At 35.7% G+C, this 57671-nt stretch carries 55 protein-coding genes, 2 other RNA genes and 1 pseudogene (1 of these 58 running past the window's edge); 24 read left to right on the top strand and 34 right to left on the bottom strand.

All coding sequences use genetic code 11. The annotated features are described in order from the left end of the window. The 3 genes from CY0110_RS00280 to CY0110_RS00270 form a co-directional block, all read right to left on the bottom strand. Positions 1–631 carry the beginning of a DUF2064 domain-containing protein gene (locus CY0110_RS00280; RefSeq protein ID WP_035797954.1) on the bottom strand. Its footprint begins 1454 nt before the window's first position, so 631 of the gene's 2085 nt are visible here — the first part of the coding sequence; the start codon lies at positions 629–631; its stop codon lies off the left edge, out of view. An 86-nt stretch (positions 632–717) separates the two neighbouring features. Then, positions 718–1311, bottom strand: coding sequence for a sulfite oxidase-like oxidoreductase (locus tag CY0110_RS00275; RefSeq protein WP_008272511.1), 594 nt, complete (start codon positions 1309–1311; stop codon positions 718–720). Between the two features lie 142 nt (positions 1312–1453). Continuing rightward, the gene (locus tag CY0110_RS00270) at positions 1454–2719 is read right to left on the bottom strand and encodes an MgtC/SapB family protein (RefSeq protein ID WP_008272510.1); all 1266 of its coding nucleotides are present in this window, start codon (positions 2717–2719) and stop codon (positions 1454–1456) included. A gap of 181 nt (positions 2720–2900) precedes the next feature. Here CY0110_RS00270 and CY0110_RS00265 point away from each other — a divergent pair, with 181 nt between their 5' ends. From CY0110_RS00265 to CY0110_RS00255, 3 genes are all read left to right on the top strand, one after another. Continuing rightward, positions 2901–3164, top strand: a complete 264-nt coding sequence (locus CY0110_RS00265) for a glutaredoxin family protein (protein WP_008272509.1) — start codon at positions 2901–2903, stop codon at positions 3162–3164. Positions 3165–3702: 538 nt separating this feature from the next. Beyond that, positions 3703–4038: a hypothetical protein gene (locus tag CY0110_RS00260; protein WP_008272508.1), complete on the top strand. Its 336-nt coding sequence runs from the start codon at positions 3703–3705 to the stop codon at positions 4036–4038. Positions 4039–4111: 73 nt separating this feature from the next. Then, complete coding sequence (locus CY0110_RS00255; RefSeq protein ID WP_008272507.1) at positions 4112–5614, top strand: phytoene desaturase family protein; 1503 nt, start codon at positions 4112–4114, stop codon at positions 5612–5614. A 51-nt stretch (positions 5615–5665) separates the two neighbouring features. Here the strand turns inward: CY0110_RS00255 and CY0110_RS00250 are convergent, their stop codons facing one another. The 4 genes from CY0110_RS00250 to ggpS all read right to left on the bottom strand — a co-directional run bounded on the left by CY0110_RS00250 (position 5666) and on the right by ggpS (position 8080). Further along, the gene (locus tag CY0110_RS00250) at positions 5666–5896 is read right to left on the bottom strand and encodes a type II toxin-antitoxin system HicA family toxin (protein WP_008272506.1); all 231 of its coding nucleotides are present in this window, start codon (positions 5894–5896) and stop codon (positions 5666–5668) included. After that, on the bottom strand, positions 5893–6132 hold the full coding sequence (locus CY0110_RS00245) for a type II toxin-antitoxin system HicB family antitoxin (RefSeq protein WP_008272505.1): 240 nt from the start codon (positions 6130–6132) through the stop codon (positions 5893–5895). Before CY0110_RS00245 ends, CY0110_RS00250 begins: the two co-directional genes overlap by 4 nt. 159 nt (positions 6133–6291) lie before the next feature. After that, positions 6292–6459, bottom strand: coding sequence for a hypothetical protein (locus tag CY0110_RS30280; RefSeq protein WP_008272504.1), 168 nt, complete (start codon positions 6457–6459; stop codon positions 6292–6294). Between the two features lie 109 nt (positions 6460–6568). Continuing rightward, positions 6569–8080 (bottom strand): glucosylglycerol-phosphate synthase, encoded by a 1512-nt coding sequence (gene ggpS / locus CY0110_RS00235; protein ID WP_008272503.1) that lies wholly within the window; start codon positions 8078–8080, stop codon positions 6569–6571. Between the two features lie 527 nt (positions 8081–8607). Between ggpS and trxA the strand changes: the two genes are divergently transcribed. Beyond that, entirely contained in the window at positions 8608–8925 is a 318-nt protein-coding gene (trxA, locus tag CY0110_RS00230) for a thioredoxin (protein WP_035797900.1), read from the top strand. Here the strand turns inward: trxA and pyk are convergent. The 3 genes from pyk to CY0110_RS00215 all read right to left on the bottom strand — a co-directional run bounded on the left by pyk (position 8922) and on the right by CY0110_RS00215 (position 12118). Next, positions 8922–10349, bottom strand: coding sequence for a pyruvate kinase (pyk, locus tag CY0110_RS00225; RefSeq protein WP_008272501.1), 1428 nt, complete (start codon positions 10347–10349; stop codon positions 8922–8924). The two genes, trxA and pyk, sit on opposite strands and share 4 nt — an antisense overlap. A gap of 321 nt (positions 10350–10670) precedes the next feature. Next, positions 10671–10952: a hypothetical protein gene (locus CY0110_RS00220; RefSeq protein WP_008272500.1), complete on the bottom strand. Its 282-nt coding sequence runs from the start codon at positions 10950–10952 to the stop codon at positions 10671–10673. 26 nt (positions 10953–10978) lie between these two features. Then, positions 10979–12118, bottom strand: coding sequence for a hypothetical protein (locus CY0110_RS00215; protein WP_008272499.1), 1140 nt, complete (start codon positions 12116–12118; stop codon positions 10979–10981). A 91-nt stretch (positions 12119–12209) separates the two neighbouring features. Between CY0110_RS00215 and CY0110_RS00210 the strand changes: the two genes are divergently transcribed. Further along, positions 12210–13595: an aminoglycoside phosphotransferase family protein gene (locus CY0110_RS00210; protein ID WP_008272498.1), complete on the top strand. Its 1386-nt coding sequence runs from the start codon at positions 12210–12212 to the stop codon at positions 13593–13595. An 11-nt stretch (positions 13596–13606) separates the two neighbouring features. Here CY0110_RS00210 and CY0110_RS00205 read toward each other — a convergent pair whose 3' ends face one another. From CY0110_RS00205 to CY0110_RS29680, 3 genes are all read right to left on the bottom strand, one after another. After that, positions 13607–14788: an ABC transporter ATP-binding protein gene (locus CY0110_RS00205; RefSeq protein ID WP_008272497.1), complete on the bottom strand. Its 1182-nt coding sequence runs from the start codon at positions 14786–14788 to the stop codon at positions 13607–13609. Positions 14789–14844: 56 nt separating this feature from the next. Then, positions 14845–16854: an Rne/Rng family ribonuclease gene (locus CY0110_RS00200; RefSeq protein ID WP_008272496.1), complete on the bottom strand. Its 2010-nt coding sequence runs from the start codon at positions 16852–16854 to the stop codon at positions 14845–14847. Positions 16855–17020: 166 nt separating this feature from the next. Further along, positions 17021–17236 (bottom strand): hypothetical protein, encoded by a 216-nt coding sequence (locus tag CY0110_RS29680; RefSeq protein WP_157464509.1) that lies wholly within the window; start codon positions 17234–17236, stop codon positions 17021–17023. 387 nt (positions 17237–17623) lie between these two features. Here CY0110_RS29680 and CY0110_RS00195 point away from each other — a divergent pair, with 387 nt between their 5' ends. After that, a complete protein-coding gene (locus CY0110_RS00195; protein ID WP_008272495.1) occupies positions 17624–18184 on the top strand; it encodes a pentapeptide repeat-containing protein in 561 nt (186 codons plus the stop codon). Between the two features lie 13 nt (positions 18185–18197). Here the strand turns inward: CY0110_RS00195 and CY0110_RS00190 are convergent, their stop codons facing one another. Continuing rightward, positions 18198–19370, bottom strand: coding sequence for an IscS subfamily cysteine desulfurase (locus tag CY0110_RS00190; protein ID WP_008272494.1), 1173 nt, complete (start codon positions 19368–19370; stop codon positions 18198–18200). Between the two features lie 111 nt (positions 19371–19481). Here CY0110_RS00190 and CY0110_RS31590 point away from each other — a divergent pair, with 111 nt between their 5' ends. After that, a complete protein-coding gene (locus CY0110_RS31590) occupies positions 19482–19565 on the top strand; it encodes a hypothetical protein (protein WP_408605564.1) in 84 nt (27 codons plus the stop codon). 111 nt (positions 19566–19676) lie between these two features. Here CY0110_RS31590 and CY0110_RS00185 read toward each other — a convergent pair whose 3' ends face one another. Beyond that, positions 19677–20453, bottom strand: coding sequence for a peroxiredoxin-like family protein (locus CY0110_RS00185; RefSeq protein ID WP_008272493.1), 777 nt, complete (start codon positions 20451–20453; stop codon positions 19677–19679). A gap of 200 nt (positions 20454–20653) precedes the next feature. On the opposite strand from CY0110_RS00185, the gene CY0110_RS00180 reads away from it, so the two are divergent. The 3 genes from CY0110_RS00180 to CY0110_RS00170 all read left to right on the top strand — a co-directional run bounded on the left by CY0110_RS00180 (position 20654) and on the right by CY0110_RS00170 (position 22300). Further along, a complete protein-coding gene (locus CY0110_RS00180) occupies positions 20654–21145 on the top strand; it encodes an ATP-dependent zinc protease family protein (RefSeq protein WP_008272492.1) in 492 nt (163 codons plus the stop codon). Positions 21146–21241: 96 nt separating this feature from the next. Next, a complete protein-coding gene (gene hisF / locus CY0110_RS00175; RefSeq protein ID WP_008272491.1) occupies positions 21242–22036 on the top strand; it encodes an imidazole glycerol phosphate synthase subunit HisF in 795 nt (264 codons plus the stop codon). A 72-nt stretch (positions 22037–22108) separates the two neighbouring features. Next, a complete protein-coding gene (locus CY0110_RS00170) occupies positions 22109–22300 on the top strand; it encodes a hypothetical protein (protein WP_008272490.1) in 192 nt (63 codons plus the stop codon). Positions 22301–22354: 54 nt separating this feature from the next. Here the strand turns inward: CY0110_RS00170 and ffs are convergent. From ffs to CY0110_RS00150, 5 genes and pseudogenes are all read right to left on the bottom strand, one after another. After that, an RNA gene (gene ffs / locus CY0110_RS28235) (signal recognition particle sRNA small type) lies at positions 22355–22451 on the bottom strand. A 36-nt stretch (positions 22452–22487) separates the two neighbouring features. Beyond that, a complete protein-coding gene (gene gatC / locus CY0110_RS00165) occupies positions 22488–22784 on the bottom strand; it encodes an Asp-tRNA(Asn)/Glu-tRNA(Gln) amidotransferase subunit GatC (RefSeq protein WP_008272489.1) in 297 nt (98 codons plus the stop codon). Positions 22785–22808: 24 nt separating this feature from the next. Further along, positions 22809–23330: a photosystem I assembly protein Ycf3 gene (locus CY0110_RS00160; protein WP_008272488.1), complete on the bottom strand. Its 522-nt coding sequence runs from the start codon at positions 23328–23330 to the stop codon at positions 22809–22811. 244 nt (positions 23331–23574) lie between these two features. Beyond that, on the bottom strand, positions 23575–24399 hold the full coding sequence (locus CY0110_RS00155) for a carbohydrate ABC transporter permease (protein WP_035797891.1): 825 nt from the start codon (positions 24397–24399) through the stop codon (positions 23575–23577). Positions 24400–24530: 131 nt separating this feature from the next. Then, a pseudogene (locus CY0110_RS00150) lies at positions 24531–25897 on the bottom strand (proton extrusion protein PcxA). A gap of 101 nt (positions 25898–25998) precedes the next feature. Here CY0110_RS00150 and CY0110_RS00145 point away from each other — a divergent pair. Continuing rightward, positions 25999–28173 (top strand): hypothetical protein, encoded by a 2175-nt coding sequence (locus CY0110_RS00145; RefSeq protein ID WP_008272484.1) that lies wholly within the window; start codon positions 25999–26001, stop codon positions 28171–28173. A gap of 1 nt (position 28174) precedes the next feature. On the opposite strand, the gene CY0110_RS00140 is transcribed toward CY0110_RS00145, so the two are convergent. From CY0110_RS00140 to CY0110_RS00130, 3 genes are all read right to left on the bottom strand, one after another. After that, a complete protein-coding gene (locus CY0110_RS00140) occupies positions 28175–28543 on the bottom strand; it encodes a response regulator transcription factor (protein WP_008272483.1) in 369 nt (122 codons plus the stop codon). 231 nt (positions 28544–28774) lie between these two features. After that, positions 28775–28957 carry a 30S ribosomal protein S21 gene (rpsU, locus tag CY0110_RS00135; protein ID WP_007307443.1) on the bottom strand — a complete coding sequence of 61 codons (183 nt, stop codon included), beginning with the start codon at positions 28955–28957 and terminating at the stop codon, positions 28775–28777. Between the two features lie 135 nt (positions 28958–29092). Continuing rightward, entirely contained in the window at positions 29093–31249 is a 2157-nt protein-coding gene (locus CY0110_RS00130; RefSeq protein WP_008272482.1) for an IMS domain-containing protein, read from the bottom strand. A 354-nt stretch (positions 31250–31603) separates the two neighbouring features. On the opposite strand from CY0110_RS00130, the gene pdhA reads away from it, so the two are divergent. From pdhA to CY0110_RS00110, 4 genes are all read left to right on the top strand, one after another. Continuing rightward, on the top strand, positions 31604–32635 hold the full coding sequence (pdhA, locus tag CY0110_RS00125; protein ID WP_008272481.1) for a pyruvate dehydrogenase (acetyl-transferring) E1 component subunit alpha: 1032 nt from the start codon (positions 31604–31606) through the stop codon (positions 32633–32635). Positions 32636–32950: 315 nt separating this feature from the next. Beyond that, positions 32951–33985, top strand: a complete 1035-nt coding sequence (locus CY0110_RS00120) for a ribonucleotide-diphosphate reductase subunit beta (protein ID WP_085961780.1) — start codon at positions 32951–32953, stop codon at positions 33983–33985. 212 nt (positions 33986–34197) lie between these two features. Continuing rightward, positions 34198–34815, top strand: coding sequence for a Uma2 family endonuclease (locus CY0110_RS00115; RefSeq protein ID WP_035797883.1), 618 nt, complete (start codon positions 34198–34200; stop codon positions 34813–34815). Positions 34816–34928: 113 nt separating this feature from the next. Continuing rightward, positions 34929–35822 carry an AEC family transporter gene (locus tag CY0110_RS00110; RefSeq protein ID WP_008272478.1) on the top strand — a complete coding sequence of 298 codons (894 nt, stop codon included), beginning with the start codon at positions 34929–34931 and terminating at the stop codon, positions 35820–35822. A 116-nt stretch (positions 35823–35938) separates the two neighbouring features. Here CY0110_RS00110 and CY0110_RS00105 read toward each other — a convergent pair whose 3' ends face one another. Continuing rightward, entirely contained in the window at positions 35939–36394 is a 456-nt protein-coding gene (locus tag CY0110_RS00105) for a hypothetical protein (RefSeq protein WP_008272477.1), read from the bottom strand. 359 nt (positions 36395–36753) lie between these two features. On the opposite strand from CY0110_RS00105, the gene cobS reads away from it, so the two are divergent. Then, positions 36754–37536 carry an adenosylcobinamide-GDP ribazoletransferase gene (gene cobS / locus CY0110_RS00100; RefSeq protein ID WP_008272476.1) on the top strand — a complete coding sequence of 261 codons (783 nt, stop codon included), beginning with the start codon at positions 36754–36756 and terminating at the stop codon, positions 37534–37536. Here cobS and CY0110_RS00095 read toward each other — a convergent pair. After that, positions 37516–37974, bottom strand: coding sequence for a PPC domain-containing protein (locus CY0110_RS00095; protein ID WP_008272475.1), 459 nt, complete (start codon positions 37972–37974; stop codon positions 37516–37518). The two genes, cobS and CY0110_RS00095, sit on opposite strands and share 21 nt — an antisense overlap. 172 nt (positions 37975–38146) lie before the next feature. On the opposite strand from CY0110_RS00095, the gene CY0110_RS00090 reads away from it, so the two are divergent. Then, positions 38147–39343: an AAA family ATPase gene (locus CY0110_RS00090; protein WP_008272474.1), complete on the top strand. Its 1197-nt coding sequence runs from the start codon at positions 38147–38149 to the stop codon at positions 39341–39343. A gap of 76 nt (positions 39344–39419) precedes the next feature. Here the strand turns inward: CY0110_RS00090 and CY0110_RS00085 are convergent, their stop codons facing one another. Then, positions 39420–39749 carry a hypothetical protein gene (locus CY0110_RS00085; RefSeq protein ID WP_008272473.1) on the bottom strand — a complete coding sequence of 110 codons (330 nt, stop codon included), beginning with the start codon at positions 39747–39749 and terminating at the stop codon, positions 39420–39422. A 104-nt stretch (positions 39750–39853) separates the two neighbouring features. After that, a complete protein-coding gene (locus CY0110_RS00080) occupies positions 39854–40813 on the bottom strand; it encodes an orange carotenoid-binding protein (protein WP_008272472.1) in 960 nt (319 codons plus the stop codon). Between the two features lie 778 nt (positions 40814–41591). On the opposite strand from CY0110_RS00080, the gene CY0110_RS00075 reads away from it, so the two are divergent. Then, entirely contained in the window at positions 41592–42590 is a 999-nt protein-coding gene (locus tag CY0110_RS00075; protein WP_008272471.1) for an AAA family ATPase, read from the top strand. A gap of 179 nt (positions 42591–42769) precedes the next feature. Here CY0110_RS00075 and CY0110_RS00070 read toward each other — a convergent pair whose 3' ends face one another. Beyond that, positions 42770–43684 carry a S1 RNA-binding domain-containing protein gene (locus CY0110_RS00070; protein ID WP_008272469.1) on the bottom strand — a complete coding sequence of 305 codons (915 nt, stop codon included), beginning with the start codon at positions 43682–43684 and terminating at the stop codon, positions 42770–42772. 369 nt (positions 43685–44053) lie between these two features. On the opposite strand from CY0110_RS00070, the gene CY0110_RS00065 reads away from it, so the two are divergent. Continuing rightward, positions 44054–45841 carry a fatty acyl-AMP ligase gene (locus CY0110_RS00065; protein ID WP_008272468.1) on the top strand — a complete coding sequence of 596 codons (1788 nt, stop codon included), beginning with the start codon at positions 44054–44056 and terminating at the stop codon, positions 45839–45841. A 220-nt stretch (positions 45842–46061) separates the two neighbouring features. Next, positions 46062–46799 carry a nuclease-related domain-containing protein gene (locus CY0110_RS00060; RefSeq protein ID WP_008272467.1) on the top strand — a complete coding sequence of 246 codons (738 nt, stop codon included), beginning with the start codon at positions 46062–46064 and terminating at the stop codon, positions 46797–46799. A gap of 82 nt (positions 46800–46881) precedes the next feature. On the opposite strand, the gene CY0110_RS00055 is transcribed toward CY0110_RS00060, so the two are convergent. After that, positions 46882–47724, bottom strand: coding sequence for a COP23 domain-containing protein (locus CY0110_RS00055; protein WP_008272466.1), 843 nt, complete (start codon positions 47722–47724; stop codon positions 46882–46884). A gap of 342 nt (positions 47725–48066) precedes the next feature. Here CY0110_RS00055 and CY0110_RS00050 point away from each other — a divergent pair, with 342 nt between their 5' ends. Further along, positions 48067–48627, top strand: coding sequence for a Uma2 family endonuclease (locus CY0110_RS00050; protein WP_008272465.1), 561 nt, complete (start codon positions 48067–48069; stop codon positions 48625–48627). Between the two features lie 28 nt (positions 48628–48655). Here the strand turns inward: CY0110_RS00050 and CY0110_RS00045 are convergent, their stop codons facing one another. The 4 genes from CY0110_RS00045 to hemB form a co-directional block, all read right to left on the bottom strand. Continuing rightward, a complete protein-coding gene (locus CY0110_RS00045; RefSeq protein WP_008272464.1) occupies positions 48656–49297 on the bottom strand; it encodes a hypothetical protein in 642 nt (213 codons plus the stop codon). A 2-nt stretch (positions 49298–49299) separates the two neighbouring features. Next, complete coding sequence (locus CY0110_RS00040; RefSeq protein WP_008272463.1) at positions 49300–50751, bottom strand: AAA family ATPase; 1452 nt, start codon at positions 50749–50751, stop codon at positions 49300–49302. 124 nt (positions 50752–50875) lie between these two features. Next, a complete protein-coding gene (locus CY0110_RS00035; protein ID WP_008272462.1) occupies positions 50876–51124 on the bottom strand; it encodes a hypothetical protein in 249 nt (82 codons plus the stop codon). Positions 51125–51227: 103 nt separating this feature from the next. Beyond that, positions 51228–52214, bottom strand: coding sequence for a porphobilinogen synthase (gene hemB / locus CY0110_RS00030; protein ID WP_008272461.1), 987 nt, complete (start codon positions 52212–52214; stop codon positions 51228–51230). Between the two features lie 137 nt (positions 52215–52351). On the opposite strand from hemB, the gene ssrA reads away from it, so the two are divergent. Continuing rightward, positions 52352–52739, top strand: a transfer-messenger RNA (tmRNA) gene (gene ssrA / locus CY0110_RS28230). 45 nt (positions 52740–52784) lie between these two features. On the opposite strand, the gene CY0110_RS00025 is transcribed toward ssrA, so the two are convergent. Then, positions 52785–52895, bottom strand: a complete 111-nt coding sequence (locus CY0110_RS00025; RefSeq protein ID WP_008272460.1) for a hypothetical protein — start codon at positions 52893–52895, stop codon at positions 52785–52787. A 423-nt stretch (positions 52896–53318) separates the two neighbouring features. Between CY0110_RS00025 and CY0110_RS00020 the strand changes: the two genes are divergently transcribed. Both CY0110_RS00020 and CY0110_RS00010 read left to right on the top strand, forming a co-directional pair. Then, complete coding sequence (locus CY0110_RS00020) at positions 53319–54425, top strand: ATP-dependent 6-phosphofructokinase (protein ID WP_008272459.1); 1107 nt, start codon at positions 53319–53321, stop codon at positions 54423–54425. A gap of 597 nt (positions 54426–55022) precedes the next feature. Next, a partial coding sequence (locus tag CY0110_RS00010; RefSeq protein ID WP_008272457.1) for a restriction endonuclease subunit M occupies positions 55023–57671 on the top strand: 2649 nt, incomplete at its 3' end.

The following is a 57671-nucleotide window of genomic DNA, read 5'->3' as shown; positions in this document are numbered from 1 at the left end:
CCAGATCATTAACCTCATCAATATCCACTAAAGTATGATTAAGAATAGAGGTAGAAGCATAATTTTTTTGCATCAAAGTATATGTCTGTTCATAGACATTTGCTTCACCATAATTAATGCTAGTAAAAACATCACTATAATAAGGTAAAGCGATGAGATAGTAACCCTTATCCGCAGTTAAAGCGATCGCTGCTTCATCTCCGTTTACACAGTCGATAGCTTCATTTAAAATATTAGAAGTAATCCCTGGGATATCAGAACCAATTATTATTACTTTTCCTAACTGTTTAGCGATCGCATTCATTCGTTCCCCAAAAGAGGAAGAGGGTTGTTGAATAAAAGAGAGGACACCAGAGTTAATATGTTGCTTTATATCTGATAGTAAATCAGGATCAAAACTGTCGATCATTTTGCTGACAGTATCAACTCCAGTGTAATTTACAATAATATTAATTCCATCCATCTCACGGAGTAGTATTCCCAACATTTTACTCATGAGATAACGATGAATTTCTGCTGCTGTGCGATCGCCAATATCCCAAGCTAAACGGGTTTTTACTTTTCCTGGATCGGGATATCGAGTAAACAGAACAATACTAATAGAATAAGGCAAATTTTCTATTTTTATCATGACCTTATCTTTTAAAATAGTTAACAGTAACCAGTGACCAGCGATCAATAAATTTAACTAATAACTGATAACTAATGACTGATAACTTACCCTCCATATCGTTCTTCTTTCCAGGGATCACCCCGTCGATGATAACCATTTTTTTCCCAGAAACCTAACTCATCTTTCGGCAAAAATTCTAACCCATTAATCCATTTTGCACTTTTCCAAGCATATAGATGAGGAATAACGGTACGCATTGGGCCACCATGATCGGGAGGTAAGTTTTCTCCTGATAGTTTGAAAGCAAAAAAGTTACCGTCTAAAACAAAATCTTTTAAAGGTAAATTAGTGGTATAACCTCCATAACAATGTTGCATCACATGGGTTGCTTTGGGGTCAATATCTAATAAGTTGATAAAGTCTGTAATTTTAATTCCTGTCCATTTAACATCTAATTTTGACCAACGGGTAACACAGTGAAAATCTTTGGTAAATTCATGATGAGGTAAATTCATAAAATCTGACCAAGAAAAGGTTTTTGGTGTTACTAAACCCCAGACTTTAAGTTGCCATTGATCGGTACTTATTTGAGGGGTATCACCATAGGTTAAAACAGGAAACCCTTTGGCTAAATATTGTCCTGGAGGAACGCGATCGCTATTATCTGGTTCGGGTTTTTGAAAGAATTTTAAAGCCATATTAATGTAAATTTTAACAATAAACTAAGAACAGTGACCAGTGGTCGATAATTAATAACTGATTATGGTTACTTAATCATTAATTACTGTTGATAAATAATTAATTAATTGCTGTTTACTGACAACCGATCATTGATGACTGTTAATTGATCACTGAAATATTAGCTATGAAAATTACGATGCTTAATGACAGGGAACCAAAAAGAATCCCACCACACCAATAAGCTAACACTTTCCCCCCGATTATAGCAGTCATTCCTACTTTAACAATGGTATTCATGGTTATTGCTAATAACGTCCCAATCATAGCAACTTGTGAGGCCATAGTATCATTAGCAGCTTTAGCTAAAGAAATACCAACCGCGTCCACATCAACCAGTCCAGAAATGGCCGATAATAGATAAACTCCGCTATCTCCGAACCAATTTTGAGCAGCACGAACCAATATCGATAAAATAGCTAATAAAGCAGCATATTGTAAAGCTGCACCTAATTCTACTGGATTTGATAGCTTAACGGGAGTGGTTGATTTTGGAGGAGATAACCGCCAAACTAATAAACCGGCACAAACTAAAGGAATAATTGCTAATACGATTAACGGTATAATTAATTGTTGAGCTAAACTACCATTAACCACCATAATTTCTATTAATAATCTCGGTGCCATCATACCATTAGCCAAAGCAATGCCAGCAGCTAATAAAATAGTAATATCTTGACGAGTTTTTGCCATACGAGAAAAGGCTAAAGTTAAAGCCGTAGATGAAGCAATTCCTCCGAAAAATCCCGTTAATAATAAACCGACTTTATTACCTAAAATGCGAATAGAAAAATAACCTAAATAGGAAATACCCGATATTAATAATACCAATAAACCAATGGAACGAGGATTAATCGCTTGCCAAGGACCTAAATTTTCATTCGGTAAAAGAGGAAAAAAAACCGAAGCAATTAATAGTAATTGTAAGGTAGCAATTAACTCTCGACGTTGCAGTAATAATAAATAGCGACGTAACTCTTCTTTTAACCCCAATAACCAAGCTACAATAACAGCGATCGCTACTGCTTCTATCATCCAACCACTCACTACCATAGCCCCTAAACTAAAGGTCATCAATAAAGCAATTTCTGTAGTAGTCCCATAATCTTTTGATTTTTTTGCCGTCAAGGCATAAGAGGTGACAATAACGAGAGATAAACCTAAAAAAATCACCGCTAATATACCGATGCCCCATTTATCCGCTAAGACCGCAGCAATGCCCCCAAATAGCCCACTTAAACCAAAGTTACGAATCCCCCCATCTCCCAAACCATCAGGGTCTTCACGGGTCTTCCAGCCCCGTTCTATGCCAATAATTAAGCCTAAAATTAAGGCGATCGCTAATTGAGTGGCAACGGTTAAATCCATTGTCTAAATATCGTCTCAAGATTTACAATATTGTTAGGATCAATTATTTCTACATTAACGGATTAGAGCAAAGAGTTTAATCTCTAAATAGAAAACTAGGGATTTCAAATCCTTTCATTTTAGAGAATGTTAACTCCAAACTTGTGATCAAAATTTATCTTATTATTTCTTAATTAATTATATGCGACTCATTTTATATAGCAAGCCAGGGTGTCATTTATGTGAAGGACTTGAAGGGAAATTAAAGCAAATAGAAACCCTACAGTTTGAGTTAGAAATACGAGACATTACTACCCGTGACGATTGGTTTAAGTCCTATCAATACGAAATTCCCGTTTTACGAATGCACTTACCCCAAGGAGAAAAAACCATTCCTCGGTTTTCTCCCCGGATTTCTGTAGAGAGGTTAGCACAAAAATTAGAAAAATATCTCGAAACCCATTAATAATCAATAAAGATTAATTATTGCTTGAGCTTTTTTTGAGGAAGAAAAGATTGAAACAACGAAAAAGTGTAAACAAACGTCGTAATAAATAGTTGAAAATTTTTGATTTCGGTTGTTTTCTTCATTGTCCAATCTCTTCGGCTTTGTTATTCAGAATATTTTATAAATGTATCTGAAATATTACTTGGAAACTTCCCCCAATAGAGTGATCCAAAGAGGTTAAATATAATTAATTAGTTTTGTGAAGTTGCGCTGTTCTCACTCTAAAAGGATTGGATATAGAAGCACTTTCTATTTTATCTAAAGTAAGTCCAACACCAGTTAAGAAGAAAGCGATTACAACAGTATTAACAAGAATAGTCGTGAGTTTCATAAAGATTCAAACGATTTAATGGTCACTTTTTAGATTTACATTTTTTTATGTCTTTTGTATGGCATTGTTATAGCAAAGTGATGACTTAGATAGAGTTGGCCGTAAACTCCAAAATTGCATTAACATAAATAGTATAGATGGTTACTCAATTAGGATAGTTAGTTTATGAGCGATCGCAATAGTCCCAACTGGGAAGAAAAATTAGAACAGAAATTTAAGGATCTTGAAACGGAAATAAATAATCAAACCACCCCAGTCCGTCCTTTTAACCCCAATGAAGAAAATAGTAACGGGATCTTAACTCGTGTTGCTGCTTGGTATCAAGGGTTAGAAACCCCTGCTAAAGTAGGCGTTGCTGTGGTTGGAGTGATAGTAGGATTATCCATCCTCAATAGCATTTTAAAGTTAGTTACCTCTTTGATCGTAGTAGGAATTTTAGGGATTGTTCTTTACGGATTATATCGCGCATTAATTCAGAATAAATCTGAATCTGAGTCATAAGTGATTGTGGCATTTTACGAGTCTGTAAGGGTTTAGCCGAGCTAAACCCATCAACCGATATAAGAGTTTAATAATGAACTTTGATGTTATTATAATTGGCAGTGGCATCGGTGGTTTAACTGCTGGATCTTTATTAGCAAAATATGGGAAAAAAGTTGCCATTTTTGAAAGTCATTCTATCCCTGGTGGTGCTGCTCATAGTTTCACTCGTCAAGGGTTCATCTTTGACTCTGGCCCATCTTTTTATTGTGGTTTGGGGAATGAAAAACCTTCTCTTAATCCTTTAAAACAAGTATTAGATAGTTTAGGGGAAAGTTTAGAGGTTATTCCTTATGATCCTTTGGGTCATTATCATTTTCCAGAGGAAAAATTTCCTGTTTATAGTGATCTAGAAAAGTATCGTCAAGCTGTCGCAAAAGTGACTCCTCAAGGGGCTAAAGAATTAGCTAATTTCGAGTCTAAAATGCTAGGACTTTATGACTGTTTAAAAGATATTCCCACTATTGCTTTACGAGCAGATTGGCAATTATTTTCTGTTTTAATTAGTCGCTATTTTCCCTCTTTAATCAAAAGTTTATTTCAAGTGGGAATGATTAGCGGATCAGTAGGAGGTGTGATGGATAATACCGTAAAAGATCCTTGGGTTCGTCGTTTAATTGATCTTGAATGTTTCTTACTCTCAGGATTAAAAGCTAAGGGAACTGTTGCCCCAGAAATTGCCTTTATGTTGGGAGAAAGAACCCGCGCTGGCGTAGAATATCCAATCGGCGGAAGTGCCGCAATTGTTGATGCTTTGGTCAATGGATTAAAGCGATATGAAGGAGAATTATATCTTAACTCTCATGTCGATAAAATAATTATCAAATCAGGAAAAGTAACAGGAATTAAACTCAAAAAAGGGGATATTATTAACGCCTCTGTTGTTATTTCTAATGTTACGCTTTGGGATACCTATCAACACCTTTTAGATCCAGAAGATTTACCTAAAAGTTATCGAAAAGAACAACTAGAAACCCCTGCTGTTGAAAGTTTTATGCACCTTCATCTAGGCATAAAAGCAGACGGATTAGAAAATTTAACGGGTCATCATGTGGTGGTTCATGATAGTAATAAAGATATTACCGTTCCTGGTAATACTTGTATGATTTCCATTCCTTCTGTTTGGGATAAAAATTTAGCCCCTGAAGGTCATTATGTGGTTCATACTTATACGTTAGAACCCTATCAAGGATGGGAAAAAAATGCAGACTATGAACATAAGAAAAAACAGCGATCGCAATCCTTATATAAAGCTTTAGAAAAGGTTATTCCTGATATTCGTCAACGAGTGGTTTTAGAATTAATAGGAACCCCTTTGACCCATAGTCGCTTTCTCCGTCGTTATCAAGGAACTTATGGACCAGCAATACCCGCCGGAAATGGTCTGTTTCCTAGCTGTCATACTCCCATCTCAGGACTTTATCGAGTCGGAGATAGTACCTTACCAGGTATTGGGGTTCCGGCAGTTGCTGCTTCTGGTATTTTGTGTGCGAATACCTTAGTTTCTCCTCAACAAGTCGAGGAAATTATAAAGTAGAAAAAGGTGCGTTTTTGTAAACTTCGTTAATGCACTCTATATGATCTGATCTTATTTTCTCAACAACTCAAAAAAACTTTCCTTATCAAGTCCAATATCTTGAATCATTCCCATTAGTGTACCTTGTTTGATGTCTTTTCCTGAATGAATGGGAACAACAACTCTTTGTCCTTGACTATTTTTATAAATCTGATGACTTCCCTTTTGACGATCTAAATAAAATCCTAATTTTTCGATTACTTTGATAAAGTCTTTGGCTTTAATACTGGGAAAGTTGCTCATGCTAAAACACTTAACGGTTTAACGATTAAATTATCTTGAGGAATCGGTTGATTATCTTCCCTTAAACTTTCCAGATACAATTCAATCGCTTCTTTAATATTCTCAATCGCTTCTTCAAAGGTATCTCCTTGGGAATGACACCCTTTTAAAGTAGGACAAAAAGCATGATAACCTCCCTCTGCTTCTTGTTCGAGGAGGACAATGTAATTATAAATATGCTTACTTGTGTTATCCATTTGTCTAAATTAAGTTTAAACTAATCTTATTATAAACGTTTTTTTAATAAATAAAAAGGCGCGTCAAAAACGCACCGAAACTCAGACAAATAACACTTAATTAATAATTAGATTGCATCATCATCGTGGACAAATCTGTATTTTGAAATAAATAAATGATCAATAATCATCATCAGCTACACAAATGCCTTTACATTTAATACCATTACTGGCTGTGCGTTTACAATGAGGACATAAAATAGGTTCTTGGTTTGAGTCGTTTTTTTTATCCTGTTGATTGATTGTTTCTTTTAATTTTTTTTGATTATTTTCTAAGGACAATACCATAATTTATAAATTGATTAAAAAGATTCTTATTTGTTTATTATAAGAAAAAATCCCCACAGATCAATGTAGGGAAACTAAACTTACTGAGGTTCATCAGGGAGCAAACTTTTTAGTTTAATGCGGGTTCTTTTTCATCGACAAATTCACGGGTCATATTAGCAAAGTAGTCTAAGAGACGGTCAGACCAGTATTTAACATCATACTTAGTCACCGTTTCGTACATTTTCGCCATTTTTTCCTGTTGTTCTTCAGGAGACATATCTAAAGCTTTATCGATCGCTTCATCCATTAATTTAACGGAGTAAGGATTAGTTAAAATCGCTTGAGGAAGTTCAATCGCTGCCCCAACAAACTCAGATAAGACTAATACTCCGTCTTTTCCTTCATGGGCAACAATATATTCTTTGGCCACTAAATTTAAGCCATCTCGTAAAGGAGTTGTCCAGCAAATATCGGCCGCTTTGTAGTAACAGAATAAATCCAGTAAAGGAATGGGTTGAGTAAATAGACGAACGGGAAGCCAGTCAAATTCAGCAAAACGTCCGTTAATTTTACCCACTAAATATTCAATTTCTCGTTGGGCTTCTTGATACACTTGCATTCCTGTGGCTGCTTGCACACAAGTCATGACAAAGTTAACTTTACCGTGTATTTCTGGGCGACGTTCTAATAAACGCTCAAATGCTTCCAATTTTTCCTTATTCCCTTTCACATAATCCACCCGACCGGCGGCAATAATCAGTTTACGACCCTCAATCGTCTTTCTGATTTCTGCGACTTTGGCGTCTGCTTCTGGGGTGTGTAGCACATCTAAAATGTTTTGGGGACTAGTTCCTACAGGAAAAGCATCTACTTTGACGATTTGGTTTTTGTATCTTAACTTGGTGTTAACTTCTGGTTCAGCTAAAGCAATACCCACAGGCGTCATATGTCCTGTTACTTTTGTGGTTTCTACAATATCAATAGGCCGCAAACTACGGGCAACATTAACGAAGTTTTCTGAGTAACGAGGAATGTGGAAGCCAACCACATCACAACATAACAAACTATCTACAATTGCTTCTCGCCAAGGTAAGATATTGAACACATCTACCGAAGGGAAAGGAGTATGATGGAAGAAAGCAATTCTTGCATCAGGCTTTTTCTCCCGAATGAATTGGGGTGCAAGCCAAAGGTTATAATCGTGAACCCAAATTAAGGCATCATCGGCCGCTTCTTCGCAAGCTGCTTCAGCGAAAAGTCGGTTAATTTTCACGAAGTTATCCCAATTGGATGACTCACTGGTAAAGTGATAAGGAAATGAGTGTAAAATCGGCCAGAATGCTTCTTTTGAAGTAACGTAATAAAAATCCCTCACTTGTTCAGCAGTTAAAGGTATACGGGAAACCCGATAATTGCCATCATCTTCTACATTAACGTTCTTATTAAATTGCTGTTTCTGCTCTTCTGAAACTTGTTTCCAGGCAATCCAAGTTCCTTCGTTATTATCATCAGCAAAAAAGCTCTTTAACGTTGGAACAATACCATTAGGACTTTTCTTTGGCAGATATCTTACTTGTCCATTTTCTACTACTTCGTCATAAGGTTCACGGTGATACAAAATAACAAGGGAAGATTTCATAAGCTGTTTCTCTGTTTGTTTTTACTTGAGTTGACTGATTTAACCTTAGCTAAATCAAAGACAATAAGAAAAATAAGTCATTAAAGAATGATTCTTTTGGTTATGATACTAACATAATCACCTCAAGAGATCATGGTTACTTTACCATAGTTAAACTATTTTGTCTCAATAGGCTAAGAATCTCTACCTTTGAATGGTTAAATTCTCTAGTTTTAATAGGGATTAATTATTAATTGTTAAGTATTATTTATCAGGTTGATTGAGATAAGGTGACTGATATGAATATTTGTTGTTCATTCTCTTGCTTAGCAATATTAAAGGTTATATTAAGAAATTAAGAAATCTTGACAGCTTTGTGGTTTTATTTTTAGTATCTTTGATGACATTGAGAATACTAACATTAATCAATGATATGTGCAAGATAGAACCTCTGATAAGAGAGTATTATCTTATGGCTTAAAAAAGCCACCAATCTATTCCTTTTGGTATAGATTTTCTTATTGTTAACTGAATCTCTCTCAACTATTATGACAATCAAAAAACAATTTTCCAGTTTTGAAGAAATGTTATCAGCCTCAACAGTTCCTGTTTTGGTGGATTTTTACGCAACTTGGTGCGGTCCTTGCCAAATGATGAGCCCAATTTTAGAACAAGTTGGAACCCAAATGAGAAACCGCGTGCAAGTTGTTAAAATTGATACCGATAAGTATCCAGGAATTGCCTCCAAATATGGCATTCAATCTTTACCTACTTTAGTTCTATTCAAACAAGGACAACCAGTAGAAAGGATTGAAGGAGCTATGCAAGCATCTCAATTAATGCAGCATCTCAATCTTTTAGTTTAATTGTCCTTTCCAATGGTATGAATATTGAGAAAGCTAGTGGTTCTAGTCTTTCTTAACGGTAAACCACCTAAAACTAGAACTTGATTGCCTTTGCTGACGAAATTTCTCTCTAATAGAACTGATTCCATTTGTTCAAGTAGTTGTTCTAAGGTTAACCCATCGTACTTAAACAAAACAGGACGCACTCCCCAAACTAAGTTGAGACGGTGATAAACCTCAAAGTTAGGGGTTAAAGCCAAAACGGGTACTTGGGGACGTTCTGCTGCAGCTAATTTGGCTGAGTAACCTGTTTCAGTAAAGGCTACAATACAGTGGAGATCAAGCACTTTATCAATAGCATTCAATGCTTCAGCTAAGGCGTGAGCTTTATCCCGATGTCGTGGAGGATAATTGGTAAAAGAGATTTCTGGCTCAACATCGCGGGCAATACTAGCTAACATCGTAACTGCTTGCACTGGAAAGTCTCCAACGGCTGATTCTCCTGAGAGCATTACTGCATCGGTTCCATCAATAATAGCATTGGCTACATCGCTGGCTTCTGCACGAGTTGGACGCGGATTACGAATCATACTATCTAACATTTGGGTAGCTGTAATCACGGGAATACCTTTTTGATTACACATCCGAATAATCTGTTTTTGCAACAAGGGGACTTTCTCAGGGCGCATTTCTACGCCTAAGTCCCCACGAGCTACCATAATGGCATTACATTCGTCGACAATTTCTTCTAAATGTTCAATGGCTTGGGGTTTTTCGATTTTTGCTAATACTGGAATATCAGCATTTCTAGCAGCTAAAAAGGATTTAAGGGCTTTAATATCGGCTGCTTGACGAACAAAACTTAAAGAAATAAGGTCGACCCCTTGAGAAATGCCAAATTCTAGGTCTTTTTTATCTTTTTCCGTCATCGAAGGCAGTTGTAAGTTAAGAGAGGGAAAGTTAACCCCTTTATGACTTTTAAGAATGCCACCTTCGACCACTTTACAACTTACTCCATCACCCTTGATGGCTTCAACGGTTAATTCTAATATCCCATCATCGAGTAACACTTGTGTACCGGGTTGTGCTTCTTTGGCGACATAGGGATAATCAATACCAATGGTATTTTCTTGATTTTCCCATTGCTCTAAAGGAACAATAGTTACAGAAGATCCTTCTGTCAAAGTTAGACCATTGTCAGGTATTTCTCCTACCCGAATTTTTGGCCCTTGTAAGTCTTGTAAAATGGTTAAAGGTAGGTCTAATTCTTGGGAAAGTTGACGCAATAACTTAATCATTTGGCTATGATTATCATAGTTCCCGTGGGAAAAGTTTAAGCGAGCAACATTCATGCCAGCCAGCATCATTTGATGCAGCACATCAGGAGAATAACAAGCTGGCCCAATCGTAGCAACAATTTTAGTGCGAAAAATTAAGGGTTTCATATCAGTTCTTTTTTTGAACCATGAACAAGATTAAATCTAGTACGCCATTCTTTCTGATATTTTTCCTTAGCATAAAATAAAAAATTTTTTTAACTTTATGATAAACAAGTAATAAATAAAAATTAATTCATTTCTAATTATGGCAGCTTCTAATATTTATAAGTTGTATCAAATTTAAAAGTAGACAAAGTAAGTAACTCCATTGCCTTGTACTTCTTTCCTATTTGCTCAATAATTATTAATTGTTAATAATTGGATTCTGATTAAATTTTTCCTAGGAAGAAAACAAAAAAAGGGTGAGGAGTTAAAAACGAAATTTAATTAGGAAGGGAGATATTCTCTAACTTCTCTGGTGTAAGGGCCGTGAACTTCAGCATAATAATTCAGAATGTCTGCGAGTCGCTGTTTTTCTAAGGGAGGAAAATTAACAGGATAACCCATTTCTAAGTGATCAATTTGACTTTGATCATAGCTAAAGTGTTGAGACTGTTGAGGAATTAACTCAATCGTAACCTCTTCAATTTGACGTAAATGGGCAGCTAATTCTCGATAAACTGCCAATGATAAATGAGGATAAGTAATTTTTTCTGTTGTGTGTTTCACTGTTTGTACATATTTAAACTAATTGTTTAAGACCAATCAGTTAAGGTGATTGTTACGTCTTCTTTGTTACGACCTCGAAGACCCAGTTCTGACTTTTGACTGTTATCGTCTGCTCCTACACGACCATCAAATTCAGCTTGAATGCCGGGGGTTAAGGTATAAGTTGCAGCTAGTTCAACTTTCATACTGTTAATAACTTTGTTAGTTCCTTTTTCTGCAATTTGTAAGGTTAGAGTGGAAACTTTCAGGGTTTCATTGCCATTATTACATAATGTGCCATTCACTAAGGGATTCGATGTATCTTCTCCTGCTAACTCAACTTGTTGTAACATCAAATTGTTAACAATTCCAAAACCATCAGGATTGGCGGGGTCGGGTGGAGCGATAGAAGGTGCAGAAGGAGTTGATGGAGTTGGTGGATCTATCGGTTCTTCTGGGGGTTCTCCAAGGCCACGGGGAATTTCTAATCCATACTGTTCTAAAATCACATAAGGTCTTTGACTGCTGACATTAATAGCTTTAACTCTAACCTGTCCATTGGATAGAGTTCCCCCCACTCTTACTTGACGAGCAACGTTTTCATTCGGGGCTTTAACAATAGCCACAGGAGTTCCACTAAGTTGCATAACTCCTGATACCTCAACCCCTCTTGCTTCGTTAGGAATGGGTAAAACAGGAGCAAGGAGGGGTGCCGGACCAACATCGGAGACAGGAGTTGCACTCCCTGGGGCTTGGGCTACAGTAGCGACTGGTCTTTGCTCTAATGTACACAGTTGTTCTGGTGGAGCAACGCCATTTGCGGCCACCCCATTCTGAGCGAAGCCATTTTGATTAGAGCCATTTGAGCTAGTTGTTTGCCGAACCACGGGTTTAATAGGGATAACAGCAAAGGGGTTATCCCGACCGGTTTGAATGTTTTTCCTCCGTTCACTAGGGGGTGTGGATGGTAGCAAGCCTTGGCTGGCGGAGACTTGAGGAGGAGAAGGAGTGGACTCAGGGTCTTCAAAGACTTCGTCTGGGTTTTCTTCAGGAGTTTCAGGGGATTCAGGAGACTCAGCTACAGGGGGTTCTTCTGAGGAGTCTTGACCGCTTTGAAAAAGGCTACACCCTCCTGACGTAAGAGCTACATAGCTCAGCAATAGGATTAATGGAACTTTTTTGATCATGACCAAAAAAAATTTATCAGTTGATTACTCTACAATATTAACCTGACTTTTAAAACTGTACCTAAACAGTGTTAGGACTAAGTGTATTTTTATGAAATTTTTCAAAGTTTGGCAATGTCATTTTTATCTTTTATTGTTACATCCCACTCAAGCAATGATTTGGGTAAAATCCCATAGAAATCAAGACTATTGCTTACCGCAGATTAAGATTAATCAAGGAATACGGCCAGATAACGTAACTGTAATTAATCAAGCCATTGAGCAAAAATTTGGCATTACTGTTAATATTTTACATTATGCTTATTTTCATAGGAATCAAACAGAAAAAGTAATGGAAGGGGTCTATGTTTTAGAATTGGATACTTTTCCTGAAAACATGAATAATGGAATGTGGTGCGATCGCATAACTTTAAATAGGATTTCGTTTCCTAATTTAGAACATAAATCTCTAATTCAAACCTATTTAATGGAAAGACAAACAGGAAAAATTCCTGAACTTCGTCCACCTTGGGCGCAACTGGGTTGGTATGCTCAGGTGTCTAATTGGATTAAGAAAGAATTGAGTAGATTGGGGTATGAACAAATTGCTCCTATTGAATGTGTAAAAAGTTGGTGTCTTTCTTGTATTTTAAAAGTACCAACTACTGTAGGATTTTTATATTTTAAACAAGCTTCTACGTTACCCCTTTTTTGCCATGAACCAATTATTACTAAAGAATTAGCTACTTTTTTTCCTAATTATATCCCTAAAGTAATTAGTATTAATCCTGAACAGCATTGGTTACTATTAGAAGATTTTGGTCAACCAATCGGTAATCAAGTATCTTTAAAAATCAAACAAAATATTTATGGTTTATTGGCAAAAATACAAATTCAGTCTGTAAAATATTGCGATCGCCTTTTAGCAATGGGTTGTTTAGATCGGCGTTTACAATGTTTAGAAACTCAAATTGAACCTTTAATAGAAAACGCAGCTACATTAACTCAATTATCAGCACAAGAGATTACACAACTCCACAATTTAGTTCCTGTTTTGAAAAACTTATGCTTACAACTAGATAGCTACAACATTCCATCAACCTTGGTTCACGGAGATTTACACTTAAATAATGTTGCTTTTAATAAAGGTAATTATATTTTTTTTGATTGGACAGATAGTTGTATTTCTCATCCTTTTTTTGATTTGTTTGAATTGTTTTTTATTTCCAGCAGCAAATTTTGTCTTAACCAATTTAAAACTTTTTGGAATCATTATTATTCTATTCCACGGATACGAAACAGCTATCTCTCTCAGTGGCTTGAATATGAATCTAAAGAACGGTTACTGGAAGCTTGGGCAATAGCTAGACCTTTGTGTGCTTTGCATCACGCCATTACTTATCAATATATTATCAATATTTTAGAACCAAAAAATAAATGGGAATTCAGTAATGTCTTACCTTTCTTCCTCAGAAAAATAATTCAGTCTGCATCTTAGATGCAAACCAATTAATATGATTTTTGATTAAGACGATAACGTTGATGATAAGAAAGCAACGGTTTACCATCTGGATCATAGCCACTTCCATCCCAATAAAACCAATGAAGACTGTTTTCAGGCAGAGCTAAGGATATATGATCTCCATTTTTCTTTTTTCCATCGTCTTTAACTAAGGCTCGAATCACTAAGTCTGATTGTTCAACTTGAACGCTAATTAAACTTTCTTTACCTAATTCTTCTACTAATTTAATTTGACCTTCGATAACTAAAGAATCAATTTCTGTTGCTTCATGAATATCTTCGGGACGAATGCCTAAAACTATCTGTTTAAGTCCTTGAGACTGGCCTTTTAACTCTGGAATGTTTTCAGGGGCAACATTAGTTAGAGGAATGAGAAATTTACCTAAGATAGCCTGATTATTCTCACAGTCCAATTCTAGCAAATTCATCTGAGGACTACCCACAAACCCTGCGACAAATTGATTAGCAGGGTATCGATAAATTTCACGGGGAGAAGCCAATTGTTGAATTTCACCACCAAATAAAACCGCCACCTTATCCGAAAGGGTCATAGCTTCAGTTTGGTCGTGTGTGACATACACCACGGGCTTATTTTGTTCGGTGAAAATTTGTTTGAGTTCTGCTCTGACTTGTTCTCTGAGAAGGGCATCTAGGTTACTTAAGGGTTCATCTAATAAGAAAACATCAGGATTTCTAACCAAGGCGCGGGCTAAAGCCACTCTTTGCCGTTGTCCCCCTGAGAGTTTGCCTGGTTTTTCCAGTAAACAATCTTTCCCTTCTTGAAGTTTTAATTGTTTGGCAGCTTTTTGAATCCGTTCATTAATTTCCTTATCGGAAAGATTACGAATTTTCAAGGCTGTGGCAATATTTTCCTCGGCTGTCATGTGAGGATAAAGGGCATAACTTTGGAAAACCATAGCAATATTGCGATCGCCTGGGGCAATATTAGTGACCTTTTTTTCTCCAATAAAGATATCTCCTTTTGTTGGGGGTTCTAATCCGGCAATTAATCTCAAAAGGGTTGATTTTCCGCAACCAGATGGGCCGAGTAAGGTTAAGAATTCTCCGTCTTGAACCTCAACACCACTGATTCCTTTAACCACATCAAGGGTTTTTCCTTTATCGATTTGATATTGTTTTGTTAAGTTTTCTAGTCTTAACTTAGCCATTCTCTTATTTGGTTTAAGTTTTTAGCATTTTTATTCTTTGATAGTAGGATAACATTTTATTCATCTGAGTCTTTTGCCGAAGACCGACGACGGCGACGACGGATAACTGGTTTAACTCCGTCCTCTTGAGATGAGGAAGTGAGTTCAGTTTCATCATCATCGTCATCATCTATATTTTCTGTTTCCTCTATGTCTGGAGACTCACTCAAATGGTCATTGCTCATATCGCTTAAGTCAATCACCATCTGTTGTTCTTCTTTGGCAGGGGTCTCAACTTCTGGGGTAGAAGTTTCGGTCAGTTCGATGGTTTTTCTTTCTACACCATCTGGAGATTTAACTGAAACTACCACAGATTTGGGATCTTTAAATTCTTTATCAAGACGTACCAAAGGCGAAATACCCATTAAAGCGTAAACATCTTGTTCTAGAGGAGTCATTTCTACTGAAACTTTTTCAACTGGGCTTTCTTCTCGACGCAAATGCCGAGGTAGCCGTTCTCTGCGATTTTCATAACTGGATTCGTTATTATCGTCGCCTTCTTTGGAGCCACCGTTATTGCTTGGTTTAGGAGAATCTTCTTTGATAACCAGGTTAGGAGTTTGACGACGGCGACGACGACGATTATTGGCGTTACTATTTTGTTCTTGATAACTGGGATGGTGTAATAATTCTAATTCATCGGAATTATCGTTATCTTCGTCTTCAAAAGAAGAATCCCAACTGCTGTCATTAACTTCTACCGGTTTTTCGACTGGTTTGGGAGTTACAGGGGTTGGGGCAGGAATAGGAAGGGTGGGGTTTGCGCTTGACTCAAGGGCTACTAACTGAGATTCTCCTGGAAGATGGGCTAAATGTCCTAAACCGCCACATTGAGGGCAGGGTTGACCAAATAACTCATAAATGTTTTTGCCTTGGCGTTTACGGGTTAATTCTACTAATCCCAATTCTGAGAGTTGAGCAATTTGGGGTCTGGCTTTATCAACTTTGAGGGCTTTATTGAAATGTTCAAGTAACTTAAGTTGGTCTCGTCGAGAGTCCATGTCTATAAAATCGACAATGATCACACCACCAATATTTCTTAATCTTAACTGACGGGCGATTTCGGTAGCTGCTTCGCTGTTAGTCCATAATACGGTTTCTCTGGAGGTTGCTGAACGGGTAAAAGACCCTGAGTTGACATCGATGACGGTGAGAGCTTCGGTGGGTTCGATGATGATATAACCCCCAGATGGTAAATCAACTCTGGGTTTTAGGGCTTCTCTAACAGCAGCATTAACTCGAAAATAGTCTAAAACCGACATAGATTCCCGATGGTGGTCAATTAATACGCCTTCGGGAGGTCTTCCTCCACTCCAGTTCATTAAATGATGTTTGACCCGTTTGACTCCGGAGGGGTTATCTACGACAATGCGGTTGACATCTGCGCTGTACATATCCCGCAAAACTCTTTGAATAAAGTCATCATCACGGTTTAATAGGGAAGGGGCCCGGGTTGAGGTGGCTTGGACTTGGATGGACTCCCATTGTCGTTGTAAAAATTCTAAGTCTTCCATGATGGCTTCTTCGGCTTTGCCTTCGGCTTCAGTTCTTACTAATAAGCCCATGCCGGCTGGTTTAATAAGAATAGCTAAAGCCCGTAACCGACTCCGTTCATCATCGTTGCGAATACGCCGAGAGAGGTTAACTCCTTTGCCGTTGGGCATCAATACTAAGTAGCGTCCAGGAAGGCTAATATTGCCGGTTAATCTTGGACCTTTGTTACCGGTGGGTTCTTTCATCACCTGCACCAGCACTTTTTGTTGTGGGGTTAAGAGTTCTGTGATGGCACCTGCGCTACGTTTGAGGCGCAATGGTCCTAAGTCGGTAACGTGAATAAAGCCGTTTCTTTCTGCATCTCCGATGTTAACAAAGGCTGCATCAATGCCGGGGATGACGTTTTCAACAACGCCTAGGAAAATGTCACTAACTTGTTGGTTCCCTGTGGCAACCACTAATTCTTGTATTTGATCTTCCCAAAAAACGGCAGCAATGTGATGTTTTTCTGCGATAATAATTTGCTTTGGCATTCAATTCCCTCAAACTTCTGTAAGAGACGATGACAGGTTATAATTCCTGGGTTTGGTGCTTAAATTACTGGAAAAATTGTTTACGATTAAACATTTTGACATATTAAGTCAAGGGTCAACGGTAGTGAACTCGACTCATTTTTATCCTTAACCTAATGTCAGTAGGCTATGAATACTGACTATCTCCATCAGGGGAAATGACTTGATGTTTTAGGGTGTCTCTACCCATTTCACAACAAGAGGGTTTATTCAATATTTTGGAAAATCCTGAAGAATAAACTTGCGCTTCGTTGACATTTATATTAAGACGCTGTCTAGGTGGATAGTTATGAGTGGGTAACTTCGATAAAAACGTTGGAGTTTTATCAGCTTTTCTGATCAAACTGATTAATCATGCTTGATTAATCTTCCAATGTTGTGTTTTTGGGTAACCGTCCTATTTTATTAGGGGGATTAGATTGCCTTTTATGTTAGGCTTTGACACAACTATTTATTATTTTAACCCGAATATAACCTAAAAGCTATATCTTTGACAATACTGAGTAATACTACTGGGAAAGTATAAATTGTTTATTAGCTTTTTTTAGGGTAAATAAATAAAAATCATTCAAGTTTAGCTTTTGTCTTAGTTACAGTATTTTTTCTCTACACTATTCTCTAATTACATAGAAATTATGCAACTATGTCATAATACCTATTGACTCAAACTATTTTGAACTGGTATGTTCGGAAGGTAAGCTTTATATTAAAATTTGTTAAGAAAGTAAAAATGCTTAAGTTGAGATTAAGGGAACTTAAACAGAGGTACGCTTTGGGAGCAAGAAACTTTACTTATGCGGATCTCAGCGATTTAGATTTAAGTGGACTTAATCTAGAAAATGTGAATTTTGAAGGAACTAATTTACAAAATTCAAACCTACAAGGAACTAATCTCGAAAAAGCTAATTTAAAAGGTGCTAATCTTACCAACTGCAATCTTTACCGCGCTAATTTTTATCAAGCCGACCTAAGTTATGGTAATTTAATTTACTCTAACTTAAAAGAAGCTAATTTTCATTGTACTTTAATAAAAAATGCCTGTCTAGATTATGGCTGTTTAGAAAGAACTGATTTTAGTGAAGCATATTTACGAAATGTCTCTGTTGAAGGGACTCACTTTATAAGAACTGATTTAACAGATTCTACCCTAATTGATGTTAATTTAAGTCGAGCCTATCTTTCTTCTATCTATTATACTAAACTCACTAAACTCTATAATTGCTTTCAACCAGAAATTATATCTGATGATTTTTTTGACAATATGAGCAAACATATAAAATCAGGATTGTAACTAATAGTATCATTTAAAATTTAGTATTAACTATTGCCTGACGTAAAGATTGAATGGTATTAACAACTTGTTGCGCTACCGTATCAATTTCCTGACTCGTCGTAAACCTTCCTAATCCAAATCTTAAGGATGCGTAAGCTAGTTTATCGGAATGTCCTAATGCTTTAAGAACATGAGATGGTTTTGTTGTAGTAGAGGTACAGGCAGAGCCAGAAGAAAGGGCAACAATTCCTTGTAATCCTAATAATAAGGCTGCTCCATCAACTCCTTCTATACTAACATTAAGATTATTGGGTAAACGTTTGGTAAGATGTCCATTAATAGATACTCCTTCTATATTTAAAAGCTGTTCTTGTAGTCTATTTCTAAGTTCGCTTTGACGTTTATTTTCTGTTTCTATTTCTGCTAATGCTAACTCAATAGCTTTGCCAAATCCGACAATTTGAGGGGTATATAATGTACCTGATCTGATAGCTCTTTCTTGACCCCCCCCATGTAATTGTGAAGCAATATTTACTCTTGGATTGCGACGACGAATATATAAAACACCAACACCTTTAGGCCCATAAATTTTATGGGCAGTTAATGATAGTAAATCAATATTCATATTTTGAACATCTAAAGGAATTTTTCCAATTGCTTGGGCTGCATCGCTATGAAACAATACTTCATTTTTTTTACAAATATCTCCAATTTCTTTCAAGGGTTGAAGAACTCCTATCTCATTATTAGCTGCCATGACTGAAACTAAGATTGTTTCATTACGAATGCTTTTTTCTAAAAATTTTAAATCAATTATTCCGTCTTTTTGTACAGGAAGATAAGTAATTTTAAAGCCTAACTTTTCTAGATATTTACAAGGATCTAAAACGGCACGATGTTCGGTTTGAACAGTAATAATATGTTGTCCTTGATTAAAATAAGCTTCAGCAATTCCTTTTACTGCTAAGTTATTGGCTTCTGTTGCTCCACTGGTGAAAATAATTTCTTCAGGATTACACTTAACTGCATTAGCAATCGTTTCTCTTGCTTTTTTTACGGCTGCTTCTGCTTCCCAACCATAGAAATGATTAATACTAGAAGGGTTACCAAAATGTTCAGTAAAATAAGGTAACATTGCCTCTAATACCCTCTTATCCATTGGGGTTGTAGCGTGACAATCTAAATAAATAGGACGTTGAGACATAGGCTAAGGTTTCAGTTGATAATTGTCTTTTTTTAGTTTAACAAATATTATAATTTTTTGATTAGGGGTGAGGGTTGCCAACAGAAATACAAGCATTAAAAGCGGTATTGTTTGTGCCAGTGTCTTTCTAATAGCTTTCAGCCTATCTATGTATTTCGTTCTGATAGTAAATACCAATTAATTCAAGATTTATAATTGATCGTTTATTTTTTAAAGCTATTTAATTCTAATCTTTTTTAAGGTAAATAAGTTTAACTGTTTAAGCGATAAAAGACACAATTATATTAATGTTTCTGATATTTTTCACTAAGAATCGAAGCATAAAAAAGATAATGGATTACTCATGTTTTCAGCAAAACCAAGCACTCCTTTATCTCGATGTTCATATAATAAATTACCTTGTTGATCAAATAAAAAAGTGGCTCCTCTTTGAGTTAAATAAGCAGCATCAGGGACATAGGTTTTCCAGCTACTTAATACTTCAGTCATATTCCTTAATCTTAAGGTTGCTAACTCAAAAGGCCGCTGATACCCTTTCCCTCCTGCTAGGTTAAAAAATGACCCTTTTAGAGGGGGTAAAATATTGGTATTAATCACTTCTTGATCTCCAATTAATTGAGGGGCTTTTTTATCTCCTGTATATCCTCTCAACACTTCTTTTAAAGTTCCTTTACTTCCAATTCCTGCACACATCAACATTAAATTGACCCAAGCATTTTGACTATCATTCAGTCCTGGTATATTCCAAGATAATCCTTCATATAACCCTAATTTTTCGTGAATATTAGCGTCAGGATCAACAAATAAGTTTTCTTGAGGAAATTTAGTATAATTACAAAATTTTAATCCTGATTCACGATTACCAATACCAATGGCTTTTACTATTATATTATTTGCTGAAATTTCTGATGATTTTTGATTTAACCACCAAGCATATTCAAGGGTATCAAAATCTCCTAATTGTGACCAAAGGATCACTAACAAGCGAGAGTAAGATTGGCAATTAGTGAAAATAGGAATAGTTTTGCCATCGCTAACCCGTAAAAGGGAAGTTTGTTTTAAATAATCAAAAACTTTCATCATTCTTTATACTAATACAATAGAGCGATTCTTCTGGGACAGAAAAAATGACCAGAAACAGGATAATTTAATAGACATCTATTATATCCATTTATTTGAGCAACTTCCAAAACTATTTTTGTTAATATTTTAGATTAACGATTTCCTGAAGGTCATCTTTTACTGTATTCTGAGTAAAAGATGATAATTAATTGTAAATTTTCATGGAACAGAAACATAGCAAAAAAGATAAAGACTCTTTCGGTATTATTGGGTGGAGAGAATGGTTAGATTTACCCGAATTAGGCATTACTGAAATTAAGGCTAAAATCGATACAGGAGCAAGATCGTCAGCATTACACGCTTTTCATATCAAAGAAATTGAAAAAGAGGGTACAAGGATGATTCATTTTCAAGTTCATCCCTATCAAAAAGATAAAGAAACTACTGTTAATTGTGAAGCGAAACTATTAGAATGGCGTAACGTTAAAAACTCTGGCGGACATAAACAATATCGTCCGGTTATTTTAACTCCTGTAGAAATAGGAGGACAAGTCTGGAATATTGAATTAACCTTAACTAATAGGGATGTGATGGGTTTTCGGATGTTATTAGGACGAGAAGCGGTTCGTGATCGATTTTTAGTTCATCCAGGAGACTCATTTTTATTATCTGAGTCAAAAGCAAAAAAGCATAAAAAAAAGTCTCATTGTTAAGGGATTAAACTTAAAATTAATCAAAATTTTTTAAGGAGCATCACAAGATTATGTCAACATGAAAAGAGTGATATCAATAAACCAAAAAACTAATCAATGTTAGCCAAAAGAATCTTACCTTGTTTAGATGTTAATGCAGGCCGCGTTGTTAAAGGAGTCAATTTTGTTGATCTTCAAGACGCAGGAGACCCAGTAGAATTGGCGAAGGTGTATAATGATGCGGGGGCAGATGAATTAGTCTTTTTAGACATTACAGCGACCCACGAACAACGGGATACTATCATTGATGTGGTTTACCGTACCGCCGAAGTTGTTTTTATTCCCTTGACAGTTGGGGGAGGCATTTCAACCTTAGAACAAATTAAACTTTTGTTAAGAGCTGGTGCTGATAAAGTGAGTGTTAACTCATCTGCTGTAAGAAATCCTGATTTTATTAATAAGGCAAGCGATCGCTTTGGAAAACAGTGTATTGTGGTGGCAATCGATGCAAAGTGCCGTCATAACCCCAATAATCCTGGTTGGGATGTGTATGTTCGGGGAGGAAGAGAAAATACGGGCTTAGATGCCATAAAATGGGCAGTTGAAATGGAAAAAAGAGGGGCAGGGGAACTATTAATTACGAGTATGGATGCGGATGGAACCCAGGCTGGTTATGACTTAGAGTTAACTCGTACCATTGCTCAACAAGTGGAAATTCCCGTTATTGCTTCAGGAGGTGCCGGAAATTGTCAGCATATCTACGAAGCATTGACAGAAGGGAAGTCAGAAGCAGCTTTACTCGCTTCTTTGCTCCATTATGGACAATTAACCATTGCTGAGGTCAAAAATTATCTAAGAGACCGCCAAATTCCTGTCCGCAGTAATCTTGACTACATCTTGAGAAAATCTTAATTTTGGCAATTGTTCACTGTTAGCTAAGGATTGTGTATTAGAATAGAAAGAAAAGTTAACATTTTTTAAAATATGTTGATACCAATTTTAATATTCGACGTTGCCTTAGTTGCTTGGTCGCTGCATTTGATGCAGGAAGCCATCGAACACCAAGAATTCTCTCTGATGTTAGCAGGAACATTAGTTGCTCTGTCTGCTGCTGCTATGTTAGTGGTCTATTTTCTCATGGGTCATTGTCTAACTTACTTGACAAATGTTTCATGATATGTTAGACCAGTGCTGTAATAGAAAAACTTTAAAAAATTTTTTATCCAATAAAAAGACTCGGAGTTTACGCCTATCACAAGCATCCCGTATTGCTGCTACCTTCCGGTCCTGACAAGGTTTGGGCGTTGTAATTGCGTAAGTCCGAGTCACCTATTATTATAACATAAAAATATCTCAATGATAATTATTCCTCATCGGTATTGAGAATTTGCGGAACTCTAAAAAAGTCGTCTTCTGGGTTGGGTGCTTCTTGTAACAGAGCTTCTCGATCACTATAAACTTGAGAACTATCCTGACGAGTGATATTGCTCAGTTCGACGGCGCGAGTTGTGGGAGAAACATTTTCCGTATCCAACTCACCTAACTGTTCAAAATAGTCTAAAATGTCGCTTAACTGACCAGCAAACTGTTCTTCTTCTTCTGGGGTTATGTCCAAACGAGCTAAATGAGCGATCTTCTGGACTTGTTGACGATCTAACATAAATAAAGGTTCCTGTAATGGGATTTAGAAAAAGACATCCATTTCTGAGCGTCCTGTAATTTTTAGCCAGTTTTGGGCTTCAATGTAGTTATTAGGAGCCAAACGGATAGCCTGTTTCCAATATTCGGCTGCTTTATCGAATAGGGCTTCTGCTTCGTTGATATTCCCTTCAGATTTAGCTTTTTCCCCTTGATAATGATAAATGACGGCAATATTATTTAAGGCTGAGGGCATTTGTGGATTTAAGTCTACTGCTTGCTCATAATAGTCGAGTGCTTTGGCGTGTTCACCGTTGCTGGCGTGAATAATGCCGATATTGTAAAGAATATAACTGCGATCGTTACCATCCTCTTCTAACTTAAGTGCTTCATAATAGTTATCTAAGGCTTCAGCATATTCTCCGTCTGCTTGGGCTGACATACCATCTCGATAATAGACAAAAGCTTCTTTGGCTTTTTTGTTAGCTGGCAGCATTTTGAGGATGATATCTGCCATGACAGTAAAGCTTTTATCGATAAAATTATCATTACGTTGAGTTCTAGGCATAGATTTGACGTTGAAGACAAAATAGTATTCTTAATACTATCAAAATTTTAGCAAACATCGATACAAACGACTTTAGAAGACATAAATTTCTCAGTAACTAAATGATGGACAAAATGTTAACTTTAGTTAAGAAAACAAGTATCATAAACAATAATTATTACTTCCTGAAAAATATTAGAAGATGATGAAGATGAATAATAATTTAGTGCGATCTCGAAGAGATCCGCTTTGCGGTGCGCAAAAATTAACCCTTAACACCGCTTCCAGTTTCTGTGGGGATAATATAGCGTTGTAAAAACACAAATAAAAGCACAACCGGAACAATAGAAATAATTGATCCAGCAGCAATCAGTCGCCAGTCTAAATCTAACGCACTGGCCAGTTTAGCCACGCCTAAAGGCAGAGTATAGTATTCAGGACGATCTAATACAATCAGAGGCCATAAGAAGTCACTCCAGGAACCAATAAAGACAAAAATTGCTAAAGTAACTAACGCAGGACGGATCGAAGGTATCATAATATGCCACCAGATCCCTAATTCTGAACAACCATCAATTCTTGCTGCTTCTTCTAACTCTTTGGGAACCCCTTGAAAGGCTTGACGCAAGAGAAAAATGCCGAAAGCAGAGGCTAAACTAGGAAAAATTACCCCTAAATAAGTATTTCGTAACCCCAACTGTACTGTAAGAATATATAACGGGATCATCACGATCTGAAAAGGAATCATAATCGTAGCAATCACCGCAGCAAAAATACTATCTCGTCCCCAAAAATCAAGTCTTGCTAAAGGATAAGCAGCTAAAGAACAGAATAATAGATTTAAAACGACAGTTAGCACAGCAATTAAGGTACTATTCCCTAAATATCGCCCAAACGGATAGGTTTGCCAAACAACACGGAAATTTCCCCAGGTTGGTTGAGTGGGAAACCAAGTGGTAAATACATCTTCTGTCGGAGATTTAAAGGCGGTACTGAGTAACCACAATAGGGGAAACAACATGGCTACTGCTATCACAGTTAATAGTAAATAAAGGCCAAAACGTTGGATTAAAGATTTTTGGGTCATCATTCGGAACTGTAGGGAAAGAGTCAATCTTTATTAAATTTTCCGCGATTTTACCATAGCGCGATGGTTCCTAGAGTGATTGAGTTCTGAGTTTCATATTATTATGACATCTCATACTTAATCTACACTGTAACTTACTCATTCATATTCTTATAAGTAGCCACCGCAGAGGGAGAAATACGATTAAGATAACGGAAGATCCAATATTTGAGAACTGTATCTAAAATAACTGGAAAAGTAGCAATAAAGAGAAAGTTAAATTCTTGATTTTCGGGTAAACCAAAATGATGAGCAACTCCTTCTAAAATTACCTCCCAACCATGAGGAGAGTGGAAACCCACAAACATATCAGTAAACAAAATAATCAAAAAAGCTTTAGCTGGATCACTCAAACCATATAAGATTTCATCCAAAAAAGATTTTAGAACTTCAATTTCTTTGCGACTACTCACAATTACAATCGCAAAAGCAGTGACTGAAAATAAATCCGCAAAAACATTGCCGATCGAATTAATTCCTTGTCCGCGATACGCTTCTGTGATTTCTTGGGCTTTTTCTTGTACTTTTTCTTCAACTTCTTCGTCTGTTAATGGTTCTCTTAATCCAATTAACCCCTGGAATCGTAAAATTTCTTCATAATGACTTAACTCTTCAAAGGCTTCTTCTTCCAAATCCTTATTAATAAAAACCACTTCCTCGTGATTATGGAAATATTGATTAATAATTGGGGTTAATAGAAAAGTTTTAGTTAATTGATGAGTTAATAAAGGAACAATTATCAACAACAAAATAAACTTAATTGATAAAGCTGTTCTTAAACGAGATTTTCGATATTTATTAAGAACTTGTTCTTCACTTTCCCCAGATTTCGGGTCGATTTCTTGTTTTATTTTGTTGAGGGTATTAATAAAAGATCGAGGTAAAACACCTGTTTTTTGAGAAGCAGATTCTAAACGGCGATCATTTTCTTCAGAGGAATAAGTCTGATTACTATTATTAGGAATTTTTGGGTTAATTTGATTAAGATACTTACTATCTAATTGCTCTTTTTCTTTGTTCTGTGACGGTTCTTTTGCCAAGACCAAAGAACCATCATAAACTTCCTGCTTATCACGGGATTGATATTTAGAGGCGACTTGGTCAATAAACTCTAATTTCTCAAAAGAATAGCAGCAGTTGTCGTATTTCTTTGTAATTCTCGTTCCGTTATCTGGCCTTGAGGAGATTCTTGTATATTAGATATATTCAGGAAAAGGCGACTGGTTTTAAAGACACCTAATCCCATATTAATTTTTTGTAAATAACCATTTACTTCTGTTTTAAAATAAGAGATAACACTGTCTCCATAGTCAGCGTTTTCCTTGGACACCTTTTTTCCGCCAAAATGGTTGTCTTCAATTTCCTTTATTTTTAAAGCTGCTTTATAAGCGTTATCTAAGGATCTTTCTGGGGTAGCTGTTAACCAGTTAGAAGTCTTTTTAATTAAGGACCTAAAATTCATAATAATTGCTACTTACCTGCAACAAAGAAAAAATAAAATAGATAGAGAAACTAGAATCAACCAATGCAAAATAATTGTATGTTAACCCATTTAGTTGAGGAATGTCCGTGAAGCGAACCTCTCTGTGGATTGAAGGAACCACCCGCACCGGAAAAACAACCCAATTGGTTAAAGAGTTTTGTGATTGGGTTGAAAACAAACGTAAAGATAAGATAAAATCCTCAGTTCAATCAGTAACCCGAAATCTTGCTTCATCAGTGTTGATTTTTTCCGTTAATGATGACAATCGCCGTGATTTAGCTGATCGACTGTCTTTAGCCGTTAATGGTAGTTACCCCATTAACTGTAAAACCCCGATGGGATGGATGAGAGATGAGATCAAATTGTTTTGGCCGTTATTATTTGAGGAACTTTCCCTAAAAGCACAGTTTCCCTTACTCTTACGTCCCGAAACGGAACAATTCCTAGCCACTCAGTTATGGCGATTTTTTTGTACGACCAATGAGAGATCCGACTTAAACCAATATCCAACAAGATTAACCCGAAACAGTGAGTTTCGCTTTATTCGTCAAACTTTGGATTTATTACAGTTAGCAGGTGCAAGTGGGATCATGGTTGAGCATATCCCCTACATTCTAGAACATGGTTTAGAAAGAGGGGAGTATTTTTTAGAAGAGTTAAATAATTCAGAGACAGAGGAGACTACTGTTGCTCAATTACGGGGTGATTTTCTTTTGGAATGGCAAGAGTGGTGTTTAAAACGGGGTTTTTTAACTTATGGATTAATTTATACTCTGTATTGGCGATATTTATTACCCAATCCCCACTATCAACGCCATTTAATCCCGCGTTATCAGGGAGTTTTTGCTGATGATGTGGATGATTATCCAGCTATTGCTAAAGATTTATTTCAGTTTCTCTTAGATAATAATGCCTTTGGAGTCTTTACCTACAACCCTGATGGACAAGTTCGTTTAGGATTAAATGCAGATCCTGACTATTTATATCAATTATCATCTCATTGTGAGATCAAACTATTATCAAACTATCCCAGAATTCAGAGTAATTATGGTGACTTAATCGTACAATTATCCAGTAATCCTTTATCAGTAGAAACCTTACCCGATTGTTTTACCTCCATCCAAACGATTTCCCGTGCTGAACTATTACGAAATACTGCTAATTTTATTGTTGAAACTATCAAAAACAAACAAATTAACCCAGAAGATGTTGCTATTATTGCCCCAGGATTAGACGAAATTGCTCGTTATACATTAATGGAAATCTTATCGGCTGCGAGTATTCCCATTAAACCATTAAATGAACAACGTTCTTTAATCAGTTTTCCTTTAGTTAAAGCTTTATTGACTCTTTTAGGACTGGTTTATCCATGTTTAGGGGATTGTTTCAGAGGTGATGATATTGCTCAAATGCTCACCACATTGAGTTATGATGCTGAGCAAAAAATAGCAATGATTGATCCTGTAAGAGCCGGTTTAATTGCTGATAGTTGTTATGAAGTTAAGTTAAAAACACCTCAATTATTACCCATTGAAACTTATCCCCGTTGGGATAGAATTGGTTATCAAGCAACAGCAGCTTATAATCATCTTGTTGATTGGATAAAAGTCACCAAAGAGCAAGTAACCCAAGAGCAAATTTCTAATCCGATGATAGTATTAGATAAAGCGATTCAAGAACTAATAGAAGTCAATTATCAATTATCCTATCAACAATTATCTGCTCTAAGAGAGTTAACAGAAACTACTCGCCATTTTTGGGAAATTGATCGTCGTTTACGACAATACAATCCTAATCCTAAATCTCCGCAAGAAACCTTAATAGAGTTTATTCAATTATTACAACGGGGAACTATTACAGCCAATCCTCGGCCTATGTATTACTTAGGAAAAAAACCCAGTTATGTGACCTTAGCAACAATTTTCCAATATCGGTCTTTACGAACTTACCATCGTTGGCAATTTTGGCTAGATATCTCATCAAATTTATGGGAAAAAGGTGGGGCTTCAGTGCTATTTTGCGCCCCCTTATTCCTCCGAAAATGGTCTGGACACACCCTAACCCCTGAAGATGAATTTGAAGCGGATCAAGCACGTTTAAAGCGCATTTTGAGGGATTTATTGGGGAGAGTAGAAGACAAAATTATTTTATGTCACAGTGATTTAAGTGTTAAAGGAACAGAACAAACAGGGGCTTTATTAACCTTAGTTAATGGTTCTCAAGAAATAGAACTCACCATGAATAATAAAAAATAGTTTAGGAATTTCTTAACAATTGTTTAACTGTTCCAAGTAATTCCTCATGGGGAAATGGCTTAATAATATAAGCATCAGCCCCTTGTTTTAATCCCCAGTAACTATCAACTTGGGTGTTTTTAGTTGAACAAAGAATGACAGGGATATGCTCTGTTTTAGGATCACTTTTAATACTACGACAAGTCTGATAACCATTAAGTTTGGGCATAACCACATCGAGAATAATCAGATCCGGAGCAAGGGATTTTAACTTTTCTAAAGCTTCAGCCCCATCTATGGCTGTGGTAACGGAAAAACCATTATCTATCAGTAAACCAGCAATTAGTTCACGTTGAGCAGTGCTATCATCGGCTAATAAAATTGTAGTCATAAGAAGTCATTGAGAAATAAGCATTAGTGACAACCAATCATCAAGATCCTATCAAATAGGATACCCCGAAACCTAATACAATTATCATTATTACAGAATAAGGTTATCAAACCATATTCAAAAGCCCTAACTTTGTTGTTATGGTTAGGGCTATTTAACCTTCCCTAGAGATTAGGATGAAGGATTATTATATGAATTCACATATCGCTATTAGCAAAGAACCGCTAAAATTTAGTGTCGGCGCGATCGCTGTCTTCGCCGAGTTGCTTCTTTGCGTTTGCGTTTTTCCTGTGGCGTTTCAAAAAATTGGTGCTTTTTATAGTCTGTATAGATTCCAGCTTTAGCAACCTGTCGTTTAAATCGACGTAACGCAGATTCAATGGGTTCGTTTTGACCAACAACTACTTGGGTCATTATTTAACTTTACACCTCCTTTTTTGTGTGGGTTTATCATTGTCAGCTACAAGGCTAACATACTTTATTTTTATTAAAGCTTATTGAGGCACATTTTCTCAACTTACTAAGTATAGCTTATTATTAATTTTATCATTATTGTATGACATTAATCTCTCGGATCAACCAGCGATCGCCTTGACGAACTAAATCATAACGAACCCGTAAATTATCGTTATAAGACCGACTTTCCCTATTTCTTTGATAGTATTGAGCTACTTCTTGAACATTAGCATCGACCACTGCTTGATTAGGATTATTGCTATCGGGCTTAAAGGAATTTATTTTAACGTCGTGTTCATAAGTCCAGTAGTTTTGATTTTGTTGTAATTGTTGAGCCTGTCTTTTCCAGCGAGATAGGAGGGGATCAGCCAAAATTTTATTCAACGATTCAAGGTTATGGTCTTGACCAAAAGCTTGAGATTTACTGGATAACCAGGTTTCTACTACTTGCTGCGCTCCTTCTAAGGTCAACATTCCGGTAGCTGTTACCATTTGAGCATCAGCCGGCGGGATATCGATCAGGGGTCGATGGAGAGCAACGGAATATTGTCCTTTTTCAAGTGCTGATAAGGGAGAATTGGCTTTGTATATCCAAGTCATTCCCAAGGCCATTAATCCGACTCCTCCAAAAATAGCAACTACGGTTAGGTTTAATTTTGAACTACGCCGTGGGTGACGAACTGGGTTCGTCTCTGTGAGAGGAACGGTTTGGACTGCGGACGGCTTTAAACTTAGGGATTGTTCGGAAACCGTTTGAGTCAACGGCTTAGGGTCAGGTTTTGGAGAATATTGCTTGCGTTTACGACGACGCACATCTCGAATATCTACAGGAGATAGGGAACGAACTGGCAGGCTAATGGGATCTAAGGCAGCGTTTCCTTGTTCTAAGGGTTGATAGCTAGGATAACGACGATTATGCAGACGACTCCGAGAAGATTTGGTTTTTTCAGAGGTCGTCACCATTTGGGGTTTGGGACGAGGGGGACTGAGAAGTTGATTGAGATAGGTTTGAACACCTTGATCAGCAAAATATTCTTTTAAAGAAGCGGTTTTTTCTTTCAAATCTCGAAAATGGGCAAAAACCTCTGCTTGTAACCAATGTTCACTATAACGACATAAACCCGGCAAGAGATCCGGAGCGCCTTGGGACTGTTCTCGGATAAAGTTTAAGGCTTGTTGGTCTTGGCATTGCTCTAAGGCTTGGGCTGCTACTTGGGTTTGCCCCAGTAATAGGGCAACAATGGACTGTTCGATAGATACATCTTGGCGAGGTTCCAAACCTTCCAACACCGTTTTCGCTTCTAATATCAAGGACGGTTGTTTTTGGGCAAAACCTCTGGCAATTAGAGCGTATACCCCTAAATAAGCAGCCACAGAGGAGGGGCGCTCAGCCTCTTTCATAAAAATATCTTTTTGTTCGGCTGCTGTTAAATAAGTCCGAATTTGCTGAATAAATCGTAAAAAATCATCAATTCCTAACCCTGAGTGATCGTCCCCCTTTCCATCGATCCCTTGACGCTCTTCTAACATCGATTTTAATAACTCAATCCCTGTTTGACGGGAGATTTTGTTTTTTAGAGGGGCTGCTAATAATTCTAAAATGCGATAAGGACGCAATTTGTAAAGTTCTGCTTGAATTTCTGCTTGTATGGAGGGAAACAGGTTATTTTTTTTGAGTAGAGTTAATCCTTGATCTCCTGCTAAAGCTGCTTGCTCATAGGCTGCTTGATGCCACTGTTCTCGGCTAATTTCTAAATAAGCTAAAGCAATGCTTAAGATTGTGTCGGTACGCTGCTTGGTGGCTGTATTATCAATATCTAAGGAAAGAGAAGAGGCAGGTAGGGTCTGAAGATAACTTTCACCATATTTAATAGCTAGCTCATATTCTCCTAATTCATGGAGAATTAAAAGGCTACCAGGAAGTTGCCCTGGCTCAATCTCGATTTCTGAAGTGGTTGGTACAAAAGTTTCCCCTATTACTTCAGTCCCTGATGAAGATGACTTTTCCCCTTCCTCTTGATAAGAAGCTTGATCTTGCCAAAATTGAGTTTCATACTTGGCTTTTTGAGCAGGATTAGATAAAACACTATAAGCTTGCTCTAGTAACCGCCTGCGGGCTTGAATCGCTTGGTTACTATATTCTCGGCGGGGTAACTGAACACTGCGATCGCGATGAGCTTGACGAATTTGCTCATCTGTTGCTTGGGGAAAAATTCCTAATATCCTGTAGTAGTCTAGCGGTATGCGCACGGGTGACTTCCTCAGAGCAGGGTGACTTAACTTTATATATTTATAATTAACAACAATGATGATAAAGAATCATCTATAGAATTTAGGGTATTTGATTATTAGATCAAAAATAAAGGATTGGCAAAATTGTAACTTAAAGATTCATTTTAGTAAAAGTTTTTTTTTATTTATGGTAAACATGGCCACCTAACCTCAGTGTCCCTATTCAGTTTAAACTAGAACAGGAGGAAATTAGTTTTTCCTAAAACCGATTACGATAGCTTACCTCGATATACGATTGTAGCGATATTTTTGATTCTTGGTTTGCTGCTTTAAAAGTTAGTTCAATTGTTCTTAATTATTGTTTGAATTGTTATGGTTTCTGAACGTACTTTACCTGAATTTAATACAGCGTCAATTCAACTCAGCAAAGAAGAAGGATTGATGTTGTACGAAGATATGACGTTAGGACGCTTATTCGAGGATAAGTGTGCGGAAATGTATTATCGGGGTCGAATGTTTGGCTTTGTCCATCTCTACAACGGGCAAGAAGCAGTATCTACTGGTATTATTAAAGCCTTACGTCCTGATGAAGATTATGTGGCGAGTACCTATCGGGATCACGTCCATGCCCTCAGTTGTGGTGTTCCTCCCCGTGAAGTGATGGCCGAATTATTTGGGAAACAGACCGGTTGTAGTAAAGGCCGGGGAGGCTCGATGCACTTATTCTCAGAACAACATCGTCTTTTAGGGGGTTACGCTTTTGTCGCAGAAGGTATTCCAGTGGCCACAGGGGCAGCCTTTCAAAGTAAGTATCGCCGAGAAGCCATGGGAGATGACAGCGCCGATCAAGTGACGGCCTGTTTCTTTGGTGATGGGGCGAGTAATAATGGTCAATTTTTTGAATGTTTGAATATGGCCGCCCTCTGGAAATTACCCATTATTTATGTGGTAGAAAATAATAAATGGGCGATCGGTATGGCTCACAACCGCGCCACCTCTCAACCCGAAATTTACAAAAAAGCCAGTGTCTTTGATATGGTTGGAGTAGAAGTGGATGGGATGGACGTTTTAGCGGTGAGAAAAGTCGCCCAAGAAGCGGTTGCCAGGGCTAGGGCAGGAGAAGGACCTACCTTGATCGAAGCGTTAACGTATCGTTTCCGAGGTCATTCCTTAGCTGATCCCGATGAACTGCGATCGCCTGATGAAAAACAGTTTTGGGGCAGTAAAGATCCCATTCAACGATTAGAAGCCTATTTAATTGAGCATAACTTAGTCAATCAAAACGAGTTAGACGAAATTAAGCAACAGGTTCAAGCAAAGGTTGATGACGCGGTTAAATTTGCGGAAGAAAGTCCCGAACCTGATCCCAAAGACTTATATCGTTACGTTTTTGCTCAAGATTAATACAATGATGCTTCTATAGCACTATGTATTATGATTAGGACATTGAGAAAATTACAAAACCTTGTAAGGTGGGCAGTGCCCACCCTAGGATAATATTATGACATTTTTTTATAGGAGAAAAACTGAAGGCGGATGAATTATAAAAAAGTCTCCCCTTTTTACCTTTTTCTTGTGCGAATAACTATAATATTGATAACTTTATTGATTTTTTCTTTAAAAAAACCTTGTAATCTAAGCAATAGAAAAAAATCTTATATAATTAAGTGACGTACATTGATTTTTAAGTTACAAATGCCTGTCACTAATCAAACAAAAATGTCCATTAATCCTATCTTTAATCCAGGAGGAGATGATGCGATTGAAAACCGTTCTATTTGGTTTGGTAATACAACAAATTTAATGCAATTAAATGATGTTCGTTATGCCTGGGCTGTTGGTTTGTATCAACAAATGAGAGAAAACTTTTGGATACCTCAAAGGTTAGACGTTACTCAGGATGTGACAGATTACGCTAATTTAACGGACGATGAACGGTACGCTTATGATGGAATTTTATCATATCTTACTTTTTTAGATTCTGTTCAAACTTGTAATATTCCTCACCTAAAAAGTAGTATTACTGCCCCAGAAATTAGTCTATGTATGGCAGAACAAATTTCTCAAGAAGGAATGCACAACCAAAGTTATCAATATCTCATTGAAACTATTATTCCTCCAGAAAGAAGAACTCAAGTTTATGAATTTTGGCGAACAGATACAGTTTTAAAAGATCGTTGCGAATTTATCGCTAAATTGTATCAAAAGTATATTGATGATCCAACTTCAGAGAACTATTTTATTGCTTTGATGGCTGACTTTTTATTAGAAGGACTTTATTTTTATAATGGCTTTATTTACTTCTATAATTTAGCCTCTCGGATGTTAATGCCAGGTTCAGCAGACATTTTTAAAATGATTAACCGAGACGAATTAAGTCACGTTAGATTGTATCAAAAATTGATTCCAGAAGCAAGAAAAGTCTTTCCTCATTCTGTTGAACAAATTTATGAAATGTTTGACATGGCCGTTAATTATGAATGCCGTTGGACAAATCATATTGTCGGTAATAATATTTTGGGAATTACTGAATCGAGTACGGAAAAATATACAAAGTATTTAGCTAATATTCGATTACGTTCCATCGGGTTAGAACCGCTTTATCCTGAACCAAAATACAATAAGAGTCCTTACACTCATTTAGAACGTTTTTCTGATACTAAAAAAGAAGCTCATACTAAGGCTAATTTCTTTGAAGCTACTGTTACCAGTTATGTTATGTCTTCTGGAGTAACAGGATGGGATGAAATTTAGTTTCTATTAAACATAATTTTGATTTTGTAGGGTGGGCAAGGGTTTTAAGTTTGTAATAATTGTAGATACATTCTTGACTTACCCTCCTGACCTTTATCAATTATTGACTCAAGTTTATTCTTTTAGTCTTCTTGAAAAAATAAAATTACTGTGTGATCGCCAATTTTGTAAGTTAGGTGGTCGAAATTCAACCCAAAAAGTTAATATTTACTATGATTAAGACATTAACAAAACCAATTACATTTGATGATTTTATTGCCCAATATCCCAACATTGGAGGACGCTATGAACTACATGATGGAATAATTGTTGAAATGCCTAAACCTAAAGGACAACATTCAACAGTAACCGGTTTTCTGATCGAAGAATTGATCCTCACAATTATTCAAATGGGTAAACGGGGAATATGGACAATTCCAAGAGAGTCAATTGTCAAATCTAGTAATGCTAAATCAGGGTATGAACCCGACATAATTGTTATTGATCAAAAGGCGATCGCTACTGAACCCCGTTGGGCAAGTGAATCAATCATTGAATGTGCCGAATCAGTTAAACTAATAGTCGAAGTCGTCAGCACAAACTGGCGCGATGATTACTTCAAAAAACGGGCAGATTACGAAGAATTAGGGATTGCTGAATATTGGATTGTTGACTACGCAGCATTAGGAGGCCGAAACTTTTTGGGCAATCCTAAAGAACCCAAGCTGTCAATTTATCAATTAATTGATGGGGAATATCAAGTCCAACAATTTAGTGGCGATGATATTATCATTTCCCCAACATTTTCAGCCTTTCATCAAACAGCTAATCAAATCTTTCAAGCTGGTTAAGATTAATCAAAAGTAAAATTACGTCCTACAAGAGATGATTTTATCAACATTATTAGGAAGCAACCTAAAATAATAGAAGGTATTTTATTATTAGCGATTAGGAGAAAAAATAAATGACTGTTTTATTGCCTGCTATTATTCCTGTTGCTTTTATTATTATTATTGGAGTCATTGCTGGCAGAACATTAAAAATTCAGAAACAAACTTTATCCCAATTAATTGTTTATATTTTAGCCCCTGCGTTAGTAGCTGATAGTTTATATACAACCACTATCTCCGCACAAAATGCAGCACAATTATTATTAGGTGTGTTTATTATTGCTTTTATTCTTTACTTATTAGTTTCAATTATTAGTTCTATTTTAAAATTTCCTTCTATTACTCGCAAAAGTTTAATTGCAACTGCGTTACATCCTAATAACGGTAATATGGGATTACCTTTGGTAGATTTTGCGTTAGGAGCAGCTGGTTTAGAAAGGGCAATTATTTATATGATTGGTTCGAGTATTTTATTATTTGGTATTGCGCCAGCAATTCTAGCAGGAAAGAGTCTAAAACACAGTTTAATGGTAACGTTTAAATTACCTTTGATGTGGGCAATGTTAGCAGGATTAATCTTAAGGATTCTTCAAATTGAGCTTCCTTTTAATCTAGGAGAAGCTCTACACTTATTAGGGAGGGCTGCCATTCCTGTTGCTTTATTAATCTTAGGAATGGAGTTAGTCACAACACAATTTAAAGTCACTAAATTTGAAATAATTTCTCTTAATTTTAGACTAATTTTAGCTCCTTTGGTTGCTTTATTAGTAGGGAAATTAATCCAGTTAAATCCCCTAGATTTACAAGTTTTCATTTTACAAAGTGCCATGCCAACCGCAGTTAATACAGTAGTTTTAGCCACAGAATTCGGAGGGGAATCCCTCAAAGTTGCTCGTACCATTGTCATCACAACTTTGCTTAGTTTTTTTACATTACCTTTTGTTTTATGGATTGCCGAACAAGTATAATTAATTGATTAGTTAGAAAACAATTTACTTTTAAGAATATTTTTATAGAATAATAGGACTTCCACCGTTATTCTAGTAGAAGCCCTCTATAAAAGAAGAAATTTTGAGTAAATACCCTAAAAAGGACAGTCATCCTCATCATCTAACTGCATATCCCATTTGGCTGCTAAAACTTGAGTTACCATAGCTTCTAAAGCGTTAGCATCAAGGTTAGAATCATTATCAGGAATAGGAGAAGAATAGGTAATGGGAATTAACCGTAAACAACGACGATCCTGAATCAAATCAAAATACGCTTCTTGCTTTTGCGATCGCTGAAGTTGTAAATAATCGAAGCTTTGAACATTGAGATACAAAGAGCGATTAACGACAATAGTAGCTTGACTAGGATCATTAAACACTTCAACGATCCATCCCTCCCCTTCGCTTTCTATATTTCCATCGAGGGTATGAATATAACGAACCCTTCCGAGATCGTTGAGAATACGTTTCATGTCCTCAGCATTAACAATAATCCCAAAATCAATGATACAAGGGGCTGGGAACGGGTGTGAGGGGTGATGGTGACTCATAAGAAATTGCCTGAAAGCACGACGATTGGTAGTCAGTCTAGAGACTGTAGGAGTGGAAAGATAAAGCCTGAAGAAGCTTTTCTCTCATAGGAGCAGAGAAACAATTGTGAGAGACGACTTTTAAACCAATGCTATCGGACATTTTTGGTGTGCTGTCCTGTAGCATGACTAGATTAGATAAAATTAGGCATTTAGGTTAAGGCAAGACCAAAATTAGCCAAGCGTTTGAGAATACCCTTAGCCAGTTGCCATCTAACATCATGTTACCGCAATATTCCCTAAGCATTTCTCAAAGCCTTAGGAGAAAGTGGTTAATTTGGGGATCTTAAATTTTCTATACATATCTAGTTAAATATTCAATGTTCCATACAATTTATAATAACTTGATAAATTTTTTTACATCCTTCTTAGGAGCGATTACTTTTTATACTATTATTCCTTTACCTAATCAGTGGACAAAAAGTTTTCAATCTATCGCTCGTTGGTCTCCGATTATTGGTTTAGGAATTGGAGGATTATTAAGCATAATCGATAGGTTATTAAACTTGATAGGATTTCCTATAACTGTCAGCAGTGCTTTAATTATTAGTTTAGGTATTTATATTACCGGCGGATTACATTTAGATGGAGTCCTTGATAGTGCTGATGGTTTAGCTGTTACCGATCCTGAAAAACGCATAGAAGTGATGAGCGACAGCGTTACAGGGGCTTTCGGGGTTATGGCCGGCATAATTGTCATTTTACTCAAAATCGTCGCATTGAGTGCCATTGTTGACCATCGTGCTTGGGTTTTCATGATGGTTGCTGGTTGGGGACGATGGGGACAAGTGAGTGCGATCGCCTTTTACCCCTATCTTAAACCCACAGGAAAAGGAGCCTTTCATAAACAATATCTCAAAGTTCCTCAAGATTTACTAGGGGGGTTAGTTAGTTTATGGGGAATGACAGGGGTATTCATCGCATTTAACCCTGAATTATGGCAGTTAGGGTTGAGGGTAACAGGGATGGGAATGGCGATCGCCTTAGGGGTGGGTGCTTGGTTTAATCGTCGGTTTGGGGGTCATACCGGAGACACCTATGGAGCTGTTGTCGAATGGACTGAGACTTTTATCTTCTGTCTATTATCGATCCACAGGCCGTAAACGAGTGACTTTAAGGTTAAAGTTACCTCCCCCTGTTTCACCAAACGCACGCACACGAATAATATAGCGGCCAGTTTCGGTGATACGGGAAAATAACAAGGAATTGGTACTACCATCAGGCCCGTCATCATTTTCAGCAATGGTTGCACCGTCGGCCCCCAATAATAACACCACACTATCAAATTCATCAGAAGTCAGATCGATCGCCACTTGATCGCCTTTTTCTAAATCTATTTCATAATCCTTAGCAAACCCACCTTCTCCTGTCGGAATATCTTGCTCAGAGAGACGATCAGCAATTGCTCCATTCGATTTAATGGGAATGGGATTATAAATAGCTTGTTGTCCTCGTACTGGAAAAGCAGTTAGGCCCAACATTAAGGAAAATAAAGCGGTCATTAAAGAACGATAGGAGACTTTACCACACAAATAGGTCATTTTATGAACAATACTTACACACACTCCCGTATAGTCTATCGAATGTCTAGGGATTGGGGTGAAACTTAAGGAAAAATCAAGTAAAAATTCAGGAAATTTTTATGATTAATAATCATGATAATCTTAAGTTAAGGAATATTTAGGAGAAATTCAATATTTTGGAGTTAAATAAATGTCAGATTTTCCCAATTATAGCGATCACATTAAGCAAGACTTAGAAAAACTCAAACAACAAGAACAGGAAAAAAAGTCTAAACGCCAACAAGAAATGGAACGAGATCGCCGTTTAGTTCAACAAGAAGAAGAATATCAATTACTTCAAAAAAAACATCGGGAATTAGAAAGAGAAAAGGCTAAGTTAAGAGCAGAAATTAAACGCAGACAAGAACTCCAAGCAGAAAAAGAAAGAATTCAACAAGAAACATTTAATAGAGAAGAAAGACGAAAACAACAAATTCACTCTGATCGAAAAAGAGTGAGAAAACAAGAGTTTCAAAGAAAATCATCATCCCCTTCTTATTCTCCTAGTTATTCTTCTGCACCTCATGCTACAGTTGAAGACCAATTAAAAGAATTAGATAAACTGATTGGTTTGAATCATTTAAAAGATGAAGTTCGTCAATATATCAATTTCCTTAAAATTCAAAAGTTGCGAGAAAAGCAAGGTTTACAACCTATTCCTATTACGTTACATTCCGTGTTTTGTGGTTCTCCCGGAACGGGTAAAACAACGGTAGCAAGATTAATGGGGCAAATTTATCAACAATTAGGGATTCTTAAAAAAGGTCATTTAATTGAAACGGATAGATCGGGAATGGTAGCTGGATATGTCGGACAAACAGCACAAAGAGTTGATGAATTAGTTCATTCTGCTTTAGATGGGGTTTTATTTATTGATGAAGCTTATACCTTAAAACCTGTTGATCCTGGTAATGATTTCGGTCAAGAAGCTATTGATATGTTATTAAAAAGAATGGAAGATTATCGTGACAGAGTAGTAGTTATTGTGGCAGGTTATGGTGACGAAATGACTCGCTTTGTTAATTCCAATCCTGGATTAAAATCTCGTTTTAGTCGTTATTTTTATTTTGAAGATTATACTCCACAAGAATTATTAGCTATTTTTAATATTTTCTGCAATCAACATCGTTACACTTTAACTGAAGCTGCAAAAGAAGTATTATTAACACGATTTAAAGAATTATATGATCATCGTGATAAAAGTTTTGGTAATGGTAGATTAGTCAGAAATATATTTGAAAAGAGCATTGAAAAACAAGCTAATCGTTTAGTTAAGATTCCTGATGTTACCACTTATACCATGCAGCAAATCTTACCCGAAGATATTGCTTTAATGGTTAATAGTTAAAAATGTCTAAACCTTGTAGGGTGGGCATTGCCCACCTTACCGTAATGTAAATGGCAACCTTCAAAATAATTCAGCCTTATGACATCTTTGTTAGAGCAGCCACTTTAGCTTTTGTCGACGGGGTTAAATCGGTTAATTCATCAAGGGTTAACCATTTTTCTTTAACCAACTGAGCTAACACAAAAACTGATGCAGACTCTCTAAAGTCATACTTACCATCAATATTGTATCGTTTACTGCTCAGATAATCGTTTAAAGCCCAAATTTCGTCAATATGATTAACTTGACTAGCTTTTTGGTTAATTTCAGCTATGAGGGCTTCTGTTTCTCTAGCATAAGCTTTTGTTAATGCTTCGTAAGCAATTTTTTGATCAGTCTGTGACCATTCTTGAGTGTTCGTTTTCATATCGGAGTTTTCAATTCATTAGAATACGCTCTAACCAGTAGAGCGTATCTATCGTATTAATTGTGGTTTTACTATCTTTAAAAATATAGCAAAAATCCGACTGATTAGCGAGCTAAGTTCAATAGCTCTTTAGGAGACGCAAGTAAATCAATGGCCACAAAGAAAATTTTACCTTCAGGATTGAGTAAAAATCGCCAAGCGATATTCATACCAACACCACCACCAAACCAGGGGGTTTGACAGGTTCCTGTCACTTTAATTTGAGTGAAACCATCTTCTGCTGGTTCACTTACCCCTTGTTTGGGAATTAATTGGAGATTTTGACATTCTTCACGGAAGAAACGTAAGACGTTTTCTTTACCGATAATAGGTCTGCGGAACGGAGGTTGTAAGGCTCCATCTTCGGTAAATAATGCGATTAAAGCATCAAAATCATTAGCGTTCAGATTATTCATGTAGTTAAGGATAGTTGAATTATCAATCCCTTCAATTTTCACCTGAGTCCGTTGTGACATTTCTTTGGGGGGAGCAACGGGTTCTGTTACCTTTTGGAAATTGCTCATTTTGCTGGGATCATAACCCATATCTACCACACAGTTGCGGAGAACAGTAATTTGTTGACCCGGTTCTAAACCTGTAATGGTTACGAGGACAGAATTAGCATTGGCTGAAAGCTTATAACCTTTAGGGATAGGCGCAACTTTACCCTCTTCCATTAATTTTCCGAGTTCGTACCAAAAACCAAGCTTGATATTAGGACTCCAAGTGGCATAAGTCCGACTGATGGGGGTATCAGCACGGTTGGCTAAGTCACACATGGCCTGACTTTGCTCTAAAGGAGTCATGTTGATAATCTCTTTAATAGTCCCTTCAGCAAACTGCATATTTGCTGCACCAGGCGCAGCAACAGTGATATTTTTACCCATCTCTAAGTAAGCAAACCAAATCAGTGCCAGTTGGTCTTCAGCACTGAGTTGCTCGAATCTAGCGATAGTTGCAGGAACCGCATCAGCAGCTAAGGTATTCGGAAAAATGTTGCGGGCCGAATCTATAGAAAAAGGCATATCTATCCTTCCGTTTGCTAAGTTTTTTTGGCAGACTAACTTTAATTAAGTCAGTCATACTATTAATCAATGTATCATAAATATGAAGTTTTATTTAATTTTTTTAATCCATGACTATTTAAAAGATTTAGTAGATCAAGCGTGTTACTTTGTTGCCCTGAGTAAAGATAAAAGAGATGATTATCTATCAATTAATTACTCTTAACTTAAGGTTAAGTATTTTCTATTGTTTTGTTTATTTGCAAGACTTTTATGAGAATACTAAATCTTATGTCTCACTACTATGTAGCACAATCTTATGGATTGTAATACATAATTCTTTGATTACCTATTTATTTTTTAGATATTGAATAATTGAATTTTTGTTCTTCAATAAAATCAAAAAATTGTAGGGTAAGTGATGCACATAAAAATTTTTGAGTAACCATTTTTTAAAAATTAGCATTACCTATCATATATTTGTTTCAATTACTAGAGTATCATACAATTTTATAGCGTTTAAGTGTTATTGACTTTTACTTAAATATTTTTTCCTATTTTGTTAATTTTTTAGTATGGTATGGGAATAATAATCTTATGTCTTGAGATAGTATGTAAAACAATCTTCTAGATTATAATATAGCACGACCTATTATGAGTAGGATATTAAGGAGATTTCTTGTTTCCTCGGAATGACAATTAAACAGATAAATCATGTCCTAACTCATTTTTGTACTGCTATAAATGCTTATCTTGACATTAACCTATTACTTATTTTTCTCTAGATGAGGTGTTTAATATGGATTTTGATAAAGATTATCGTGCTATGGTAGAAGAAGATAGAAAAAACTTATCTAGTTATCATGCACATCCTGATTCGATAGATTATGAATTAGAACAATTAAAAAAAGAAGTTAATCAAAATTCTATCAATAATAGTTCTAACTCAAATAACACAATAAAGAATAATTCGGATAATAATAACGAAATAGAAACTATTTTAAAAGATTTAAACGAATTAATTGGACTGAATAGTTTAAAAGATGAAGTACAAGAATATGTAAACTTTATTAAAATTCAAAACCTAAGAAAACAACAAGGATTATCGGGTATTCCTATCACCTTACATTCCGTTTTTTGTGGTTCTCCAGGAACAGGAAAAACAACCGTAGCAAGATTAATGGGTAAAATTTATAAAGAATTAGGAATACTAAAAAAAGGCCATTTAATTGAAACAGATAGATCAGGAATGGTTGCAGGATATATCGGACATACAGCAAAACAAGTCGATGAAGTAGTAGAATCTGCTTTAGATGGGGTATTATTTATTGACGAAGCTTATACCCTAAAACCTGTCGATTCTGGTAATGATTTTGGTCAAGAAGCCATTGATACATTACTAAAGAGAATGGAAGATAACCGAGATAGATTAGTGGTTATTGTGGCAGGATATGGTGAAGAAATGAACCGCTTTATTGACTCAAACCCTGGCCTACAATCTCGCTTTACTCGTTATTTTAACTTTGAAGATTATACCCCGAAAGAATTATTATTAATTTTCCAAAGTATTTCTAATAAACATCACTACCATTTACATAAAGAAGCAGAAGAAAAACTCTTATTGCAATTCCAGGAATTATATAATAATCGTAATAAAAGTTTTGGTAATGGTCGATTAGTTAGGAATATTTTTGAAAAAACAATAGCAAAACAAGCGAATCGATTAGCAAAAATATCCAATCTTGATAATAATATGATGCAAGAAATTTTACCTGAAGATATTTATGTAGGAAAATAATCGATAATTCTTTGCTAGAATTATTAAAATTCTAATCATTCAGATAAGATGTCTCCAACCGCTATTACTAAAAGAATAACAACCATTGATGAAGCCGAAAAACAATTTAATTTAGTCCGAACTGCTGATATTAATTTTTTCTCTTCCCCTAATCAGTCTTAGAAAAGGGGAGAAAGATTTTAACTTTGTTCTTCTTTTTCCATTGCTTCTTTTGCTTTGTCTACCCTTGCATCAGCGGTCTTCATCACTTCATCAAACTTTTCCATCATTTCACCAGGATAATTCTCTAAAATTTTAGTGGATAAAGCAATCCGATTTTTATACTCATCAATACTTAAAATCATTACTTTAATATCTTGATTATATTTGAAGATATGGTTCAAATCATCGACACGGGAACCACTAACTTGAGTAATATGTAATAATCCGGAAACCCCTTCAAAATCAACAAAAACGCCATAAGGTTGAATTCTGGAGACTTTTCCACTGACTAATTGACCGGCTTCTAGTTTATCCATTCTCGCTGCTGCGATCGCTTTACGTTGGGAAAGAACTAATTTATTAGTCGAAGGGTTCACTTCTAGAAACGTAGCGGTTAACATTTGTCCTACTAAAGCGTTTAAATCCTCTTTTTCTAAAAGATGCGATCGCGGAATAAATCCTTGTAATCCTTCTACTTCACCAACCACTCCCCCTTTATTGGTTCGAGTGACGCGCATTTGTACAGAATGACCCATTTCAGCGATTTCTCCTACATTTTCCCAGGCTTCTTTTAGTTGTAGTTGACGACGGGACAGTTTAACTTGTCCATCGGCGTTTTGTTCACTGGTAACGAGAAATTCTCTTTCTTCATCGAGGGGTAAAATTTCTGCTAGATTAGGACGAGACTGTAAATCAACTTCATTGATGGGAACAAACCCGGCTGATTTACCGCCAATATCAACAAAAGCCCCTTCATCGGTATGTTGTATCACTTTCCCCCGAATAACTTGCCCTTTTTCGCATTTATAATCATACTGATCAAGGGCTTTGGTGAAGTCATCCATAGAAAAAGAAATTTGAGAACCCTTGGGGGAAGCGGAGTCTGAAGTCATGATCGTTAAAGATAAGTAAAGACTGATAAGGACTCAAAAATGTGAGTCCATTATTAATTATAACGTGGAGAGTTCTCTGATAACTGTTTGAAACATTAATCCTCAATCCTCTCTATCAAATTAATTATTATTTATCCTTCTTTCTTTACTCCATTTCACTAAAAAAAGCTCTATTTTTCTTTTAAATCTTAATATTTAATTGATTCTATAATTTTTATTTTACCATGTTCATCTCCGTAATCTTTTGGGTATATTATCAAGAGAAACTATTAACTGGGGGAAAACAAGAAATTTAGCAATTTCTATTAGGCAAAATTATCGAATTTTTTGCAGTAATTACACAACACTATCCAATCTTAATAATCAACTATGAATTTTTCAAGTCGTTCTTATAGTACCCCTTCTAAAGTCAAAAATTTACAGCCATTTCCAACTTTATTAGATATTTTGGCTTATCAAGTCCAGCATCAATCGGAAAAAACGGGTTATATTTTCTTAGAAGATGGGGAAACCGAATCGAGTCGTTTAACCTACCAAGAATTAGAGACACAAGCAAAAGCGATCGCAGCAACCCTTCAATCTTGCACCCAAATCGGCGATCGCGCTTTATTGTTATATCATCCTGGTCCAGAATTTCTCATAGGCTTTTTTGCCTGTCTCTACGCTGGTGTTATTGCTGTCCCTGTTTATCCCTCTCATTCCCGTCATAATCTTAGCAGATTAGCCTCAATTATCTCAGATGCTCAAGTTAACATTGTTTTAACTACTGAGTCTCTCTTTAATAACCTTGAGAATCACTGGATTAAACAACCTGCTTTTAATCATCTGAAATGGTTAACCACTGAAACTATTAACCGTGACTTAGCATCACAATGGATCAAGTCAGAGATAAGCAAAGATACCATCGCCTTTTTACAGTACACATCAGGATCAACCGGAAATCCGAAAGGCGTGATGGTAAGTCATGACAACCTCTTAAACAATGAACGATTGCTGGAAATGGCCTTAGGTCATTCTGACAAAACGGTGGTTGCTGGTTGGTTACCTCTATTTCATGTTATTGGACTGGTAGGTAATATTATTCAACCATTATATTTAGGGGTTCCCTCTATTTTGATGTCTCCTAATGCTTTTATACAAAAGCCAATTCGTTGGTTAGAAGTCATTAGTCGTTATGGAGTTACCACCAGTGGTGGACCGAATTTTGCCTATGACTTCTGTGTACGGAAAATTACCCCAGAACAATGTTCAGACATTAATCTCAAAAGTTGGACAGTGGCCTTTAATGGGGGTGAGTTGGTTCGTGCAGACACTTTAGAACAGTTTACCGAAAAATTTGCTCCTTATGGCTTTCGTCCCCAAGCTTTTTATCCTTGTTATGGCATGGCAGAAACCACTTTATTTGTCTCTGGAGGCTTAAAAACGGGTCTTCCTGTAGTTCATAAAGTGAATTCTGATGCTTTACAACAAAATGTTATTGAATTAGAACAAAATGATCAGGTTAAGACTCAGAAATTAGTGGGATGTGGACAAACCTTTTTTGACAAAATTATTATTGTTGATCCCGAAACTAAGACTCGTTGTCAACCGAACCAAGTGGGAGAAATTTGGATAGGAGGGGTAAGTGTAGCACAAGGGTATTGGAATGATTCAGAATTGACAAAAAGAACCTTTGATGCTTATTTAGCCGACGGAAAAGAAGGGCCATTTTTACGCACAGGGGACTTAGGATTTTTCCAATGGGGAGAATTGTATATTACGGGTCGTATCCAGGATATGATTATTATGGACGGTCGCTATTATTATCCTCAAGATATAGAATCAACGGTTGAAACGAGTCATCCTGCGTTACGAATAGGTGCAAACGCTGCTTTTTCTGTAGCGACTGAAGAAGGCGAAAAATTAGTCATTGTTCAAGAATTAAAACGTACCTATCTACGTCATCTTGATGTTAATGAAGTGGTGACAGCTATGAATGAAGTTGTTACTAAAAAACATCAACTATCGACTCATAGCATTGTACTATTAAAAACTGCCAGTATTCCCAAAACTCCCAGTGGTAAAATTCAGCGTTACGCTTGTAAAGAAGGTTTTCTAGATAGTACCTTAAATACAGTAGGAGTCTGGACTAATAATGTTATCACAGTAGGAAATTAATTTGATGAAAAATAGCTTCTATATCTCTTCTATTTAAAATGACAAAGGAGACATAGAAGCTATCTAAAAAATGTTTTTGTTGCGATGAAATTACTTTTAATATTTTAGGTTTTATTCCTCAATCCAATCTATAAGATTAACGATCATTGTGGCCTATAACCAGAAAAATGTTGGTTTGACATAGTTATTCGCAATTAACTAAAAGTTAGTATCAAAAATCATGAAAATATTGAAGCAATCGCCACTACTTAAAGAATACTTTGATAAACAAGTTCACCAAAAAGTGACGGCTAAACGCCAAGCTGTAAATGAGAACTGGGGAGGTGGAATTTTAGGAGCCGTTGGTGCTGGATTATTTCAGTTTGAGCAAATGAAAAATAAAATTAAAGGAGAGATTGGAGAAAATTTAGTATCGATGTTAGCTATATCTTTACCCGAACATTGGATTATGCTTAAAAATGCACTAATTCCTACTACTAAGGGTAAACTAACAGAAATTGATCTACTATTAATTGGTGAACCAGGTGTTTTCTTGATAGAAGTAAAAACTTGGAAAGGTTCATGGACTGCCTATAGAGATAACTGGAAACGAAGAGAAGGGACAAAATGGATTCCTATCGAAAATAGTCCTACACAACAAAGTTTATATCATCAAAAAATGTTTCAGCAATGGCTTAATTATTCTCTATCAGGATTTAACAGGGACTTGGTAGTAGCTCCAGTAATTTTTCCAGTGGCAAAATGGCTGGCAAAATGGCTAAAAGCAAAAGAATGCTCTGTTCCGGTTTGTCATGGTTTAGCTGAACTTAGACAACTATTAACCCACAAAGAAAATCAGTTAACTTTAGAACAAATACAGCAAATTGCTACACTAATTGTTGAACTAAAAATTCCTTTTTTTCCTATCCCAAAAAAGCCGTTGAAAAAACCTGCACCTATTTTGCGAAAACGAGATTAGCCAAGAAAAGTTCACTGTATTTTGCTATGAGATAAAATTATTTATGTCCCCAAGATAAATCATCTTGAGGACTATTTTTATCCTATCGAAAGAGATTAGGGTTTAAGGTACGAGAATTAGAAGGGCGACTGTTAGAATTAGTCGGAGTTTTTTCTAATTTTTCTCCTGTTCCTCCATCTGTCGGGGCCAAGAAAGGACGTAAGTTAATGCCACTAGAACGAGTAGAGGAAGGTTTTCCAATTTGTGGAACGGTTCCGTTAAGGAGTTGGCCCAGTGGGTTAGTGATACCACTACCTCCCGTAAAAGCGTTAACCCCTTGGGTATATTGTCCTTCTTCTGCTGCGACTAGGGTTTGAAAGATTTGATTACGGGTAACTTCTGGATTTTTTCCAGGAGGAACTGTTAAAACAATACGACAACGGGGATCAACTTCTGTGGTGACGCAAATAGTATCATAACTATTTTCTCGACCGTTTTTTAATTCTAAGAGTCCGTCGGGTCGATACATCTCTAACCGTCGACTGATTTCATTACAACGACGTTCTGCTGTCCAACCATCTCCCATATTACTCGGAATAGCCCAAGGATAAGGTTGCATTCCCTGAGACTGAGGACGATACATAACCTTATACTGTCCGTCGTGATATTGACAATCAAAACGAGTATCACTAGAACTGGTATTTACTGGAGGAGGTGGGGGAGTGGTTTGGGGGTTAGAATCAATAATGATGTCGTCAGGACTCTGTTGCGCTACATTATAATCATAATCTTGAGGGTCAGAAGTGCGATAATTTCTATAATCTCTGAGAAAATCAACTAAGGGATTAGCATTTGCTGATGAAGCAGAAAAGAGAATCATCAATCCTAAACCATATCCTGTTCTTTTGACTACGTTTTTCATGTGGTTAGATAATTGTTTTTTCATAGCGTTTATGTTCCGTTAATGAATTTAAGTATGATGACGATATTGATGTCCAACTGTTTCTACTTTAAAGGGAATAACAACAGGATTGAGCAACAAACATGACAGTTTTTTTAGTGAACAATTGAATTCTACTTGTTTCTACTTCTTTCTAATTTCTTCTACTTTCTTTATCTATCTACTCTACTATTTTCAATTTGTAATACTACTTGAGATGTTCACATTATAGACTATTTATCATTGACTAAGTATCTTTAGCTGTCATTCCGAGGAACGAGGAATCTCTTTAACATCCTAACTATAATTGGTAGTGCTATATTATATCAATTAGTAAATCTTGGTATTATGCAATCTTTAACTCGAACCTCTCTAACTATAGATGAATTTCTCTCATCTCCTCTTGCTAACGAAAATTATGAATTTTTTAACGGAGAATTAACACAAAAAATGTCACCGAAACGTTCTCATTCTCGTGTTCAAAGCCAATTATTGATACTTTTGAATGATTGGAGTGAAAATAGAGGAGAAGTGGATATAGGATGGGCTGTGAGGTTAAAAAGAGACGGAAAAGATTGGTGTCCTATTCCTGATTTATTATATGTTTTTTTTGCAAAGTTGGGTAATATTACATTAGAAGATGATGCTTGTCCTATTCCTCCTGATTTAGTTATTGAAGTTATTTCTCAGGGTCAATCTTTTGGTGATTTAAGTGAGAAAGCAGAAGCATATTTAAAAGCAGGAGTTGATAGAGTTTGGTTAATTGATACACAAGTTAAAAAAATTACTATTTTTTATCCCGACTCACCTCCAGAAACAAAACAGGGTAATGATAGTTTAGAAGATAATATCTTACCTAATTTAAGTTTAAAACCTCAATTTATTTTTGAAAAAGCAGGATTAATTTAGTTATATTTTATTGAGTAAGATTAAACATCTAATTGTCTAAGATATCATTAATATTTACTTTAATTTTAGCTCCTTGTTGAGCTTCAAACTTAGAAATTTCACGGTAAATACCATAGAAATCTAATTCAAATCCATTTTTGGGGTTCTTTTTAGTTTGAACTCCTACTAATCTTACTGGTTGTGTTATATTTCTTGCTTTACTATTTTGTTTTGTCTGTGTATGAAACAATAAATACTTATAATCTGGTTTATATTCTTGTAGATAAAAACTGTTTAAAATATTGATGAGATAATCTATAAACAAGGTTGAATTTTGATATTGTACTAAATAATCACTAGGAGTAAGTCTATCAGATTTAAGTTCGCAGAAAAAAATATAATTTTTGTTTTCTATTTGGGTGAAGATTACACCATCACAAACTTTATTAATGTTTTTTTGTTCAGAGTCAAAGTATTTACAAATTGGTTGATCATCTTTCTTGTTTCCTTCTAATGTAAAACCATAAGTGTGTTCTGCAAAAAGTCCAGTTATTTCTACTGTTTTTAGTTTTGTATCTTTTTGAGTTTCCTTGATAATTATACTACTATTTTCAATGTTACTAGAGTTAATAGAAAGCTCATATTTGGGTAGAATGATTTGTTTTAATGAGTCAATAATCATAAACATCATATTTATATATCTATGTTATCTATCACCTCATAATATGCTTCATCATAAAAATCAGTCATGTTGATAATTTCATCATCAAAGGTAGGAACTTCAATTCCTAATGGTGTTATTTTCGCAGGGTTTAATGTGTTATTTTCAGCAATATAAACCCTAACTTTATCGGGTTCTAAAATATCTTCGTTACTATATTCATATTCTTCCATTAACTCTAATTTTTTTTCAAAGTCATTCTTTAATATAATTAAGTTGTTCAATTCTTTAATTAAATAATCACTATGGGTTGTCATCAATAATTTTAGTCCAGATTTTGTTAATCTTGTGAACAGTTTCGCTAGTTTTCTTTGATTTTCGGGATGTAAGTTAAGTTCGGGTTCATCAATAATTAATATATCTCCAGGTTTAGCAAGGTGTTTTAAATAAAAATATAAATTCATTAATGATTTAACGGTTGATGATGCTGCATATAAAGGAATTTCTCTGGGTTGATTATCTTCTATAAACTTAAAAGACATAGAATAATCAGTTACACTGTAATCACCTCCTATTACATCTATTAATAAATCTATTATTTCAGGATTATTTTTAGCTAATTCTCCTGTTCTTTTACTAATTCTATCTAAATCTCTCACAAAATTGATTTCATCTTGAACTGGTTTAGAATATCGAGAAATTCTCCCATCAAAAATTTCTTTGAAATCAAAAGGTATATTTTGATAGACTTTATTTTTCATCATATCTATCATTAGATTTTTATTTATATCAAGTTCTTTATAAAATAATGAAACTCCTGTTCTTTCTGAAGTAATAATGAAAGGATTCAGAAAATATGACTCTGCAATTTTAATTTCTAGGTTTATATTAATGAATAATTTGATGGTAGTTTTATTTATATCTTCTTTTGCTTTTTCTAAAGCTTCTTTTAGAGGATATTTTTCTAATCCATCTGTTTTCAATATATCTGGTGATAACAATTTATCTGGGAATAAAATTATTTTTAGAATATTCTTTTTTTCATCATTACTGACAATTAACATTAATTTTTCTTCTTGATTTACTGAATAGAATCTTGTTTCTTGTTTAATATTTTTTTCAAAATCATTCAATGATAAACTATCTATATTAGCAATAAAATTAGCTTTTTTTAGTAACTTTTCATTGATATTAAAAATCCTCGACAAATAATTAGAGTAAGACCTTGAAAATTTAGATATAGAATTAATCAGTTTATTCTTATACTCAGATAAATCTATTTGTACAATCCCTTGTTCTAAAAGCTGATTTATATCATCTTCTATTTCAAAATCTAGATTAGATTGCCAATTATTGAAAAATCCATAAATAGCATAATTCACATAAGTTTTGCCTGTATTATTTTTACCGCAGATAATCGTTAAATCTCCTAACTCAATTTCAGCTTGTTTAATATACCCTAGATTAGAAATTTCAAATTTCATATTATCCGTCCATAAACTACTATCAAATATGATAAACTTAATTAGCGTAAGTTTAACTAAGGTCTAAGATTTCCACCTCGAATTAACCAAACAATTAAACCACTGACAGAAGCAGTAATACCTATCACAACGATTTGCTTCCAGTTCTTTCATTCTCCTCTTTTTCTGCTAAATCTGGTATTTTTTGAACTAAAGGTTGTTGCGCTTGTAAAGTTGATTCTATTTTCCCTACATTAATTCTTAAATCAGTTAATTGAGTTTCGACAACCCCTAATCTTTGTTTCATCTCATTTTGATTTTTTTCTAGTTCATCAAACCGACTATTAATTAAGTCTTTTAAATCTCTAAGATCATTCTCTGTAATGGTTGACATCGTTTAAATTCCTATCAGTTACTCTTACAATAATAATATCCCCTAATTTTCACTAGGGGATAACTTGATCTTAATACTTAATCAATGGACAAACAATAATTAACTAACTTTCCTGTAACCAACGAGCTGCATCTTTGGCATGATAAGTTAAGATTAAATCAGCACCAGCACGTTTGAAACTGGTTAAAGTTTCTAACGTAACTTTTTTCTCATCGATCCAACCCTTTAAAGCAGCAGCTTTCACCATAGAATATTCCCCCGAAACATTGTAAGCAGCAACAGGAAGATCGGTCATTTCCTTGACCCGCCAAATAATATCCATGTAAGATAAAGCAGGTTTAACCATCAACATATCAGCACCCTCTGCAATGTCGAGATCCACCTCTTTTAACGCTTCTCTGGCATTTCCAGGGTCCATCTGATAAGTACGGCGATCGCCAAATTGAGGTGCAGAGTCCGCAGCATCTCGAAATGGTCCATAATAAGCTGAAGCATACTTGGCCGCATAGGATAAGATAGGAATATGGTTAAATCCAGCCTCGTCTAAACCTTCTCGAATGGCTTGGACAAAACCATCCATCATCCCCGAAGGTGCAATTATATCGGCCCCTGCTTTAGCCTGAGAAACAGCCGTTTTCTTCAATAATTCTAAGGTAGGATCATTTAATACCCTTCCTGTTAAGTCACCCACTTCTAAATAACCGCAGTGACCATGACTGGTATACTCACATAAACAAGTGTCGACAATGACCACTAGATCAGGAATGGCTTTTTTTACTGCTGTGGCCGCTTGTTGCACAATACCATGATCATGCCATGCACCAGTCGCTTCTGTGTCCTTATCTTCAGGAATACCAAATAAAATGATAGCAGGAATACCAAGATCATAGACTTCTTTTGCTTCATCGACTATCTTATCAATAGATAGCTGATAAACTCCTGGCATAGAAACCACTTCTTTCGCTACACTACTACCAGGAACCGCAAATAAAGGGTAAATTAGATCATTAGTAGTAACAATGGTTTCACGTACCATGCGACGGAGTTGACCATTTTGACGCAAACGACGAGGACGGTTAATAGGAAACATAAGCATCAATACATAATGACTAGCTTAATTACTGTACAGCGATCGCCCTCCCTTCATGGCAAAATCAAGTCAATGCTCAATGATTTGTAACGTTGTCAAAATTGAGAATTTTGTCTACAATGTATATATCAACACATGGGGCCGCAACGGCTTCGACAGGTTGGCGAAATCCGAACTGTGATACAAGCCGAGAGTGAGTCGTCTCTCGCAAATCAAAGGCTCAAAAAAAATAGTAACTGCGAATAACATCGTAAGCTTCAAGCGCGTAGCAGTAGCTGCGTAGAACTCTCTCATAGAGTCGCTTACCTTTGATCTGACTCCGTTAAGGATTTAGAGGTACCAACCCCAACGGATGCACTTAATAGCTACCTCTGGTTAGCTGTTGAGTCAAGACTATACCAGAGCATCCCACCGTTCGGGATAAGGAACGGTTCCCGCCTTGAGGATAAGAAAGGATAAGCTTGTGAATGAGCAGTAGGTCAATACCCAGTCTGGACAGCAGTTCGACTCTGCTCGGCTCCACTTAAATAATTAATAAGGGGTAATCAATAGTTATCCCTTATTAATTATTTAATCCATTTTAGAAGCATACCAAAAAGCCCAAAAAACAAGGGCAGCAAATAAAGATGTACCGAGGGCGATCGCTAAATTATGAAATGCTTGAGAGTCAATAAGAGTCATTAGGTTATAGAGGTGAGAGACGTTACTGAAAGCTTGGCATAAGCCTAAATAATAAAGATAATAAGTATGTCTTGAATGGATAGAAGATAAAAGTAAATGTTGACTTACTATTAATAAAAAGACATAGCAACACAAATCTATCATATCATTAATAATCTAAATTATCTAGATAAGAATCATTAATAAAATATTCATAAATAATATGTGATTAATAACAATTACAAAACTTCACCTCTTATGAGGTTACTTGTGTGATCAATGGTTGACTTCTAGAAAAATTGTAAATAAACCTTGAATATCTTTAAGCATTAATTAAGTTAGATTTAATATTGTTTTCAACATATTATATTTTTCTTAAGATTTATCAATTTATAGCGTTGATCACTAAAAATAAAGGGGATTTGAGTTATGAAATAAATAGAAATGGGTGAGAAAAAACGCATCGGAATTCTTACCAGTGGTGGGGACTGCGCTGGATTAAATGCCGTTATTCGTGCAGTGGTATATCATGGGGTAGGAACCTATAACTGGGAAGTGATTGGCATCAAAGAAGCGACTCATGGATTAATGAGTGATCCGCCTAAGTTTATCCAATTTCACCTAGAGACATTAGATAATTTGAAGTTAGATATATTGGATAATTTATTGTTAATGGGAGGTACGATCTTAGGAACGACCAATAAAGGGAATCCCTTTGCTTTCCCCATGAGTGACGGAACCTTCCGCGATCGCTCCTCAGACATCATTAACGGTTATCATAAGTTAGGATTAGATGCGTTAATCGGCATTGGAGGAGACGGCAGTTTAGCTATATTACGCCGTTTGGCACAACAGGGAGGCATTAACCTAGTGGGTATTCCCAAAACCATCGATAACGATGTCGGTGCAACAGAAGTCTCCATCGGGTTTGATACCGCCACCAACATCGCCACAGAAGCCCTTGATCGTCTTCATTTTACCGCAGCCAGCCATAACCGCGTCATGGTTTTAGAAGTAATGGGACGAGATGCAGGACATATTGCCTTAGCTGCTGGTATTGCAGGGGGTGCAGATGTCATCCTTATTCCTGAAATTCCCTATAAAATAGACAAAGTTTGCCAGAAAATCCGCACTAGACAGGCAAAAGGTAAAAATTTTTGTTTAGTTATGGTATCCGAAGCAGTACGAACGGAAGTCGGGGAACAAGTCAGTCATATACAGCAACTAGGGGAAGATCGTTTAGGGGGTATTGGCAAGTATATCGCCGAACAAATAGGGGCTAAAACCGGGGCAGAAACCCGTGTAACTGTCCTTGGCCATATTCAACGGGGGGGGATACCTTCTCCGATGGATCGCCTTTTGGGGTCAGCTTTTGGGGTGGCTGCGGTTGATTTAATTGCTCAAGGAAAATTTGATCAGATGGTTGCATGGAAAAATCGAGAGATTGTCAGTGTTCCCATTGCTGAAGCGATCAAAACCTATCGTACAGTTGACCCGGAAGAAACGTTAGTCAAAACGGCGAGAGGGTTAGGTATTTGTTTGGGAGATTAAGGTTATTAACTGATTCAAAGGATCAGGTTGTGCAACGATAAGGATAGGTTAGGGGTTTAACAGGAGTTGAACCCTTATTTTTATTCTGTTCCCTAAATAAGCAAAAACTCCGACGGGACTACCCGCGGAGATCAAAATGGTTATGTTATATAATTACATAAATCTCAAAGAAAATACTCTGTCTTTAAGGAGATTTAATATTTTGCATTGTAGTATAAAAAAACTTAACATCAATCTTAAGCCAAAGCATCGGAAAGAGGTGATAAGCAACTTCTGAGTTATTGTAGGGTGTTAAAGCGGTCAGTTTTGCTTTACTTTGGGTAGCAGACTCGTTTTTGTCTTTGTCTTTGTCTAGATGTCTAAACTGTGGCAAGAACTTCAAGATTCCTGCTTTGTGAAAGTTGGGAGAATGCGATCAGTGTTTTTGTTCTTTTAGAAAGATTAAGAGTTTTTAAAGATTATTTTCTATTACAAAATTAGATGAAAATTTTGGTAAAATTAAAGGCTGTGTCAAGTAAGTCAAGAATGCTGATATAAAATTGACGACTTTCATGATCATCCATATTAATTGGTAGCTACATCAATGAGGGTTTTGTTGTGAATGATTGGAAAATCATAATTGAGACTAAACTCAAATCACGCAACAATACTGTTGCAAGGATAAATCTTGAAAAGAAGAAGGTTAGCTATTCTGACAGAATTAAGCATAATAGAATTTTAAAGTCTCTCACAGGTGATGAAGAAATAGTAAGAGCATTTCTCATTGATCGTTTAGTGAATGAACTCGATTATAAGCTAGAAAGTATTGAAACAGAAAAAGAATATACTATTAGAGGAGGACGTAGTAAGATTAATCCAAGAATTGATCTTTTGGTTAAAGACGATCAAAATAACCCTTTCTTTGTTATTGAAGTTAAAGCACCTGATAAATTTGAGGAAGATAAAATTAACATTGAAGGACAACTTTTTGCTCTTGCTGAAGCTGAAGAACGTGAGTTCAACACTAAAGTGAAATACCTCGTTTATTACACTGCTGAAATGCAAGATGAGGACATTATTGATAGAGCTATAATTATTGACTTTGGTCAATATAAAACATACACGAATTGGGAGAATGATGGTTTTATTTCAATTGGCTCAGAGTTAACCCCAGGTTATGGAAAACCCAAAAAACAACCTTTAGTTAAAGGTGATCACAAAAATGATCTAAGAGTTCGCATCAATCGTGAAGAAATCACAGGATTAGCAAGAAACTTACATAACATTCTTTGGGGTGGTGGTGGAACAAATGACAGCGAAATTTTTTATTCTCTTGTTAACATTATTTTAGCTAAAATACAAGATGAATCAGAAAAGGAAGATGGACAAGAATATGATTTTCAAGTTTATCAATATGGTAATAATATTGAAAATCAAGACAAAGTCTATGAGCGAATTAACTCCTTATATAGACGTGCATTAAAAGAACAGCTTAATATTTCATCATACCAAAATGCTAATGATGAAAATGTTATCAATCGTAATAAATTTCCAGTTAACAAATTAGTTTATACAGTTCAGCAATTGGAAACATTTTCTTTTTTAGAAGGTCGTAGTTCTCTTGATGGTAAAGATATTTTAGGTGATTTCTTTGAAAGTATTACCCGTGATGGGTTTAAGCAAACTAAAGGACAATTTTTTACCCCAACCCCCATTGTTAATTTTTTACTATATGCTTTGCAGATTGATAATTTGGCTATAGAAAAATTAAATAATGATAAAGAATTACCATTTATCATTGATCCTTCTGCTGGCAGTGGAACATTTTTAGTAGAAGCAATGAAGATAATTACGAAAGAATTGAAATATAAACAACATGGTCAAATAAAATCCAGTCGAGGAGTAAAAGATCGTTTTGAAGAATTGTTTATGCCTGATCGTAAAGAGAATAAATGGGCAAGAGAATATTTATATGCTTGTGAACTCAACTTTGATTTAGGAACTGCTTCAAAAGTCAATATGATTTTACATGGAGATGGTTCAACCAATATTTTTGTACAAGATGGTTTATTGCCTTTTCGTTACTATATTAAAGAAACAAAACCCAATTATTTAGAAACTGTAAGTTCAGATATTTTATACAATGATAAAGAAGTCAATGCCAAATTTGATGTTGTTATTACAAATCCTCCTTTTAGTGTAGATTTAGATAGACAAACTCAACGGGAAGTTAAAAATATTTTTCTTTTTGGAGATAGGAAGAACTCGGAAAACTTATTTATTGAACGCTACTATCAATTATTAAAAGAGGGTGGTCGTTTAGGAGTAATATTACCTGAAAGCGTTTTTGACACTACTGAAAATAAATATATTCGTTTATTCCTTTTTAAATATTTCCAAATCAAAGCTGTTATCAGCCTTCCTAAAATTGTATTTGAGCCTTTTACATCAACTAAAACCAGTTTACTGTTTGCACAGAAAAAAACAAAATTAGAGGTAGAAAAATGGAATGAGCTTTGGCATCAATACGGTAGAGAATGGAGCTTACTCAACACTAGAATAAAAGACTATAATTCATATTTTATTGAAGAAAAATCAGTTAATAAAAAGTGGGCAGCAGATGTGGTTAAGGACATTGAAGAAAATAATATTGAAAACATTTTAAAGAATATTAAGCGATTTTTAAAAGACTATGTAATGCCAGAAGATGATCAACTCAAAATCAAAGAGTTACTAAGTAAATATAGTGATGAAATTGCCAATCTTTCAAAATATGATAAAAAAGAGACTAATGTTTTTGGTTTTTATAATTCTTGGTGGGTATTCGGTGAAGTTACAAAAAGTAGTGAAATAGACTATTCTATTTTCATGGCAGAAGCAGAAAATGTCGGTTATAAACGCACTAAAAAAGGAGTGAACCCGATGCCAAATGATCTGTATGATCTTGAATATGCACCAACTAAGCTTGATTGTCAAAGAGTATTGCATAAATATGATGAAGATATTAAAAATATTGAAGATAAAAAAGTAGAAACTGAACAAGAAAAAATTACTCTAGAGGATAAGAATAAGATTAAAGCAAATGCTAATAGACAAAAGAAAATTGATAAACTTCTTAATGATATAGAGGATTATTCTCAAAAATTAATTGATTTGGAAGCTGAAAAAAATGAAGTAAAAGATATTTTGATCAGATATTATGAAAACAATATCTTAAAATCAGAATATTCGGAGCGAACAGATACAATTTTGATAAATCATTTTAAG

Origin of the sequence: Crocosphaera chwakensis CCY0110 (genome assembly GCF_000169335.1) — a bacterium.
Lineage (GTDB): Bacteria > Cyanobacteriota > Cyanobacteriia > Cyanobacteriales > Microcystaceae > Crocosphaera > Crocosphaera chwakensis.
The sequence above is the reverse complement of the archived record's forward strand: the minus strand, read 5'-3'. Positions and strand labels throughout refer to the sequence as shown.

Excerpts from the sequence above, each read along its gene's own strand:
- CY0110_RS00140 (WP_008272483.1), bottom strand. The coding sequence starts at position 28,543 with ATGACTACAATTTTATTAGCCGATGATAGCACTGCTCAACGTGAACTA.
- CY0110_RS00245 (WP_008272505.1), bottom strand. The coding sequence starts at position 6,132 with ATGGATAACACAAGTAAGCATATTTATAATTACATTGTCCTCCTCGAA.
- CY0110_RS00155 (WP_035797891.1), bottom strand. The coding sequence starts at position 24,399 with ATGATGACCCAAAAATCTTTAATCCAACGTTTTGGCCTTTATTTACTA.
- CY0110_RS00110 (WP_008272478.1), top strand. The coding sequence starts at position 34,929 with ATGACTGTTTTATTGCCTGCTATTATTCCTGTTGCTTTTATTATTATT.
- CY0110_RS00265 (WP_008272509.1), top strand. The coding sequence starts at position 2,901 with ATGCGACTCATTTTATATAGCAAGCCAGGGTGTCATTTATGTGAAGGA.
- gatC (WP_008272489.1), bottom strand. The coding sequence starts at position 22,784 with ATGTTAGATCGTCAACAAGTCCAGAAGATCGCTCATTTAGCTCGTTTG.
- CY0110_RS30280 (WP_008272504.1), bottom strand. The coding sequence starts at position 6,459 with ATGGTATTGTCCTTAGAAAATAATCAAAAAAAATTAAAAGAAACAATC.
- CY0110_RS00075 (WP_008272471.1), top strand. The coding sequence starts at position 41,592 with ATGGATTTTGATAAAGATTATCGTGCTATGGTAGAAGAAGATAGAAAA.
- CY0110_RS00090 (WP_008272474.1), top strand. The coding sequence starts at position 38,147 with ATGTCAGATTTTCCCAATTATAGCGATCACATTAAGCAAGACTTAGAA.
- CY0110_RS00160 (WP_008272488.1), bottom strand. The coding sequence starts at position 23,330 with ATGCCTAGAACTCAACGTAATGATAATTTTATCGATAAAAGCTTTACT.
- CY0110_RS00145 (WP_008272484.1), top strand. The coding sequence starts at position 25,999 with ATGTCCGTGAAGCGAACCTCTCTGTGGATTGAAGGAACCACCCGCACC.
- CY0110_RS00045 (WP_008272464.1), bottom strand. The coding sequence starts at position 49,297 with ATGATGTTTATGATTATTGACTCATTAAAACAAATCATTCTACCCAAA.
- cobS (WP_008272476.1), top strand. The coding sequence starts at position 36,754 with ATGTTCCATACAATTTATAATAACTTGATAAATTTTTTTACATCCTTC.
- rpsU (WP_007307443.1), bottom strand. The coding sequence starts at position 28,957 with ATGACCCAAGTAGTTGTTGGTCAAAACGAACCCATTGAATCTGCGTTA.
- CY0110_RS00170 (WP_008272490.1), top strand. The coding sequence starts at position 22,109 with ATGTTGATACCAATTTTAATATTCGACGTTGCCTTAGTTGCTTGGTCG.
- CY0110_RS00205 (WP_008272497.1), bottom strand. The coding sequence starts at position 14,788 with ATGGCTAAGTTAAGACTAGAAAACTTAACAAAACAATATCAAATCGAT.
- CY0110_RS00020 (WP_008272459.1), top strand. The coding sequence starts at position 53,319 with ATGGGTGAGAAAAAACGCATCGGAATTCTTACCAGTGGTGGGGACTGC.
- CY0110_RS00260 (WP_008272508.1), top strand. The coding sequence starts at position 3,703 with ATGAGCGATCGCAATAGTCCCAACTGGGAAGAAAAATTAGAACAGAAA.
- CY0110_RS00185 (WP_008272493.1), bottom strand. The coding sequence starts at position 20,453 with ATGATGAAAGTTTTTGATTATTTAAAACAAACTTCCCTTTTACGGGTT.
- hisF (WP_008272491.1), top strand. The coding sequence starts at position 21,242 with ATGTTAGCCAAAAGAATCTTACCTTGTTTAGATGTTAATGCAGGCCGC.
- CY0110_RS00065 (WP_008272468.1), top strand. The coding sequence starts at position 44,054 with ATGAATTTTTCAAGTCGTTCTTATAGTACCCCTTCTAAAGTCAAAAAT.
- CY0110_RS00180 (WP_008272492.1), top strand. The coding sequence starts at position 20,654 with ATGGAACAGAAACATAGCAAAAAAGATAAAGACTCTTTCGGTATTATT.
- CY0110_RS00095 (WP_008272475.1), bottom strand. The coding sequence starts at position 37,974 with ATGACCTATTTGTGTGGTAAAGTCTCCTATCGTTCTTTAATGACCGCT.
- CY0110_RS00250 (WP_008272506.1), bottom strand. The coding sequence starts at position 5,896 with ATGAGCAACTTTCCCAGTATTAAAGCCAAAGACTTTATCAAAGTAATC.
- CY0110_RS00200 (WP_008272496.1), bottom strand. The coding sequence starts at position 16,854 with ATGCCAAAGCAAATTATTATCGCAGAAAAACATCACATTGCTGCCGTT.
- CY0110_RS00255 (WP_008272507.1), top strand. The coding sequence starts at position 4,112 with ATGAACTTTGATGTTATTATAATTGGCAGTGGCATCGGTGGTTTAACT.
- hemB (WP_008272461.1), bottom strand. The coding sequence starts at position 52,214 with ATGTTTCCTATTAACCGTCCTCGTCGTTTGCGTCAAAATGGTCAACTC.
- CY0110_RS00085 (WP_008272473.1), bottom strand. The coding sequence starts at position 39,749 with ATGAAAACGAACACTCAAGAATGGTCACAGACTGATCAAAAAATTGCT.
- ggpS (WP_008272503.1), bottom strand. The coding sequence starts at position 8,080 with ATGAAATCTTCCCTTGTTATTTTGTATCACCGTGAACCTTATGACGAA.
- CY0110_RS00040 (WP_008272463.1), bottom strand. The coding sequence starts at position 50,751 with ATGAAATTTGAAATTTCTAATCTAGGGTATATTAAACAAGCTGAAATT.
- CY0110_RS00210 (WP_008272498.1), top strand. The coding sequence starts at position 12,210 with ATGAAATTTTTCAAAGTTTGGCAATGTCATTTTTATCTTTTATTGTTA.
- CY0110_RS00120 (WP_085961780.1), top strand. The coding sequence starts at position 32,951 with ATGTCCATTAATCCTATCTTTAATCCAGGAGGAGATGATGCGATTGAA.
- pyk (WP_008272501.1), bottom strand. The coding sequence starts at position 10,349 with ATGAAACCCTTAATTTTTCGCACTAAAATTGTTGCTACGATTGGGCCA.
- CY0110_RS00195 (WP_008272495.1), top strand. The coding sequence starts at position 17,624 with ATGCTTAAGTTGAGATTAAGGGAACTTAAACAGAGGTACGCTTTGGGA.
- CY0110_RS00070 (WP_008272469.1), bottom strand. The coding sequence starts at position 43,684 with ATGACTTCAGACTCCGCTTCCCCCAAGGGTTCTCAAATTTCTTTTTCT.
- CY0110_RS00035 (WP_008272462.1), bottom strand. The coding sequence starts at position 51,124 with ATGTCAACCATTACAGAGAATGATCTTAGAGATTTAAAAGACTTAATT.
- trxA (WP_035797900.1), top strand. The coding sequence starts at position 8,608 with ATGACAATCAAAAAACAATTTTCCAGTTTTGAAGAAATGTTATCAGCC.
- CY0110_RS00025 (WP_008272460.1), bottom strand. The coding sequence starts at position 52,895 with ATGACTCTTATTGACTCTCAAGCATTTCATAATTTAGCGATCGCCCTC.
- CY0110_RS00190 (WP_008272494.1), bottom strand. The coding sequence starts at position 19,370 with ATGTCTCAACGTCCTATTTATTTAGATTGTCACGCTACAACCCCAATG.
- pdhA (WP_008272481.1), top strand. The coding sequence starts at position 31,604 with ATGGTTTCTGAACGTACTTTACCTGAATTTAATACAGCGTCAATTCAA.
- CY0110_RS00080 (WP_008272472.1), bottom strand. The coding sequence starts at position 40,813 with ATGCCTTTTTCTATAGATTCGGCCCGCAACATTTTTCCGAATACCTTA.
- CY0110_RS00050 (WP_008272465.1), top strand. The coding sequence starts at position 48,067 with ATGCAATCTTTAACTCGAACCTCTCTAACTATAGATGAATTTCTCTCA.
- CY0110_RS00270 (WP_008272510.1), bottom strand. The coding sequence starts at position 2,719 with ATGGATTTAACCGTTGCCACTCAATTAGCGATCGCCTTAATTTTAGGC.
- CY0110_RS00215 (WP_008272499.1), bottom strand. The coding sequence starts at position 12,118 with ATGATCAAAAAAGTTCCATTAATCCTATTGCTGAGCTATGTAGCTCTT.
- CY0110_RS00060 (WP_008272467.1), top strand. The coding sequence starts at position 46,062 with ATGAAAATATTGAAGCAATCGCCACTACTTAAAGAATACTTTGATAAA.
- CY0110_RS00115 (WP_035797883.1), top strand. The coding sequence starts at position 34,198 with ATGATTAAGACATTAACAAAACCAATTACATTTGATGATTTTATTGCC.
- CY0110_RS00275 (WP_008272511.1), bottom strand. The coding sequence starts at position 1,311 with ATGGCTTTAAAATTCTTTCAAAAACCCGAACCAGATAATAGCGATCGC.
- CY0110_RS00105 (WP_008272477.1), bottom strand. The coding sequence starts at position 36,394 with ATGAGTCACCATCACCCCTCACACCCGTTCCCAGCCCCTTGTATCATT.
- CY0110_RS00055 (WP_008272466.1), bottom strand. The coding sequence starts at position 47,724 with ATGAAAAAACAATTATCTAACCACATGAAAAACGTAGTCAAAAGAACA.